The organism is Burkholderia sp. Bp9143 (assembly GCF_003853645.1).
Lineage (GTDB): Bacteria > Pseudomonadota > Gammaproteobacteria > Burkholderiales > Burkholderiaceae > Burkholderia.
Genome location: NZ_QTPO01000009.1, coordinates 1 through 57,671 on the forward strand (window position 1 = coordinate 1; position 57,671 = coordinate 57,671).

At 63.9% G+C, this 57,671-nt stretch carries 46 protein-coding genes, 1 tRNA gene and 6 pseudogenes (1 of these 53 running past the window's edge); 12 read left to right on the forward strand and 41 right to left on the reverse strand.

Annotation, left to right across the window (positions count from 1 at the left end; all coding sequences use genetic code 11):
* The 12 genes and pseudogenes from DIE23_RS08505 to DIE23_RS08560 all read right to left on the reverse strand — a co-directional run.
* Positions 1 to 125: pseudogene (locus tag DIE23_RS08505) on the reverse strand (formate dehydrogenase); the annotation flags it as partial.
* Positions 126 to 212: 87 nt separating this feature from the next.
* On the reverse strand, positions 213 to 1,490 hold the full coding sequence (gene oxlT, locus DIE23_RS08510; protein WP_124611861.1) for an oxalate/formate MFS antiporter: 1,278 nt from the start codon (positions 1,488 to 1,490) through the stop codon (positions 213 to 215).
* Between the two features lie 319 nt (positions 1,491 to 1,809).
* On the reverse strand, positions 1,810 to 3,222 hold the full coding sequence (gene pyk, locus DIE23_RS08515) for a pyruvate kinase (protein ID WP_124501251.1): 1,413 nt from the start codon (positions 3,220 to 3,222) through the stop codon (positions 1,810 to 1,812).
* A 120-nt stretch (positions 3,223 to 3,342) separates the two neighbouring features.
* Complete coding sequence (locus DIE23_RS08520; protein WP_124611720.1) at positions 3,343 to 4,734, reverse strand: NAD(P)(+) transhydrogenase (Re/Si-specific) subunit beta; 1,392 nt, start codon at positions 4,732 to 4,734, stop codon at positions 3,343 to 3,345.
* Position 4,735: 1 nt separating this feature from the next.
* On the reverse strand, positions 4,736 to 6,331 hold the full coding sequence (locus DIE23_RS08525) for a Re/Si-specific NAD(P)(+) transhydrogenase subunit alpha (RefSeq protein WP_124611721.1): 1,596 nt from the start codon (positions 6,329 to 6,331) through the stop codon (positions 4,736 to 4,738).
* Position 6,332: 1 nt separating this feature from the next.
* Entirely contained in the window at positions 6,333 to 7,112 is a 780-nt protein-coding gene (locus DIE23_RS08530; protein WP_124611722.1) for a fumarylacetoacetate hydrolase family protein, read from the reverse strand.
* A gap of 230 nt (positions 7,113 to 7,342) precedes the next feature.
* On the reverse strand, positions 7,343 to 7,477 hold the full coding sequence (locus DIE23_RS40035; RefSeq protein WP_260435999.1) for a hypothetical protein: 135 nt from the start codon (positions 7,475 to 7,477) through the stop codon (positions 7,343 to 7,345).
* 157 nt (positions 7,478 to 7,634) lie between these two features.
* A complete protein-coding gene (locus DIE23_RS08535) occupies positions 7,635 to 7,832 on the reverse strand; it encodes a hypothetical protein (RefSeq protein ID WP_260436000.1) in 198 nt (65 codons plus the stop codon).
* A 259-nt stretch (positions 7,833 to 8,091) separates the two neighbouring features.
* The gene (gene frc, locus DIE23_RS08545) at positions 8,092 to 9,342 is read right to left on the reverse strand and encodes a formyl-CoA transferase (RefSeq protein WP_124611724.1); all 1,251 of its coding nucleotides are present in this window, start codon (positions 9,340 to 9,342) and stop codon (positions 8,092 to 8,094) included.
* Positions 9,343 to 9,373: 31 nt separating this feature from the next.
* On the reverse strand, positions 9,374 to 11,119 hold the full coding sequence (oxc, locus tag DIE23_RS08550; protein ID WP_124611725.1) for an oxalyl-CoA decarboxylase: 1,746 nt from the start codon (positions 11,117 to 11,119) through the stop codon (positions 9,374 to 9,376).
* A gap of 774 nt (positions 11,120 to 11,893) precedes the next feature.
* The gene (locus DIE23_RS08555; RefSeq protein ID WP_124611726.1) at positions 11,894 to 12,181 is read right to left on the reverse strand and encodes a transposase; all 288 of its coding nucleotides are present in this window, start codon (positions 12,179 to 12,181) and stop codon (positions 11,894 to 11,896) included.
* Positions 12,182 to 12,572: 391 nt separating this feature from the next.
* Positions 12,573 to 12,794, reverse strand: a pseudogene (locus DIE23_RS08560) (IS3 family transposase); the annotation flags it as partial.
* Positions 12,795 to 13,082: 288 nt separating this feature from the next.
* On the opposite strand from DIE23_RS08560, the gene DIE23_RS08565 reads away from it, so the two are divergent.
* On the forward strand, positions 13,083 to 14,792 hold the full coding sequence (locus DIE23_RS08565; RefSeq protein ID WP_260436001.1) for a porin: 1,710 nt from the start codon (positions 13,083 to 13,085) through the stop codon (positions 14,790 to 14,792).
* 422 nt (positions 14,793 to 15,214) lie between these two features.
* Here the strand turns inward: DIE23_RS08565 and DIE23_RS08570 are convergent.
* The 3 genes and pseudogenes from DIE23_RS08570 to oxlT (DIE23_RS08580) form a co-directional block, all read right to left on the reverse strand.
* Positions 15,215 to 15,584 (reverse strand): annotated as a pseudogene (locus DIE23_RS08570) (aldehyde dehydrogenase family protein); the annotation flags it as partial.
* A 130-nt stretch (positions 15,585 to 15,714) separates the two neighbouring features.
* Positions 15,715 to 16,701: a LysR family transcriptional regulator gene (locus tag DIE23_RS08575; RefSeq protein WP_260436002.1), complete on the reverse strand. Its 987-nt coding sequence runs from the start codon at positions 16,699 to 16,701 to the stop codon at positions 15,715 to 15,717.
* A gap of 31 nt (positions 16,702 to 16,732) precedes the next feature.
* Positions 16,733 to 18,073 (reverse strand): oxalate/formate MFS antiporter, encoded by a 1,341-nt coding sequence (oxlT, locus tag DIE23_RS08580; protein WP_124611727.1) that lies wholly within the window; start codon positions 18,071 to 18,073, stop codon positions 16,733 to 16,735.
* A 346-nt stretch (positions 18,074 to 18,419) separates the two neighbouring features.
* Here oxlT (DIE23_RS08580) and DIE23_RS08585 point away from each other — a divergent pair, with 346 nt between their 5' ends.
* Together DIE23_RS08585 and DIE23_RS08590 are read left to right on the forward strand one after the other, a co-directional pair.
* A complete protein-coding gene (locus DIE23_RS08585) occupies positions 18,420 to 19,364 on the forward strand; it encodes a LysR family transcriptional regulator (RefSeq protein ID WP_124611728.1) in 945 nt (314 codons plus the stop codon).
* A gap of 98 nt (positions 19,365 to 19,462) precedes the next feature.
* A complete protein-coding gene (locus tag DIE23_RS08590; protein WP_124611729.1) occupies positions 19,463 to 19,720 on the forward strand; it encodes a hypothetical protein in 258 nt (85 codons plus the stop codon).
* Between the two features lie 87 nt (positions 19,721 to 19,807).
* Here the strand turns inward: DIE23_RS08590 and DIE23_RS08595 are convergent, their stop codons facing one another.
* The 9 genes and pseudogenes from DIE23_RS08595 to DIE23_RS08635 form a co-directional block, all read right to left on the reverse strand.
* Positions 19,808 to 20,365 carry an NADP transhydrogenase subunit beta gene (locus DIE23_RS08595; RefSeq protein ID WP_124611730.1) on the reverse strand — a complete coding sequence of 186 codons (558 nt, stop codon included), beginning with the start codon at positions 20,363 to 20,365 and terminating at the stop codon, positions 19,808 to 19,810.
* 55 nt (positions 20,366 to 20,420) lie between these two features.
* Positions 20,421 to 20,590: pseudogene (locus DIE23_RS40045) on the reverse strand (formyl-CoA transferase); the annotation flags it as partial.
* Positions 20,591 to 20,896: 306 nt separating this feature from the next.
* A complete protein-coding gene (locus DIE23_RS08605) occupies positions 20,897 to 21,577 on the reverse strand; it encodes a GntR family transcriptional regulator (protein WP_124501300.1) in 681 nt (226 codons plus the stop codon).
* Between the two features lie 33 nt (positions 21,578 to 21,610).
* Positions 21,611 to 21,826, reverse strand: coding sequence for a hypothetical protein (locus DIE23_RS08610; RefSeq protein WP_124611731.1), 216 nt, complete (start codon positions 21,824 to 21,826; stop codon positions 21,611 to 21,613).
* 147 nt (positions 21,827 to 21,973) lie between these two features.
* Positions 21,974 to 22,194, reverse strand: a pseudogene (locus DIE23_RS08615) (ketopantoate reductase C-terminal domain-containing protein); the annotation flags it as partial.
* A gap of 40 nt (positions 22,195 to 22,234) precedes the next feature.
* Positions 22,235 to 23,482 (reverse strand): formyl-CoA transferase, encoded by a 1,248-nt coding sequence (gene frc / locus DIE23_RS08620; protein WP_124611732.1) that lies wholly within the window; start codon positions 23,480 to 23,482, stop codon positions 22,235 to 22,237.
* A gap of 263 nt (positions 23,483 to 23,745) precedes the next feature.
* Complete coding sequence (locus DIE23_RS08625; protein ID WP_260436003.1) at positions 23,746 to 23,961, reverse strand: hypothetical protein; 216 nt, start codon at positions 23,959 to 23,961, stop codon at positions 23,746 to 23,748.
* Between the two features lie 152 nt (positions 23,962 to 24,113).
* Positions 24,114 to 24,548: a PAS domain S-box protein gene (locus DIE23_RS08630; RefSeq protein WP_124611733.1), complete on the reverse strand. Its 435-nt coding sequence runs from the start codon at positions 24,546 to 24,548 to the stop codon at positions 24,114 to 24,116.
* 355 nt (positions 24,549 to 24,903) lie between these two features.
* Positions 24,904 to 25,623, reverse strand: coding sequence for a GntR family transcriptional regulator (locus DIE23_RS08635; RefSeq protein WP_124611734.1), 720 nt, complete (start codon positions 25,621 to 25,623; stop codon positions 24,904 to 24,906).
* Between the two features lie 268 nt (positions 25,624 to 25,891).
* Between DIE23_RS08635 and DIE23_RS08640 the strand changes: the two genes are divergently transcribed.
* Complete coding sequence (locus tag DIE23_RS08640) at positions 25,892 to 26,278, forward strand: hypothetical protein (protein ID WP_124611735.1); 387 nt, start codon at positions 25,892 to 25,894, stop codon at positions 26,276 to 26,278.
* Between the two features lie 177 nt (positions 26,279 to 26,455).
* Here DIE23_RS08640 and DIE23_RS40050 read toward each other — a convergent pair whose 3' ends face one another.
* From DIE23_RS40050 to fdnG, 9 genes are all read right to left on the reverse strand, one after another.
* The gene (locus DIE23_RS40050) at positions 26,456 to 26,608 is read right to left on the reverse strand and encodes a hypothetical protein (RefSeq protein WP_260436004.1); all 153 of its coding nucleotides are present in this window, start codon (positions 26,606 to 26,608) and stop codon (positions 26,456 to 26,458) included.
* 55 nt (positions 26,609 to 26,663) lie between these two features.
* Positions 26,664 to 26,987 carry a glycogen/starch/alpha-glucan phosphorylase gene (locus DIE23_RS40055; protein WP_260436005.1) on the reverse strand — a complete coding sequence of 108 codons (324 nt, stop codon included), beginning with the start codon at positions 26,985 to 26,987 and terminating at the stop codon, positions 26,664 to 26,666.
* Between the two features lie 611 nt (positions 26,988 to 27,598).
* Positions 27,599 to 27,694 (reverse strand) — tRNA-Sec (locus DIE23_RS08650).
* Between the two features lie 41 nt (positions 27,695 to 27,735).
* The gene (gene selB / locus DIE23_RS08655) at positions 27,736 to 29,661 is read right to left on the reverse strand and encodes a selenocysteine-specific translation elongation factor (protein WP_124611736.1); all 1,926 of its coding nucleotides are present in this window, start codon (positions 29,659 to 29,661) and stop codon (positions 27,736 to 27,738) included.
* Entirely contained in the window at positions 29,658 to 31,097 is a 1,440-nt protein-coding gene (gene selA, locus DIE23_RS08660; RefSeq protein ID WP_124611737.1) for an L-seryl-tRNA(Sec) selenium transferase, read from the reverse strand. Before selA ends, selB begins: the two co-directional genes overlap by 4 nt.
* Before the next feature lie 76 nt (positions 31,098 to 31,173).
* Positions 31,174 to 32,109: a formate dehydrogenase accessory protein FdhE gene (fdhE, locus tag DIE23_RS08665; protein WP_185646408.1), complete on the reverse strand. Its 936-nt coding sequence runs from the start codon at positions 32,107 to 32,109 to the stop codon at positions 31,174 to 31,176.
* A 110-nt stretch (positions 32,110 to 32,219) separates the two neighbouring features.
* Positions 32,220 to 32,846 carry a formate dehydrogenase subunit gamma gene (locus DIE23_RS08670; protein WP_039318958.1) on the reverse strand — a complete coding sequence of 209 codons (627 nt, stop codon included), beginning with the start codon at positions 32,844 to 32,846 and terminating at the stop codon, positions 32,220 to 32,222.
* Positions 32,843 to 33,757, reverse strand: coding sequence for a formate dehydrogenase subunit beta (gene fdxH / locus DIE23_RS08675; protein ID WP_124611739.1), 915 nt, complete (start codon positions 33,755 to 33,757; stop codon positions 32,843 to 32,845). Before fdxH ends, DIE23_RS08670 begins: the two co-directional genes overlap by 4 nt.
* 10 nt (positions 33,758 to 33,767) lie before the next feature.
* Entirely contained in the window at positions 33,768 to 36,839 is a 3,072-nt protein-coding gene (fdnG, locus tag DIE23_RS08680; RefSeq protein WP_148093467.1) for a formate dehydrogenase-N subunit alpha, read from the reverse strand.
* A gap of 140 nt (positions 36,840 to 36,979) precedes the next feature.
* Here fdnG and DIE23_RS08690 point away from each other — a divergent pair, with 140 nt between their 5' ends.
* The 3 genes from DIE23_RS08690 (at position 36,980) to DIE23_RS08700 (ending at position 40,424) form a co-directional block, all read left to right on the forward strand.
* Positions 36,980 to 37,912 (forward strand): YihY/virulence factor BrkB family protein, encoded by a 933-nt coding sequence (locus tag DIE23_RS08690; RefSeq protein WP_124611742.1) that lies wholly within the window; start codon positions 36,980 to 36,982, stop codon positions 37,910 to 37,912.
* A 405-nt stretch (positions 37,913 to 38,317) separates the two neighbouring features.
* Complete coding sequence (locus tag DIE23_RS08695; RefSeq protein ID WP_124611743.1) at positions 38,318 to 39,481, forward strand: porin; 1,164 nt, start codon at positions 38,318 to 38,320, stop codon at positions 39,479 to 39,481.
* 469 nt (positions 39,482 to 39,950) lie between these two features.
* Complete coding sequence (locus DIE23_RS08700; protein ID WP_124611744.1) at positions 39,951 to 40,424, forward strand: VOC family protein; 474 nt, start codon at positions 39,951 to 39,953, stop codon at positions 40,422 to 40,424.
* Between the two features lie 140 nt (positions 40,425 to 40,564).
* Here the strand turns inward: DIE23_RS08700 and DIE23_RS08705 are convergent.
* A pseudogene (locus DIE23_RS08705) lies at positions 40,565 to 41,366 on the reverse strand (aminoglycoside adenylyltransferase family protein).
* 250 nt (positions 41,367 to 41,616) lie between these two features.
* Entirely contained in the window at positions 41,617 to 42,066 is a 450-nt protein-coding gene (locus DIE23_RS08710) for an HU family DNA-binding protein (RefSeq protein ID WP_011548077.1), read from the reverse strand.
* Between the two features lie 268 nt (positions 42,067 to 42,334).
* Here DIE23_RS08710 and DIE23_RS08720 point away from each other — a divergent pair, with 268 nt between their 5' ends.
* The gene (locus DIE23_RS08720; RefSeq protein ID WP_124611745.1) at positions 42,335 to 43,453 is read left to right on the forward strand and encodes an acyltransferase; all 1,119 of its coding nucleotides are present in this window, start codon (positions 42,335 to 42,337) and stop codon (positions 43,451 to 43,453) included.
* Between the two features lie 513 nt (positions 43,454 to 43,966).
* Here the strand turns inward: DIE23_RS08720 and galU are convergent.
* Complete coding sequence (gene galU / locus DIE23_RS08725; RefSeq protein WP_011548079.1) at positions 43,967 to 44,854, reverse strand: UTP--glucose-1-phosphate uridylyltransferase GalU; 888 nt, start codon at positions 44,852 to 44,854, stop codon at positions 43,967 to 43,969.
* A gap of 229 nt (positions 44,855 to 45,083) precedes the next feature.
* On the reverse strand, positions 45,084 to 45,227 hold the full coding sequence (locus tag DIE23_RS39445) for a hypothetical protein (RefSeq protein WP_006479318.1): 144 nt from the start codon (positions 45,225 to 45,227) through the stop codon (positions 45,084 to 45,086).
* Between the two features lie 214 nt (positions 45,228 to 45,441).
* Between DIE23_RS39445 and DIE23_RS08730 the strand changes: the two genes are divergently transcribed.
* Positions 45,442 to 46,617 carry an acyltransferase gene (locus DIE23_RS08730; RefSeq protein ID WP_124611746.1) on the forward strand — a complete coding sequence of 392 codons (1,176 nt, stop codon included), beginning with the start codon at positions 45,442 to 45,444 and terminating at the stop codon, positions 46,615 to 46,617.
* Positions 46,618 to 47,152: 535 nt separating this feature from the next.
* On the opposite strand, the gene DIE23_RS08735 is transcribed toward DIE23_RS08730, so the two are convergent.
* Genes DIE23_RS08735 through DIE23_RS08745 form a run of 3 tightly spaced genes read right to left on the reverse strand, consistent with a single transcriptional unit; the run spans position 47,153 to position 53,290 of the window.
* Positions 47,153 to 49,615 (reverse strand): glycosyltransferase family 4 protein, encoded by a 2,463-nt coding sequence (locus tag DIE23_RS08735; RefSeq protein ID WP_185646409.1) that lies wholly within the window; start codon positions 49,613 to 49,615, stop codon positions 47,153 to 47,155.
* Positions 49,612 to 51,078 (reverse strand): flippase, encoded by a 1,467-nt coding sequence (locus DIE23_RS08740; protein ID WP_124611747.1) that lies wholly within the window; start codon positions 51,076 to 51,078, stop codon positions 49,612 to 49,614. The genes DIE23_RS08735 and DIE23_RS08740 overlap by 4 nt, the downstream gene beginning before the upstream one ends.
* A 19-nt stretch (positions 51,079 to 51,097) precedes the next feature.
* Positions 51,098 to 53,290: a hypothetical protein gene (locus DIE23_RS08745; RefSeq protein WP_185646412.1), complete on the reverse strand. Its 2,193-nt coding sequence runs from the start codon at positions 53,288 to 53,290 to the stop codon at positions 51,098 to 51,100.
* Between the two features lie 492 nt (positions 53,291 to 53,782).
* Between DIE23_RS08745 and DIE23_RS08750 the strand changes: the two genes are divergently transcribed.
* Genes DIE23_RS08750 through DIE23_RS08760 form a run of 3 tightly spaced genes read left to right on the forward strand, consistent with a single transcriptional unit; the run spans position 53,783 to position 56,890 of the window.
* Entirely contained in the window at positions 53,783 to 54,847 is a 1,065-nt protein-coding gene (locus DIE23_RS08750) for an acyltransferase (RefSeq protein WP_124611749.1), read from the forward strand.
* A 35-nt stretch (positions 54,848 to 54,882) separates the two neighbouring features.
* Positions 54,883 to 55,929: a GDP-mannose 4,6-dehydratase gene (gmd, locus tag DIE23_RS08755; protein WP_124611750.1), complete on the forward strand. Its 1,047-nt coding sequence runs from the start codon at positions 54,883 to 54,885 to the stop codon at positions 55,927 to 55,929.
* Positions 55,916 to 56,890, forward strand: coding sequence for an NAD-dependent epimerase/dehydratase family protein (locus DIE23_RS08760; protein ID WP_124611751.1), 975 nt, complete (start codon positions 55,916 to 55,918; stop codon positions 56,888 to 56,890). Before gmd ends, DIE23_RS08760 begins: the two co-directional genes overlap by 14 nt.
* Positions 56,891 to 56,985: 95 nt before the next feature.
* Here the strand turns inward: DIE23_RS08760 and DIE23_RS08765 are convergent, their stop codons facing one another.
* Positions 56,986 to 57,671, reverse strand: partial view of an O-succinylhomoserine sulfhydrylase gene (locus DIE23_RS08765; RefSeq protein WP_124611752.1) — the 3' portion only. Its footprint extends 508 nt past the window's final position; 686 of the gene's 1,194 nt are visible here — the last part of the coding sequence; the start codon falls outside the window, past its right edge — the gene reads right to left on this strand; the stop codon is at positions 56,986 to 56,988.

Here is a 57,671-nt window from a genome sequence, read left to right on the forward strand (position 1 = left end):
TTCGCGAGCGGTGCGACGCAGCCTGCCGGCACGTAGCCTGCATCGTCCTGGATCGCATGCAGGATCGCGACGAGCGAACGCCCGCAGCTGACGTGCCGTTCAATCAACTCATCGAGATGAACCATGATCTCCTCCTGCGGAGCAGGCCTCGGGAAAACTTCGCTTACCTATCGGACACTGCGATCGATACGCGAGCGCACTTTCGGCCGCCCTCAATTGTGCGTCCCGCCAAGCGGCATCTGCATGCGCGTTGACAGCGCGTTTCCGGAATTCAAAATCCAGCGGCGCCGCATCGGATACAGAATGAACTTCGCCGACAGACCCGCCAACATCGAGATCGCCCCGAAGAAGACAAAGACCGCGCCCCACCCGCCGTGCATGGACAGCAGCGAAGCGACCGGCACCAGAATGGCGGCCGTCCCTTTTGCGGTGTAGAGCATGCCCGCGTTGCCGGCAGCATATTTGGCACCGAATGTGTCGGCGCAAGTCGCCGGAAAGTTCGAGAAGATGTCCCCGTAGCAAAGGAAAATGAGCGCGGAACACATCATGAACAGGTAGGGGTTGTGTCCGAAATACATCAGCCCCAGCAGCCCCAAGCCTTCACCTGTAAAGGTGATGAACATGGTGTTTTCACGGCCGATCCGGTCGGAGATGAAGCCGCACATCGGGCGTGTGAAGCCATTGCACAGATTGTTGATCGACAGCATCATCGTCAGCAGCGGCAATGTGACGCTCAGCACGCTCACCGGCATTGCCGCAAAACCATATTCCTTCGCGATCGGCCCGATTTGCGCGGTCGCAACGATGCCGCCCGAAGCGACGCAGACGAACATCGCGTACATCACCCAAAATAGCGGCGAGCGAACCATCTGCTTTCCGGTGTAGTCGGTCTTGGTTGCGACGACGCGCTTCAAACCGGCAGCATGAGCCGGCGGCTTCGGACGCACGAGCAACGTCGCAAGAAGCAGGATGCAGACGCCTTGGAGCACGCCGAAGAAGACAAACGCATGCTCGTACCCGGAACTCTGAATCATCCTGGATATCGGGATCACGGTCAGCGCTGCTCCGGCACCGAATCCAGCGGCCGTCAGGCCGGCGGCCAGGCCACGCTTGTCCGGAAACCACTTGAGCGCAGTGCCCACACAGGTTCCGTAGACGCACCCTGCTCCGATGCCGGATATGACAGCGGCAACGTAAAGCACCGGCAAACTCGGCGCGTACGCATCGAGAATCCAGCCCAGCGCCGCGCATATCGAGCCTCCGATCACGACCGGACGGGGCCCGAACCTGTCGACCAGCCAACCTTCAACAGGTACCAGCCAGGTCTCGGTGACGACAAAAATGGAAAACGCCAACTGAATGGCCGCCTGCCCCCAGTGATGCCTGGCATCCATCGGGACGACAAAGAGGGTCCACGCGTACTGCAGGTTGGCGATCAGACCCATGCAGACTATGCCTGCTGCCAGCTGGACCCAACGGTTATGCCGCATAGACGTATAGCCGCTGAAGGCCGCGTAGGTTTGCGTCACGTTTTCTGTCTCCGTCTGTTGATTTATTCGCCTGCTCAACACAAGCTCTGCCTACCTGTTGCCCTGTCCGGGGCAACGCACTCACTCAAGCGCATCCGGAGATCGACATGCACGATGTAAAACATGGTGCTCGATGCTATCCATTAATAAAAGTTAATAATATTTATCGTATCGGTTAGACATCCGTTATATATACGGATACCGCAATGGCGAAATCGTCTTGCACTTCGTTGATGGCGCCCCTGGGCGACGTGCCGAAGAAGCAGTCCGCCACATTGAGTCACACTCTCGCAATCCGCAACATGTTAGTGCTGCCCGGCTCGCCAAAGGGCATGCCGGCAACGATAGCCACCTGATCGCCGGAACTGGCCAAGCCCTGTCCCATAGCGATGCCGCACGCGGCACTCACGATCTCGTCAACGGTTTCGACGTCAGGGCTGACCGTGGAGTGCACGCCCCACGCCAACGCAAGCCGCCGCGCCGTCGACAGCTTCGGCGTGATGCTCAGAATCGGGGCGCTCGGGCGCTGCCGAGCAGCCCGCAGGCTGGTGTGCCCGGAAGTCGTATAGGTAACCGTGGCGACCGCGGAGATTGTCTGCGCGACGTCCCGAAGGGCCGCACAGATCGCGTCCCCGGGCGTATGCAGAGGAAGTTCGTGCTGTGCGTCGAGCAGGCTCCGATAAAGGGGATCACGCTCCACCTCCTGGATGATCCGGTCCATTATCTCGACGGCCTCGACGGGATAACCGCCGCTGGCCGATTCCGCGGACAGCATGACGGCATCCGCGCCGTCGTAGATCGCCGTCGCAACGTCCGATGCCTCGGCACGCGTGGGTACCGGTGCAGATATCATCGATTCGAGCATCTGCGTCGCGATGATCACGGGCTTGCCACGACTACGGCATGAGCGAAGAATGCGCTTCTGCACGCCGGGCACGCGCTCCGGGGGAAGCTCGACGCCGAGGTCGCCGCGCGCGACCATCACGGCATCAGCCGCGCTCACGATCTCGTCGAGCCGATCCAGCGCAGCGGGTTTCTCGAGCTTGACCATGAGTCCCGCGCGCTCGCCGATGAGCGCGCGCGCATCGATCAGGTCTTCCGGTTGCTGCACGAACGACAGCGCAATCCAGTCGGCGCCGAGCGACAACGCAAATTCCAGATCGACCCGATCTTTCCGGGTCAGCACGGGAATCGGCAATAGGGTGTCGGGAACGTTCACCCCCTTGCGATCCGACAAGACTCCGCCGTGTGTCACGCACGTGCTGATGCACTCGCCGTCGTTGTCGATCACTTCCAGTCGCAGTTTGCCGTCGTCGAGAAGAAGCGACTGTCCCGCCGCAACCACTTCGAACAGTTCAGGATGAGGCAAGTGAACGCGGCCGACGTCACCGTGGGCCGGGTTGCGATCGAGCGCGAAGCGGCTGCCCGCTGCGAGCGTAACCTTGCCGGCAGCGAACGTGCCAACGCGCAGTTTCGGCCCTTGCATATCGGCCAGCACCGAAATGGGTCTGCCCGTCGCACGTTCGACCTCACGCACGAGCTCATGGCGTCGCCGATGATCCTCGTGCGAGCCGTGGCTGAAATTCAGGCGGAACACATCCACGCCGGCCCGAAACAGCTTCGTAACCGTCTGCAGATCGGAAGTTGCGGGACCCAGCGTGGCAACAATCTTGGCTTTACGACTACGGAGCATGATCGATCACTCGTATGAAATGAATGGTTGGCAACACAGCTGGCGGCGCACCCAACCGGCCACGCCGCGCCCCGCCCTGGACTCAGCGACAACGGAGCCCCATTGCCATCGCACTGCCGCTCAAGCATCCAGTTGCTTGAGCAGCGCGTCGACGCTTCCTTTCGCGTCGCCGAACAGCATCCGTGTGTTTTCCTTATAGAACAGCGGGTTTTCCACGCCGGCATAGCCGGTGGCCATGCTGCGCTTGGACACGATCACCGTGCGCGCCTTCCACACTTCAAGCACCGGCATTCCGGCAATCGGGCTGGTCGGATCCTCGAGTGCGCCGGGATTGACGATGTCGTTCGCACCAATCACGAGCGCTACGTCCGCACCAGCAAAATCGTCATTGATTTCATCCATCTCGAGCACGATGTCATACGGTACCTTCGCTTCAGCCAACAGCACGTTCATGTGCCCCGGAAGTCGACCGGCGACAGGATGAATGCCGAAGCGCACACGCACGCCTGACGCCTGCAGCTTGCGCGTGATTTCGCTGATCGTCGCTTGTGCCTGCGCGACAGCCATGCCGTAGCCGGGCACGATGATGACGTCCGACGCGTCGCGCAGCATGGCGCCGACTTCGTCGACGCTCGCCGACACAATCTCCCCCTCGACTTGCGCCACGCCAGCGCCGCTCGATGCGCCGAACCCGCCAAGAATGACGGACAAGAAGCTGCGGTTCATCGCACGGCACATGATGTAGCTCAGAATCGCGCCACTTGACCCGACAAGCGCCCCCGTCGTAATCAGCAGATCGTTGTCGAGCATGAAGCCCGTTGCCGCGGCGGCCCATCCGGAGTAGCTGTTCAGCATCGAGACGACGACGGGCATGTCCGCCCCGCCAATTGCCATCACCAGATGCACGCCAAGCGCCATGGCGAGAACGATCATCGTCAAGAGTGCGAATAGCCCGGCTTCACTCGAAGACGCGCTCAAGAAGCGGTAGCCCAGCACAACACAAAGCGCAACGACGACGATATTGAGCAAGTGACGCCCCGGCAAGACAAGCGGCTTGCCGCCAATCGTGCCCTGCAGCTTCAGACAAGCGACGATCGAGCCCGCGAACGTCACCATCCCGATCAACGCGCCGAGATAGATCTCGCACTCGTGGATCGTGCGTTGCACGCTATCGAGTCCCGCGACGGGCGCCAGATAGCTGTTCACGGCCGTGATCACAGCCGCGAGCCCCACGAAGCTGTGCAGGATCGCGACCAGCTGAGGCATCTGCGTCATCTCCACACGCCGGGCGAGCAGCGCACCGAGTGCTGCGCCCGCCGCGGATGAGACGAGCACGATTTCGAGACTGACAGCCGGTGCGATCAAGAGCGTCGCCGCTACCGCGATCAACATGCCGAACATGCCGTATAGATTGCCGCGGCGCGCCGTGAGCGGATGACTGAGTCCGCGCAAGCTCAGGACGAACAGCGTACTCGCTCCGAGATACGCAACGCTGCCGATTCCGTTCAACATTTCACTCTCCCGATTGATCGCGCTGGAACATTTTCAACATCCGCTGCGTGACGAGAAATCCGCCGGCGATGTTAATCGATGCCATAAAGAGCGCAACGCCGCCAAGCGTCGTAACGAGCGGCTTTGAGCTTCCAAGCTGGAGCAACGCGCCGATAACGATGATGCCGCTGATCGCGTTCGTCACGCTCATCAGCGGCGTGTGCAGCGCGGGCGTCACATTCCAGACCACCTGGTACCCGACAAACACGGCCAGCACGAAGACCGTCAGATGCGCAACGAACGACGGAGGCGCGACGGCGCCCAACGCAAGCAATGCGATGGCAGCGACGACGACGAGCGCGAATTTGCCCACGCCGGGCCCGCGGCTCGAATCCTCCCGCCCGCGCGCCTTCTCCTGATTCGCGGCCTGCTTCGACGGCTTCGGCGCATGTGCCGCAATCGCAGGCTGCTTCGGCGCGGGTGGTGGCCACGTGATCGCCCCACGGTTGACAACGGTCACGCCGCGCATGACATCGTCATCGATGTTGATTTGCAAGACTCCGTCTTTCCCTGGCGTGAGATCGGTCAGCAGATGACGGATGTTGGTTGCATAGAGCTGGCTCGACTGGGTCGCCATGCGGCTCGGAAGATCGGTGTAGCCGATAATCGTCACGCCACCCACCGAAACCACCTCGCCAGGTCTTGTCAGTTCGCAGTTTCCGCCCTGCTCGGACGCCATGTCGACGATCACGCTGCCAGAGCGCATCGACGCCACCATCTCGGCCGTAATGAGCTTCGGTGCCGGCTTGCCGGGAATCAGCGCCGTCGTCACGATGACGTCGATTTCCTTCGCCTGCTCTGCAAAGAGCAACATTTCCGCTTCGATGTAGCGCGCACTCATTTGCTTCGCGTAGCCGCCACTGCCGCTGCCTTCCTCCTCGATATCGACCGTGAGGAACTCCGCACCCATGCTTTGCACCTGCTCCTCGACGTCGGGTCGCGTATCAAACGCACGCACGATAGCGCCAAGCCCTCGCGCGGTGCCGATTGCGGCGAGTCCTGCGACGCCCGCACCGATCACCATCACTTTCGCCGGCGGCATCTTTCCGGCCGCGGTGATCTGTCCGGTAAACAAGCGCCCGAAGTGATTTGCGGCCTCGATGACGGCGCGATAACCGGCCATGTTCGCCATCGAGCTCAGCGCATCAAGCTTTTGCGCGCGCGAGATGCGCGGTACGCAATCCATCGCCAGCACGTTCGTGCCACGAGCGGCGAACTGCTGAAGCAAGGCGGGATTCTGTGCCGGCCAGATGAAGCCGATTAGCGTGGCGCCCGGTTTGACGAGCGTCGCCTCATCGACGGCAAGCGCAGGATGACACTCGGGCGGACGCACCTTGATGACGACATCGGCACCAGCCCATAACGCGCGCGAATCGGCGACAATCTGCGCGCCTGCCGCACGATAGGCGTCGTCATCGAACGATGCGGCGGCACCCGCGCCCGCCTCGACGTTCACGGCATACCCGAGCTTGATCAATTCGCCGACCGATTGAGGCGTCGCCGCGACGCGGCGTTCCCCTGCATGCACCTCGCGCGGCACTGCGATCGTTGTTGCCATCTCATCCTCTCGCGGAAAGGACATTCGAGAGCGAGCCGATCTCATCGATCGACACCGTCACGGTCGAGCCGTCCTTGATGGACCCGACGCCTAACGACGTTCCACATGCTATGACGTCGCCGGGCATGAGCGTCATGTCATGCGAAAGCATGCTGACCTGCTGGGCCGGCGAAAATATCATGTCGTCGAGCCGATAGTTCTGCCGCTCGGTATCGTCGACGTGCGTCGTCACCCTCGCAGCGCGCCAGTCGAAGTCGCATCGAATCGCGGGTCCGATGCAACTGAACGTGTCGAAGCCTTTCGCGCGACACCATTGCACGAAGTTGGGATCCTCGTTCAAGAGTTCGATCGCCGTGACGTCGTTGATGCACGTGTAGCCGAAGATGTATTGCTCGGCCTCTTCGACGGACACGTTGCTACAGCGCGTTCCTATCACGATCCCGAGCTCGCCCTCGTAAGCAACCTTGCCGTGATAATTGGCAGGGCGTCTAATCTGCTCGCCAGGCCCGATCACGGACATCGGTGGCTTGATGAGAAAGAGCGGATGAGTTGGCGGCGCCTTGTCGAGCTTTGCGGCGAGTGCGTAGAAGTTGTTCCACAATGCGATGACCTTGCTCGGGATGCACGGGCTCAACCGCGTGACGTCATCCAATGGGTGGCGCGCACCGGTCGGTTCGGCATCGCCGAACATGTCGCCTCGATACTCGGCGACGCAGTCGTCTTCGAGCAAGCCGAAGCCGACACTTCCGTTCGCCGCCTGAAAGCGTATCCACGATGTCATCGGGGTCTCCTGGATGTATGAATCATTGATTAAGAATGGAATTCGCATACAGCGTGCTAGAGCCCTGCAAAGGCGATGACCACTCCGCATACGGTCATTTCGCGCAAGGCACCCGAAAATACTCAACGTCTTCGGGCGTGAACCCGAGCGCTATCACGACCTCGTCGGTATGCCCGGCGAGCAGCTCTTCGCGGAGTGGGGCCGAGTTCTGCAGGCCAGCGGGGTGAAGCTCAAACATTGCCCGCGCCGGTCCGTTCTACCGTGATCACATTCACGCCGAACGAGGGCAGATGCTGCGCGCGGTACGCGCCGGACAGCACATGTACGAAATCGCGGGTGCGCACACTACTCAATGTCTCGCTCACTTCCTGTCTCCCCACCTTGTTTGTCTGCATCAGGGCCGCGTCCGCTCTGGCGTGCCGGCCTGTCATGTCGGTCAGCCTCCCTATTCCGGCTGCCTCAATTTAATATGTATTACTATGTATTTTGCGAATGCCGCATCGTGAGAAAAGATCGCAGCGACTAGGTCGATGCGTTGCCCAATCGCACGAGTGCGACTGCAACGCGCCGCGCGGCGGCAAGTGCCGCGGCCTCGCTCTCGAACACGGCGTCGTCGTCGACGCGCCGATACGGCAGCGGGCTCATCTGCATCTCGCCTTCGTCTTCGGCGCCGCGGACCGCCGCATACGCGGTCCATCCGCCGTTCTCGATGAGCTGCATCGCAAACAGTTCGAACCGATATGGTCCCAGGAATTCCACATGCATCGCATGTCCCCTTCTTTCGCTCGATCTCTCGTCGATCGCCGCGCCGCGCCTGCTCCACTCTGCAGCACGCGGCATCAGACCCCGACGCGAGCCTCCAGTTCGGTAAGTCTCTTGCGCAAACTCCGCACTTCCTGAAAGCGGCTTGTTTTGTCGCGAATCACTTCGCCGGCGCCCGCGATGTCGCCCGCCGCGAAGTCAAGCGGCGGGCGGACGATCAGACCGTCTTCGTCTCGCGCAACTGGAAGATCTGCTCCTTGCTATAGCCGAGGCCGAGCAAGATATCCTCCGTATGCTCGCCGAGTAGCGGCGACGACGTGATTTCCGGCTTCAGATCGGAGAACTTGATCGGACTGCCGACCGTCAGGTACTTGCCGCGCACCGGATGATCGACCTCGACAATCGAGCCGCTCTTGCGCAGCGACTCGTCCGCGGCGAGCTCCTTCATGCTGAGCACGGGCGAGCACGGAATGTCGAACTCTCGCAGGATATCGACGGCCTCGAACTTGGTCTTGTTCGCGAGCCAGTCCTCGATCGTCTTGAAGATGTCGAAGATGTGCGGCTGGCGTGCGCGTGGGGTGTTGTACGCGGGATCGTCAATCCACTCTGGCTTGCCGATCGCGCGGCAGATCGGCTCCCATGCATGGTCCTGCACGGTGAAGTAGATGTAGGCGTTCGGATCGCTCTCCCAACCCTTGCACTTGAGCACCCAGCCCGGCTGGCCGCCTCCGCCCGCGTTGCCGCCGCGCGGCACGACGTCGCTGAACGTGCCGTGCGGGTATTGCGGATACTCCTCCAGATGGCCGACGCGGTCGAGGCGCTGCTGATCGCGCAACTTCACGCGGCAGAGGTTCAGCACCGCATCCTGCATCGACACGGCAACCTTCTGGCCCTTACCCGTCTTGTCGCGGCCGATCAACGCAGTCAGGATGCCGATCGCGAGGTGCATGCCCGTGTTGCTGTCGCCGAGCGCGGCCGCGCTCACGGTCGGCGGACCGTCCCAGAAACCCGTCGTCGATGCGGCGCCGCCCGCGCACTGCGCGACGTTCTCGTAGACCTTCAGGTCCGAGTAGTGGTGCCCGTCGCTGAAGCCCTTGACCGACGCAACAATCATCTTCGGGTTTAGCTCACTGATGCGCTCCCACGAGAAACCCATTCTGTCGAGTGCGCCGGGGCCGAAGTTCTCGACGAGCACGTCCGACTGGCGGATCAGCTTTTCGAGCACCTCCTTGCCCTCCTGCGTTTTCGTGTTGAGGCTCAGCGAGCGCTTGTTACTGTTGAGCATCGTGAAGTACAGCGCGTCCGCTTCCGGAATGTCGCGCAACTGGTTGCGCGTCACGTCGCCCGAGCCGGGGCGTTCGACCTTGATCACATCGGCGCCGAACCAGGCCAGAAGCTGCGTGCACGCCGGGCCCGCCTGCACGTGCGTGAAATCGATGATCTTGATGCCGTCGAGGGGATTGCTCACGTCTTTTCTCCTGATAGGTTACCCGGATGGATTACTTCTTCATCGCCGCGCTTTGGGGATTGAGATTCGTCAGGCGGCCGCTTTCAGTGCCGGCTGCTTCGTCGATGACCGCATTGACAAGGGTCGGCTTGCCCGATCGGATCGCCTCCGTCACCGCCTTTTCGAGCTCCTCCGGCGTCGTGACGTGATGGCCGATGCCACCGAAGGCCTCCATCATCTTGTCGTAGCGCGCACCCTTGACGAACACCGTCGGCGCGACGTCGGCGCCCCCCGACGGGTTAACGTCCGTGCCGCGATAGACGCCGTTATTGTTGAAGATGACCGTGCAGACGGGCAGGTTATAGCGGCAGATCGTCTCGATCTCCATGCCGCAGAAGCCGAACGCGCTATCGCCCTCGATCGCGAGCACCGGCTTGCCGGTCTCGACCGCCGCGGCGACCGCAAAGCCCATGCCGATACCCATGATTCCCCACGTCCCGCAATCGAGACGCTTGCGCGGTTCGTACATGTCGATCACGGCGCGGCCGTAGTCGAGCGTGTTCGCGCCTTCGTTGACGACCGTCATCGACGGGTTCGCCTTCACGATGTCGCGCAACACTCGCAGCGCGCTGTGGAAGCTCATCGGCGACGGGTTCTTCGCGAGCGTCTCTGCCATCTTCGCGAGGTTCTTGTTCCTTCGCCCGGCGACAGCCTCGAGCCATTCATCGCTCGGTTTCGGAAAGCCGGTCGCGACACCGTCGAGGAGCGCCTTCACGCATGAGTGGATATCCCCGACGACGGGGGCCGCGATCTGTACGTTGCTGTCCATCTCGGTCGGCGAGATGTCGATCTGCACGATTTGCTTCGGCGTGCCGCCCCAGGTCTTGCCCTTGCCGTGAGCGAGCAGCCAGTTGAGGCGCGCGCCGATGAGTAGCACGGTGTCGCACTCGGCGAGCACATACGAGCGCGCGGCCGCAGCCGATTGCGGATGCGTGTCGGGCAGCAGGCCCTTCGCCATCGACATCGGCAGGAACGGAATACCCGTTTTCTCGACGAGTGCGCGGATTTCGCCGTCGGCGCGCGAATATGCCGCCCCCTTGCCCAGCAGGATGAGCGGACGCTTTGCGCGCTTCAGCACTTCGAGCGCACGCTGCACCGAATCCGGTGCGGGCAGCTGGCGCGGCGCCGCGTCGATCACACGCACCAGCGAGCGGCGCGCCTTCTCGGTTTCCATCGCCTGCGACAGCAGCTTGGCCGGCAGATCGAGATAGACGCCGCCGGGGCGGCCCGACACCGCCGCGCGGATCGCGCGCGCGATCCCGATGCCGATGTCCTCCACGTGCAGCACACGGAACGCCGCCTTCGCGTGCGGCTTCGCGATGTTGAGCTGATCCATCTCCTCATAGTCACCCTGCTGCAGATCGACGATCTCGCGTTCGCTCGAGCCACTGATGAGAATCATCGGGAAGCAGTTCGTCGTCGCATTGGCCAGCGCCGTGAGGCCGTTGAGGAAGCCGGGGGCCGAGACGGTCAGGCACACCCCGGGCTTCTGCGTCAGGTAGCCCGCGGCCGCAGCTGCGTGGCCTGCGTTCTGCTCATGACGAAAGCTGATCACGCGCAGGCCTTCGGCCTGCGCGAGCCGTGCGAGATCGGTGATCGGAATGCCTGGCAAACCGTAGATCGTCTCGATGTCGTTCATCTTCAACGCGTCGATGACGAGATGGAATCCATCGGTCATCGATGCGGCTTCTTGTGCCGGGCGGGTTTCCACTGGAGTGGTCCCAACGACTTCTGCCATGTCATGTCTCCTGGGGGCAAATGGTGGTCTTGTTGGTATATGGTATATCACATATTGAATGTGTCAACAGCTATTTTGAGCCGCGCCAGGAGCCCGCGCGGCGGAACCCGCCTCGCGGGCCCGCCGTTGCGGAGCCAGTCAGGAAAGGCCTTGTTGATGTGTATGCGGTCGGCGGACATCGGGCACGCCTCGCAGTCACTCTGCGCGATCCTCATCCGGCGGATCGCAGTTGGTATACGCCCCTTTTTTATTTGCGTTTTAAACATTGCATATCACATATCAAAAGGATTTATAGAAGGACCGTGCTGTGGGGGCATGTGGACCGGAAAGTGCAGCCAAGAAGGGCGTGGCCAAGAACACGGCGCAACTGTTCAGCCTGTTCGCGTTGGGCAGCTCGGAGCCAGGCCTTCCATTCCCGCTCCATGCAAACCGCCCGCTCTCGAACCTCGGCCCCCCCTATGCCTTTGCCCGGGCCCCGGATAGTGACCGCGCTGCAGGACTCCATCCGGATCACGGCGAATACATTGCGATGTAGCGCCTGAGAGGTATTCGAGTTCGCCCGCGGCCGGCCGGACCTTTCGCTATCCTTACCTGTTGCGTCTTCGACTACCAAGTCAATTCATGCCGAGCTGCAAGCCTTCTGCTTTCGCGGGACTTCAGGAATCCGTCGCCATTCTCGTACGGACGGGCGTGTAAGACGGATCGAACTGCGCGCCCCTGGCCAGTCCGGCCCACAGAATTCGTGCGCGCTTGTTGGCCACCGCGATCAGAGCCTTAAAACCCAACGCGTGCCCGCGACTGGACGATCCAGCGCGAGAGTCGGTCGTTGCGTCGGTGGGCCGTCAGGACCGCAGAGCGTGCGCCCTGAAACAGCAGGGTTCTCAGATAGGCGTCCCCTTGTTTTGTGATGCGCCCGAGCCCAGACTTGCCGCCGCTGCTGTTCTGTTTGGGCACGATGCCCAACCATGCGGCCATCTGCCGGCCGTTCTTGAATTGCCGCGCGTCGACCACCGTTGCTACTGCAGCCGATGCCGTCAGCCGGCCGACGCCGCATACGCCCATGCAACGTTGGGCTTGCGGGTCGTGAGCGGCGTGTTCCGCGATCTGCCTTTCAAGCCACGAAATTTGCTTATCCAGCGACTGCCATTACGTGCAGCCACGCATTAACGCCTGGCGCGCCGGCCCAGCCAGCTCGTTGCTTCCGTCCTCGACGCGCTCGCCGAATTGCTTGCCAACGAGTCAATGCCTTGCGGCAGGAGCACGCCGAACTCGGCCAGCACCCGACGATGCCGATCTGGCGATCGGGGAGGTCCTTACCAATTCGGATCATGACTGCGACTGGGGGCGAGAATCATGCCGGGCCTGGCTGGCAAAAGCCCCAACTATCGGGGCGTGAAGATAGTAGCGGGGAGAAACTTGCTCTGTCTGAGCGTGGCTTCATTCCCTCGAGGGTTGGTGGAGTTGGACGACGTTGCATCAGCAGACCATGCGTGTGCATGATGCGATAGATGCGCTTCGCATTGAACGGAACCTGTCCGGCAGCAATGCGTTCATTGCGCGGCGAGCCCCACACCCGGCGATAGCCATAGCTGGGCAAATCGCCGACGACTCGGCGGATTTCTTCGACCACGCTCGCATCGTCGGTCTGCCGCGATTGACGGCCATCGCGCCACGTGGTGTTAGTCAAAAACACAGTCTTATGCCTACCCACTAGTTTAAGTGAGTGGCCATGTCCGGTGTTTCAGGGGGCTGCTCCGGTTGGAGCCTCCCCCCCAACCCGGGCGACACAGATGTCAAAAGTGATCGTTACCATAAGAAAGATTTAATTTCCTTCTTTGGACCTCGTCCGTAGAGTCTTCCCTGCATTAGCCCATCATGAAGAGACGCCCTGGTTTCACGGATTCGTCTCTTTCTAAATTATTACACAGTAGGCCTAAATAAATATCAGGTCTGGAGACAATACATGAAACTGGTTACTCGCCTATCTGTAGGTGAAGGCATCCTCTTGCTTGCAGGTTTGACCACTGGAGGATGCGGTCGCGCCTACGCCCAGGCCCTCCCTGACTCACAAACGATGGAGGTTCAGGAGCTACGCCAGGAACTTGCAATCATAAGCAAGCGGCTAGACGAACTGACCACGAACCGCTCCAGACCAGGCACTCAAAGCGCACTACAGAATCAGAAGCAGTCCTCTGTGCAAAATGCAGACGCATCGCATTCACCCGTGCGGTCCGGAGTCACCTATGCTGAAGCGCCCGCGGCCGCGTCGAGCACGGCCGCCGAGGCGAGCGGTTCGAGCTGGGGCAACGGCATGCCCTCGCGTCTCAAGGAAATCCTGACCGCCCTCGGCAACATGGAATTCTATGGAGACCTGAATCTTTCCGCTGACTACGCAACCAAAGGCCTGAAAAGCTCTTACGTGCGCCCCGATGGCACTAGAGTCTTTCCGCAAGGCAATATGGGCTGGCAGCCGGACATTTCATCGAACCTGTCGTATCTCGGCGTGCGTGGAAAACATAACATCGGGTCGTTGCCATTCGCGTTCGTCTACCAGTTGGAAACGCAGATCGACGTCTCCGCGACGGCGGGCACGGCCAACTCGAACTCCGCGCAGGACTCGACGGTGAAAGGCGCGTTGACTTCGAGAAACAGCTTCCTCGGCTTGTCGTCCCCGTCTTGGGGCGCGCTGAAAATTGGTAAAACCGACGCGCCATACAAGACCTCGACGCAACGCATGAACCCGTTCTCCGGCATGCCCGGCGATTACGCGACCATCATGGGCAACACGGGTGGCGACAATCGTGTGGAGTTCGGCACACGCCTCGATCATGCGATCTGGTACGAGTCTCCGAATTTCAACGGTTTCACGTTCAATGCGCTCGTTTCCCCCGGTCAGAATCGCGGATTCGAGAATTCGACCCAAGCCGCAGGCGAATCCAACTGTACCGGCGGCAACATACCCGGCAGCGGCGGCGGCCCTGTCGCCTGTAACGACGGCAGCTTTGGATCGGCGTACAGCGCGAACATCGCATACACGCGCGGCCCTCTCTACGTTACTGCGGCGTATGAATTGCACCGCAGCGTCAATCGGTCCGGGGACGTCACCAACACGCCAGCCGCCGCCGCGTCCGCTGACGGCACCGATCCCAATGACGTGGGCAACGAATGGGCGCTCAAGGTCGGTGCGCAATATGCGTTTCCGACGGGCACCACGATCAACGGCATCTACGAATGGATGCGCCGGAAAATCCCTTCCTATCTCGAGACACAGAACGAACGTAGCCGAAACGGGTTCTGGATTTCGGTGACGCAGGCCATCACATCGGCAGACTCCGCGAGTATCGGTTGGGCCCATGCTGGTCGCTCGCCCGGCGACCCCGGCCAACACAACACAGCGCCGGCGGATCCCAACGCGCTCGGGATTCCCAATCCGTCGAATGCCGCCAACATGTTCGCATTCCTGTATCGACACGCGTTCGACAAGCATTTGTCGGTCTATGCCAACTACGCGTTGGTGATCAACCAGGCCAATGCACACTATGCGATCGGCGCGGGCGGTAGAAGTGTCACTTACGACTGCCACGACGGCAGTTCCGTCTCGGCGGGTGCGCCTTTCTGCTACGCCGGCGGGCACCAGATGGCCCTCTCCGTGGGTGTCGACTACAAGTTCTGAGCGCGCCGGGAGACCGGCAGCAAACAGGTGGTGGCGCGCCAGGCAAAACTGGCGCGATCGCAGGTCACATCACGTACGAAAAGGTCGTGCCGGAACCAGCATGTCAGCGCAATTGCGAACCAGCGGGTCGTGGATGGTATCGACACCCACAATTGCATTTGACCTTCGACAAGCGCCGCTGCGGGAAAGCCGCACGCCGGGATCTGTGGGAGAGGTGTCGGGCAACCGGCACCTCTCCCATACCAGGTCCCCTACGATGAAGAAGTAGCAATCCCCATTGACCCCGACACATGCGCAGGCCGCCGGCAGGCAGTCAGCCATTGCGGGTAGGCGTCATGGCGCCGGGGATGATCGCCGCCATGACGCCAGTGAGGACGTGGTTGTCGGGGAACGCGGCGCCCTACTCGCCGAATCCGAAGTTCGACAATCGCCCCGACCACGAAAACGGGCTTGCGCATCGTGTACGTGAGCGCATCGGGATGCACGAGCACCACTTGGCCGTTGATCTTGTCGCACCAGCCCCGCGTAGTGGGCGAGCGTGCCGATGGCGGCGGGTACATCCTGGCGAATGGCGGCCGCAAGGGGCTTGCCTGCGTCGAGACGCTCGAGCGCAACGATTGCATCCCGGCACTTGCGCAAAAGTTCGGAGAATCGCATCAGGATGAGTCCGCGCTCCGCCGTGCATATGCCGCTCCGCGCATTCAGCGCGACGATCTCAATCGGTTCTTCCGTGGCGGTGTTTAGAATGGCAGAGTATTCGCCCGTGCCGGGCGCTCGCCGCTTTCCGTCGATAAGGAGGTCATGTCGCCTGAGATCGCATCAGTGTCGATCGCGTACACATTGCGAATGGCGATATTGTGCGTCTCGAACCGTTGGCAGAACCGCGCCTGTCCGCGCTTACGACGCTCGCATCAATGCGTCGTCATCGGGGGACGAGCGGCATCAGTTCGTCTGCTGCTTCCTGTCGTATCGGATTGCAGGTGCTGCGTTGCGTCTGGCGCGCGCCGCTGCGCGGGGCCTGGGAATTCCCGTCGGCAAGCAGCGACCACACAGCGTCGGCATTGGGACGCAGCGAGCGGTGGCGGCGGCGCACGAGCATGGTCGTCACCGATACTTCCGGCACGAGCGGACGTGCGACGAGCGATGACGGCAGAGTCGACGCACGTGTGTCGATGGGCAGCACGCCGATGCCGAGGCCCAGTTCGATCATGCGCAATGCGGTGGCGACATGCGCGCACTCGTTGGTGCGTTGCGCGCCGACGCGATGCGTATTGAGCGTGCGCTCCGTCATATTGCGCGTGCCGGCTTCTGCGTTGAGCGTGACGAGCGGCGTGTCGCGCAATGCGTCCCAGCACAGCGCGGCGCCGGATGCGAGCGGATGCGCATGCGGCAATACGGCACAAAGCGGCGTCGAGGCCAGAGCTTGCGCATGAAAGGCGTCGGTGCCTGCGAAGTTTGCATCGCACAGGACGCCGAAATCGACTGCGTCCTGCTCGACAGCGGCGAGTACCGCGTGTTGCGGCTGTTCCTTCGCGGTGACGATCAGACCAGGGAAAGCCGCAGCACAACGCGTAAGCCACTCGGGCAACCCGCCCGACGAGAGCATGGAATCGCACGCGAAGACGACGAACCCCGTAGGTTCTTCAAGTGCGGCTCGCACGTCGCGCAGCGTCATTTCGAATTCTTCGATCAGATGCCCGATGCGTCGTTCGAGCCGGGAGCCCGCTGTGGTCAGCTCTACCTGACGCGTGGTGCGATCGAAGAGGCGCAGTGCGATAGCCTCTTCGAGTTCGCGCACGCACCGGCTCGCGGCCGACTGTGTCAAATCGAACTCGCGCGCCGCGCGAGTGAAACTCCGCTGGCGCGCGACGGCGATGAACACCTTCAATTGCTGCAGCGTTACGTTCATGTGTTCAGGTCCACACTCGCTGATGCGAACTTTATTCGCCAGTCTGTTCCGGCCAGTGACGCAGGCCTGGTCCGCTTGCCGCGAGTTCCGGCACGCGTTCGTCACACTTCTCATTCGTTGAAGCGATCCAGCGTGCGCGCATCGGCGCGAGAATGAATTTCGCCGACACGCCTGCCCCAATCGTGATTACCGCCGACACGATGAACACGAGATTCCACCCGCCCGTCGTGGCGAGCACCGAAGCGATCGGCACGACGAGCGACGCCGTACCCTTCGCCGTATAAAGCGTGCCCGCGTTCGCCGCGGCGTACTTGCTGCCGAACGTATCGGCGCAAAGCGCCGGGAAGATCGAGAAGATCTCGCCCCAGAACAGGAAGATCAGTGCTGCGAATGTCATGAACGCATAGGGGTTCTGGCCATATTGCATCAAGCCCAGCAGCGCAAGCCCTTCACCGATAAAGATCGCGAACATCGTGTTTTCTCGGCCGATCTTGTCGGAAATGAAGCCGCACAGCGGACGCGTGAAGCCGTTGCAGATGTTGTCGATCGACAGCGTCATCGTGAGCAGCGGCAGCGTCATGCCGAAGAGACTCATCGGTAACTTGGCGAGCCCCCAGTCCTTGGCAATCGGACCAAGTTGCGCCGTCGCCATCAGGCCACCTGCCGCCACCGCGACAAACGACGCGTAGATCACCCAGAACACCGGCGCCTTGATCATCTGACCCGGCGTATAGTCCGTTTTCGTGACAGCGAATTTGCGCTTGGCAGGCGGCGCTTTTGCGGTGTCGGGCTTTCTCAGCATCAACGCGAGCAGGAAAATGCACACACCTTGCAGAATGCCGAAGAACAGGAACGTGTGCTCGTAACCTGAGCGCGTAATCATGTTTGCGATCGGAATCACTGTGACCGCCGCGCCCGCGCCGAAGCCCGCCGCCGTCAGGCCTGCGGCGAGGCCGCGCTTGTCCGGAAACCACTTGAGCGCGTTGCCGACGCAGGTGCCATACACGCCGCCCGCACCGATACCGGCGATGACGGACGCTATATAGAGTTCGGGAAGCGTCGTCGCAAACGAGTTCATCACCCACGCAAGCCCTACGCAGATCGCACCGCCCGCCACGACAGGCTTCGGACCGAAGCGGTCGACGAGCCACCCTTCCACCGGTACCAGCCACGTCTCGGTGAGAATGAAGATCGAGAATGCGAGCTGAACTTCAGCTTGCCCCCAATGATGCTTTGCACTCATCGGCGCGACGAACAACGTCCACGCATATTGCAGGTTGGCGACGAGCGCCATACACAGGATGCCGAATGCTAGCTGCCACCAGCGGCTGCGCCAAAACGCTACCGGTGCTTGCTGAGAAATGCTGTTCATGTACCTGTCTCCGCCATCTATATTTAGGGTAGCCGACCAAAAAGCCGGTCTGTATGCATGCCGCCTTATCGTTGCGTCCCGATCGGACCGCGTCGGGTGTATTTCGCAACGCAAGTTCAAGCGCTTCTTTATAAAAGCCTTTAATCTGATTTACCGGTTCATTGCTCGGACGAATAGACGCTTGCAGGTCATTTTTTCTCGATTTCACCGCAGGGCTTTTTTTCAGCGTTAACCCGATACTCACGCGCTCTATCGTCCATTGCAGAATTCATCCTAGGGTCTCTGCTGAATTACCGATAATTAAAGTTTGTTACCATGAGGATTCATCTTCGCTTATACATCCACCATGACGATGCGTAACGCCACCCTGCGCCAGCTGAAAGTGTTCGAGACGGTGGCGCGGCACCTCAGCTTCTCGCGCGCGGCCGAGGAACTGCACCTCACGCAGCCCGCCGTCTCCACCCAGGTCAAGCAACTCGAGGAGCACGCTGGCCTGCCGCTCTTCGAACAGCTCGGGAAAAAGATCTATCTGACGCCAGCGGGCACGGAAATGCTCCACTACAGCCGAGCGATCATTCAGCAGTTTCATGAAGTGGATGAAGCGATGGGCCAGTTGAAAGGCATCTCGGGCGGCAAGCTGAACGTCGCGGCCATCAGCGCGGGCGACTACTTCTTTCCGCGGCTGCTCGCCGAATTCACGCGACGCTATACGGGTGTCGAACTGAACCTTGCAGTGCACAACCGCGAGGAACTGCTGCACCAGCTGGCAACCAATCAGACCGATCTCGCGGTAATGGTGCGGCCGCCACAAGAAATGGATTCGATCAACGAGGCGTTCGCGCCGCATCCGTATGTGATTGTGGCAGCGCCCACGCATCCACTTGCCAGCAAGCGCAACATCAAGATCAGCCAGCTCGCGAGCGAAGCGTTCGTCGTGCGCGAACGTGGCTCGGACACGTGGAATTCGATGGAAGAGGGCTTTGCGGGGCGCCTCACGAACCTCAACATCGCGATGGAGATCAAGAGCACGGAGACGATCAAGCAGGCCGTGATTGCAGGCATGGGCATCGCGTTTCTGTCCGCACATACCATCAGCCTCGAATTGCAGCTCGGGCATCTCGCCGTGCTCGATGTCGAAGGCTTTCCGGTGATGCTCAACTGGTATGTCGTTCATCGCAAGAACAAGCGGCTGCCGCCTGTGGCGGTTGCGTTCAAGCGCTTTTTGCTGGAAGAAGGTGCTGATCTGATCGAGCAGATCACGCACGTGAATCAATTGACTGTCCATAGATGACACGCTATGGAATGCCAATGAAAATTTAATTATTGTGTCTTCACCGCGACCTCTATGCTTCTTCCGAGCCACATCACTCGACCGCTTGGGATATCGCGATGAATCAATCTGCCGATTTGCACAATGAAGCGTTGTTGAGCGCCTATAACGCCGCGTTCAGCGATCTGGGCTTACGCTTTCGCTGGACCCAGGACACGCTCGATTTCTTCGACGGCGTCAGCAATGAACCTGCACGAATTACGGCCTACATCGAGCGCTTTCATTCGCATCTGCTCAGCGCCTATGACGCCGCTTTTCTCGTGCAACTGATTTTCGACCGGAAAAACCAGCTCTATCGCGAGCCCATGGCTCGATGACGCACAATTGCAGTTCATTCGTGATTCTCTCGACCTCCGCGCTCGCGAACCTGATGGTTCGCGACGCAGTTGCCGCTATGTGTTTCGTCAGCGTCGCTTTGCCTGATGGCGTTGGCGGCTACGCACGCGCATCGTTGCATGTGTCATTTGCGCGTTCCGCGCAGAGGATGCGCAGCGCGGCTGTGCACGGCGCGGATTGATCGACCACGTCCAGTGCTGCGTGAAATCGTCTGCAGGCTGCAGATGCGAAGGATCGCCGTCCCACGCGAGGCGCAACGTCGCGCTGCGTCGTGGTGACATGCCGCAATGCGCGGGCGCGCGCGCGTGATGCTCATGCATGGTCAGCATCACATGCGCGCCCAACGCGGCGGCCAGCAGGCTCACCGCGAACAGCGCTACGATTCCAGGCGTTTGCGCAGGCTCGTTGACGAAAGCATAACCAATCCAGACACACAATCCGAGCGCGACCATATCGATGACCTTGTCGCCGGGTGCACCTTGCCGCATGTTTCGCCTGCCATGCGTCAGCCGGTTGACGAGCACTATTGCCGTTATCGCAATCACCAACGCGCCCGCGAAAACAAACACACAAAGTTCCAGGCGCTCAAGCCCCGACCACGTGATGAAGCTAGCCCAGTCCGGCATGCAACCTCCTCCTCGCTTCGTGCATTCGCTGTTGTTGCGTTCCGTTACTCGCTCGGATCGCGCCGCGCGCTCTGAGCGCGTCGATCGGCGAATAGCCGAGTTCTGCCATCACTTCATCCGTGTGCTCGTCGAGCACGGGCGAACGCGCGTCACCTACGTCGGACTGTCCGTCAGCTTGATCGGGTTGCCCGCTGTCAGGTGCCTGTTGCGCACTGGAACCGACACTCAATACAGTATGTGATATAACAGATCCTCGCAAGTGCTTTCACCCACACTTGGGGGAGTCCCGGAGAACACTTCAGCCCCTTTCCCATCGGGCCTTGCGAATGCAACTTCGGCGCCCAAGCCGTCAAAGCGGAAGATTTGGCGCAGCGTCCGAAGGACGCGCGCGCACAAAGAAGCCCGGTGGCCGGCTTCATCGCCTGACGAGCGCGCCGGACGATGCGGCCCGTCAGGCGATAAAAAAAGCCGGCGGACCTTCGGGTCTGCCGGCCTTCGGCTTCAACGGGGGGTTGACGGAGCGCAGAGCGCTCAGTCGAGAAAATCGCAATTTGACTCGACAAACGCGGCAAGCCCGAGCGAGTGATCGCGCACCAGACGCTCCGCCAGTTCGGTATCGCGCTTTTCCAGCGCCTCGATGATCCGCAAATGGTCGACGATCGACCGCGACGCGCGGTCGCTCTGAGAAATCGTCATGCGGCGAATTGCGCGCACATGAATGAAGATGTTCTTGATCGTGTCAAGAATGATCTGCGACTTCGACAGTTCGACAATCGCCTGATGGAACGCGATGTTCGCATCCGAGTACTCGGTGATATGCTCGGCAGGCGTCGAGTCACGGAACTGGTCGAACATGTGGCGCAGTTTCGCGATCTCTTCGTCAGTTGCGTGCTGCGTGGCAAGACGTGCGGCCATGCTTTCGAGCGCGGCCCACATCTGGATCATTTCGACGATCTCACGCTTGCTCTTGCGCACGATGTAGATGCCGCGCCGCGGAACCATGCGCAGAAAACCGTCCTGCTCGAGCAGCGTCATTGCCTCGCGAACGGGCGTGCGGCTCACACCGAGCGATTCGCTCAGCACGCGCTCGTCGAGACGAATCTCTTCGCGCGACGCGTAAATGTCGGCATCCGCGATGGCCTGGCGCAACATCGCGTAGGCCTGATCGCGGAGGCTGGCGCTATTCCCGATTGGATGCAGCGCCAGAGGCAGGTTCAGAACAGGAGTATTCACTACCAGGTTCGCTTAGTTCGACGAGCCGATTGCGCCCATCACTGCTCCAACGCGCGCGTCGTTCGGCATGGCCTCATGCCCGGTTGCGGCTTCGAGACCGACATAACGGCCGTGCTTCGACGCAAGTTCGGCGACATGCAGCGGCACCCAAGAGGTCAACAGCACGGTTGCGGCCGAACCCAGGCCCACGAGAGCGACGGCAAAGATTGCAAGCGACACGAGATCCATGAGTTGCTCCAGCCAATTGATGATTGAATGACTCAATCATATGCTGCGTCGCGACATGAATCAAGCATCTTGTATTTAGTATATCAGATACTGTTGTTCAAGCACCACAACAACTCCAAAGCACGGATATTCGGTGCGGAGCCGCGATTACGGGAGGGTCCGATCGATATTACGCTTTTTTCCGCCCGCAAGCGCAATCTCCTGCACCACCATCAGCAGCGGTGAATCAATTTCCATCATACGTCCGGCCTCGAGATCCTGCAGCATCGCCGTCTTGTGCGCGCCCACCGCGCTCGCGCCGTTGACACGCCTTTCCACGGCACACGGAAGTGCACGGCGAAGCGATCGGCCATGGCCTTCGCCTCCAGTCGGGAGCTTCAGTCCTCGGCTGTTCGTTCGCTTGCTCGTTCAGATCGCACCGCACGCTCTGAGCGCGTCGATCTGTGCCGGCGAATAGCCGAGTTCGACCATCACCTCGTCCGTATGCTCGCCGAGCAATGGCGAGCGCGTTACCTCCGTCGGGCTGTCGGACAGCTTGATCGGGTTTCCAACCGTCAGGTACTTGCCCCGCACCGGATGATCGACCTCGACGATCGTGCCCGTCCTGCGCAGCGATTCGTCTTCAGCGATCTCCTTCATCGACAGGATCGGCCCGCACGGAATGTTGTGCTGGTTAAGGATCGCCATCGCATCCAACTTCGTCTTCGTCTTCGTCCAGCGCTCGATCTCCGCGAAGATCTCCTTCAACCGCGGCAGCCGCGCGCCGGGCGTGGCGTACTCCGGGTCCGTCGCCCACTCTTCCCTGCCAATCACGTTACAGATCTTCACCCACACCGGCGCCTGCGTAATGAAGTAGATGTACGCGTTCGGATCGTGCTCCCAGCCCTTGCATTTCAGGATCCATCCCGGCTGTCCGCCGCCTGACGCATTGCCCGCCCGCGGCACCGCCTCGCCGAATGCGCCGTTCGGATACTGCGGATACTCCTTCATCACGCCCGTGCGCTCCAGACGCTGCTGGTCGCGCAACTTCACGCGGCACAGGTTCAGCACGCCGTCCTGCATCGCCGCGAGCACCTTCTGCCCACGGCCCGTTATCGTGCGCTGATACAACGCCGTCACGATGCCCAGCGCCAGATGCAGGCCCGTGCCGCTGTCGCCGATCTGAGCACCTGTCACCACCGGTGGGCCGTCGTCGAAACCCGTCGTCGACGCCGCGCCGCCCACGCACTGCGCGACGTTCTCATAGACCTTGCAGTCCTCGTACGGCCCTGGACCGAAGCCCTTCACCGACGCGACGATCATCTGCGGATTCAGTTCCTGGATGTGCTCCCACGTGAAGCCCATCCGGTCCAGCGCGCCCGGCGCGAAGTTCTCCACCAGCACGTCGCACTTCCGGATCAGCGCTTCCAGCACCAGCTTGCCTTCCGGGTGCTTCGCGTCGATCGTCACCGAACGCTTGTTGTGGTTGAGCATCGTGAAGTACAAGCTGTCGGCATCGGGAACGTCGCGCAGTTGTTCACGCGTGATGTCGCCCGCGCCTGCGCGTTCGACCTTGATGACGTCCGCCCCGAACCACGCGAGCAGTTGCGTGCAGGTCGGCCCCGACTGCACGTGCGTGAAATCGAGAATGCGCACACCGTCGAGTGCTTTGCTCATGCTACATCTCCCATCGTTGATTGCTGTTCGCCGCTGACGCTTTTCGTGCCAGTCCGGACTCACCTTACCCAGGCCAGACACATGTGATATGTGATATATCGTATTTACAGCATGACGTTTGAGCAAGCTTTTTCCGGCGATTTCCGATGAGGGCAAACCCTTATTGGCCGCACCGATACTCAACCCGCGCTGAAGACGCGCCCCACCCGCGACGCGCTGCGCCCGAAAGACAATTGCGATGACCGGTGCCCTCGCGGAGAGCGTCAAGTGACCGACGCGGCCGCGAGTGTTGTCGTCAACGTGCTTCCTGTCCGATCAATGGAACGACGACGTGCGCAGCCGCGATAGCCGCGGTTGCGCTTGCGAATACGGTGAGATCGATGGCCTGTTGATAGGGCAAGAAGGGGCGCATGCGCGCCGTCATCGAGTTTGCGGACGGCGGCGCAGGCGACCCAATCGCCGCTGTGAATGAACTGCATGGCCGACAATTCGAGTTGACACCGCACACGTGTTTCTACACGCGTCGATGTTCTCCGTGCTGATCGTCGCAACAACGTTCGACGTGATATTGACTGCGCAAGTACAAAGGCGGCGTGCATGCCGCCCAGGTTCGATCGCCCGGAACGACACGTCAGGCGCTGACGCGTGCCTCCAGTTCCGCGATGCGCTTGCGCAGATTTCGGTCTTCCAGGAAGCGCGCGCTTTCGTCACGAATCACCGCGACGATGCCCGTCAGTTCGTGCTCGTCCGAATACAAGAGTGCGACCGTAAAAGCGATCGACAGTGCGCGGCCGTCCTTGTGAACCGCGGGCACTCGAAGGACGTCGTTGCCATAGCGCGTCTGCCCGGTCGCCATCGTCTTTTCGTAGCCTTCCCAATGGCGCCCGCGCAGACGTTCGGGAATGATCAGGTCCAGCGAATTGCCGAGCGCTTCTTCCGGCGTGAAGCCGAACATGCGTTCTGCTGCGGGATTCCACATCGTAATCGCGCCGCTCCTGTCCGAGATCACGACGGCATCGCCGATCGCGTTCACCAGTTGTTGATAGTCAATGATAGCTGCTTGCATAGTTGGGCTCGTGCGTCATATGGATACCGCTCAGTGAAAAACAGCGCCCGCCTGGACGCCATTCGAGTGACTCCGTTCGTTCGCATCGCACGGCGTCATGTCCGGGAACTTGATTCAGTTCCTCACCCCATCTGCCATGATGTCGCCTCCTTGGCCAAGAGTGCCGCGCGACGTAATATACAATATTCCATACACCGTATTAGTCAATGACTTCTTGCAGATGCCTGTCCATGCTGCTGCATCGCACAAGGTCGCCAGGGCTTTGTGTATGAGGAGTGTCGGCGATCGGATCGCGCACTGCACATGCGCCGGCACGGGATAGTCCCGGGGTTGCCGTGCGGGTGTGAGGACAGCCTCAGTCCAGAAAATCGCAATGCGCTTCGACGTACTGCGCGAGATCGAGCGAGTGCTGACGCACGAGCGTTTCGACGCGCTCGGTATCGCGCGCCTCGAGCGCTTCGATGATGCGCATGTGATCTTCGATCGAACGCGACGCGCGGTCGCTTTGCGCGATCGTCATGCGGCGTATCGCGCGCACGTGCATGATGATGTTATTGATCGTGTCGAGGATGATCTGCGAGCCGGACAATTCGACAAGCGCCTGATGGAACGCGATGTTCACCTCCGAGTACTCCTCGATGTGATCGGTCGGTGCAGCCCGGCTGAACTGATCGAACATGGCCCGCAGGCGCGCAATATTCTCGTTCGACGCGCGCAGCGTCGCGAGGCGTGCCGCCACGCTTTCCAGCGCGGCCCACATGCAGATCATCTCGACTATCTCTTTCTTCGTCTTGCGCAGGATATAGACGCCGCGGCGCGGCACCGTGCGCAGAAAGCCTTCCTGCTCGAGCAGCGTCATCGCTTCACGCACTGGCGTGCGGCTCACGCCGAGCGCCTCGGTCAATTCCTTTTCATCGAGACGTACCTCTTCATGCGAGTGATAGATGTCGGTATCCGCGATCGCCTGCTTGAGTCGCACATACGCCTGGTCGCGCAGCGATGCCGTCGCGCTGATCGGCGTGAGGTTCAGGCTCAACGGGACCGCGCGGACATTCTCTGGCGTGTCGGTGGACATGGTCGACGTATCTCCTCGTTGTCGATTACGGTGATGGTCCGCTCGATCGTGGGCCGGATAGGCGCGGTCGTTTGGCCTCGCATTTCTCTACTTGCATATTCACAATACTGTATATCACATGTTCTCCTGACACCAGCGCCCCTGCACTCTGGTTTGCCGCACCCACTCCATAAGTGTTAATGAATAGTTTTTACAGAAAACTTTAACTATCGTGAATTCATAGCCCGACCTATGCTGTCGTCACGTAATCGATGAAATGGAGAGGATCATGCGCAATGCACACGACGATGGACAACGGACCGACTACGACCGCGCAGTCAATGCGCAGCTGTGCGCGTTCAACAGCGCGTTCGCCGACCTCGGGCTGCGCTTTCGCTGGGATGCGCAAACGCTGATGTCGCTCGCGGCGATCGACGGCGACCACGCTCGCGTTGTTGCCTACATCGAGGCGCAACAACCGCATCTGCTCAATGCGTATAGCGCGGAGTTCCTGAGCGCAGCAATCCTCGTGAAGAAGAGCGCGCACACGCCGGACGCGCTGCCGACGCGCATCGAGGCATCATGCGACGGCTACCGCTCGCAACGGGCAGCGGGTTTCACGCTCTCACAGTACTTCGGCGACGATGCGGGATTGCCTGCACTGGCGGGCGCCTGAACGTCGGCACTGACACGACGAAGCGTGGCGTAAGGCGGCCGGAATTGACGCGGCCAGCGAACGGCCGACACCCGGCGCCGGAATTGAAGTTCGGAAAGAGAGGATTCCTTAAGCCATATCCAGCCCACCGCTGTCAGGGCGCAAGTGGGGGTGGCCCCATGCTGCACGCACAAGCAGTCATCGATACCACGCAATGAGGCCGAGCTCGGCCGGCACGAACCCGCCGTCGCGCAAGCGATCGCGATACGCGACGGCCGCCGGCCAGTAGAAGCCATCCAGATATTCGCGCAGCATCCGGTTGCTGCTGAAGCGCGGCGCAAGTTCCGACATGCTCGCGCGCACGCGTTGCGCCCAGTCTCGCGGTATGCCCTGCACGTCACGTGCGCTAGAACGCCGGCACGATGTCGTCCTCGAGCAATTCGTAGAGGTGCTCAGCATCGTCCGCGTTGTTGTTGCTGTTGTCGTCGCCGATCGCCCAGCCGTAGAGCGGCTGATAGGCTTCCGCCCACCAGCCGTCGAGCGAGGAGAGGTTGAGCCTGCCGTTTGCGAGCACCTTCATCCCGCTCGTACCACATGCCTCCCACGGGCGCCGCAGCGTGTTGATCCACACATCGACGCCTTGCACAAGCTGCTGCGCGAGCGCCATATCGTAGTCCTCAAGGTATACCACGCGCTTGCGCAGCGTCGAAACAGTGTGTAATCGAACCACTCGTGGATCAGTACCTTGCCCTCCACGTCGTCAGGGTGCGCCTTGCCCGCAACGATGAGCTGCACGGTCAGCTCTTCGTTCGTCAGCAGGCGTGCAAGGCTTGCCGAATCGCGCAACAGCAGGTTCGGACGCTTGTAGCCCGTGAAGCGGCGGGCAAAGCCGAGCGTCGGGATGTTCGGATCGAGCACGCGCGACGCATGGGCGAGCTTGTCGGACGGCCCGCCTCGCTGTCCGAGCTGCCACGCGAGCCGCACGCGCATAACGGACGAGGTCGCGGCGCTGCTGGGCCGACAGCGCCCGGAGCGTCTCATCGTCGCACGCGGCGACGGCCGCCGTGTGGCCATCGACCGCGCCGAGCCAGCGGCCCTTCCCGCAAGCGTGGGTCCACAGATGTCCGACCACGCGGAATCCCAGGTCGGCACGTGGACACCGTTGGTCACGTGACGCACCGGCACCTCATCGATCGGCCAACGCGGATACCCATACTTCGTGAGGAAATTGTGCGGGACGTCAACGGTAGTCGCAAGCTCGCCACTACCCATAAATCGCTTTTAAATCAAGGATCTAAAGGGCGTCTCCGGACACTACCGGAATACCCGGGAAGCCTTGAGTGGCGGAAGGCAGCCGGAGTCGAACCGACCCGGGAGTGTCTGACACCCCCAACCGGGTTTGAAGCCCGGCCGTACCACCGGATACGAATGCCTTCCATGGGAAAGAGAACCCAAAGAGCGAGAAGAACGACGAGCGCCTACGCCTGTACACCCACCCAACCGCTGTCAGGCCGCAGGAAGTGAAGATCGCGGTGGAAGCGAGTATACCCAACCCGATCGAAGAACTCGAGAATCTGGATCGCGCGCTTGCGGCCAAGCCCGGTCGCATCGCGAAACGTCGCCGCGTCGAGCCCGCCGCCGCCCGTCGGCGCGAGATGCGCCACCAGCCCGGCCAGCTCGCGCACGACATCCGCGTGATAGAACAGGTCGCGCACGACCTGATGCACGTCGCCGCGCCGCGCAAGCTTGCGCAGCAGCGTACGCACGGCCTCCTCGGCCGCGCCCGTGTCGCGCGCCAGATCGCGGACCCACGGCGGATCGAAGCGCCCCGCATGAATCAGCGGCAGCAGTTGCTGCGCCAGCGCTTCCTCGCGCGCATCGAAACTCACCGAATGTGACGGCAGATGCAGCCACGGCCCGCTTCGCGCCACCTCCCCGCCATCCACCAGTGCATCGACCAGCGCGCGCCACAGCGCGTCGCCGACGAGCGGCGCCGCCATCCGCCGCAGGCGCGCCGCATCGAGCCCCTGCTCGTCCGGCACGCGTTCGTGATACGCGCGCAGCGTGTCGATCGCCCGCGCCTGCAGCGCATCCCATTGCACCCGAGCGATCACTGTGCCGTCGTTCGACGCACGCTCGCGCTGGCCGATCGCCAGTGCGTCGTCCGGCAACGCCAGCGCGTCGGGCGCGAAGCCCGTCAGGTGCGTGAGCATCGCGCGTGCGATACCGAGCGGTGCCTGCGCGAGCAGCGCATCGAGCCGCCCTTCGTCAAGCCATGCCGCCAGCGCATCGAGCCATGCACGCCGCGCGGGCGTGCGACGCTTGCGCGCGGGACCGAACGGGTCGAGCACGCGACCGCCGCCGACGGTGCGCGTCGCCTGCGGGTTGCGGACGATGAAGCGATCGCCCGGCAGCGCGAACACGGGTTCGTCGAACACCAGTTGCACGCGCATCGTCTGGCCGGACGCGAGCGTATCGCCGTCGAGCAGCGCGACGTGCGCGACGCGATGCAGCGTGCCGAGATGCACGTGCAGCGGCGCCCAGTGCGTCAGCGTGAGCCCCGCATCGGCCAGCAGCGTCAGTTCCACGTCGAGACGCGGCGACGTCGCGACGAGCCGCGCATCGGCGACAGTATCGCCGCGCTCGACGTTCGCCTTGTCGACGCCGGCGAGGTTCAGCGCGCATCGCTCACCCGCGCGGCCCGTGTCGACCGGCCGGTTCTGCGCATGGATGCTGCGCACGCGCGCCGCGCCGCCGGTGCGCACGACCGCGAGCGTGTCGCCGATCGCCACGCGACCCGCGAACGCGGTTCCCGTCACGATGGTCCCCTGCCCGGCAAGCGTAAACACGCGATCGACCGCGAGCCGGAACAGGCCGTCGTCGCGGCGCGCACGCCATGCAAGTGCGGCATCGGCGAGGTAACGCTTCAATGCGGCGACGCCCGGATCGTCCTCGCGCGTCGCGCAGGTTTCGAAGATCGGCGCGCCATCGAGCGTCGAGCCCTGCAGCCACGCGGCGATCTCGTCGCGCACCGCCGACAGGCGTACTGCGTCGACACGATCGCATTTCGTCAGCGCGACCGCGCCATGCGCGACGCCGAGCAGTTGCAGGATCGCGAGATGCTCGCGGGTCTGCGGCATCACGCCGTCGTCGGCGGCGATCACGAGCAGCGCGAAGTCGATCCCGCACGCGCCGGCCGCCATGGTATGAATCAGCTTCTCGTGGCCCGGCACGTCGATCAGGCCAAGCACGTCGCCGTTCTCGAGCGGCGTATACGCATAGCCGAGCTCGATCGAGATGCCGCGCGCCTTCTCTTCCTTCAACCGGTCGGTGTCGACGCCCGTCAGCGCCCGCACGAGCGTCGTCTTGCCGTGATCGATGTGTCCTGCGGTACCGACGATCATGCAGCCGGCCCCGCGATCCGCACGCATTGCGCGACGAATACCGCTTCATCGGCCGCTTCGAGGCAGCGCAGGTCGAGCCGCAGCGCATTGTCGGCGATGCGGCCGATCACCGGGCGCGGCCATTCGCGCAGCCGCTTCTCGAGCTGCGCGAGCGCACGGCCGCCGCGCTTGCCGTCCGGCGTGCGCACGACGAGCCCGGCGCTCGGCAACTGGTCGACCGGCAGCGCACCGCTGCCGATCTGGCTGAACATCGGTTCGACCTGCACGTCAAAGCCGCTGCCGAGCGCGGCCTGCAACACCGGACGCACGCGCTCGGCGGCCTCGAAGATCTCGCGCTGCGGCCGCGTCAGCAGACGCAGCGTCGTGAGCCGCTCGCACAGGAATTCCGGCGCCAGGTAGAGCCTCAGCACAGGCTCGAGCGCGGCGAGCGTCAGCTTGCCGACGCGGAGCGCGCGCTTGAGCGGATGTTTCTTGATCTTCGCGACGAGCGCCCGATCGCCGACGATCAAACCGGCCTGCGGCCCGCCGAGCAGCTTGTCGCCACTGAACGTGACGAGGTTCGCGCCGGCCGCGACGGTTTCCTGCACGGTCGTCTCGTGCGGCAAGCCCCATTGCGACAGATCGGCGAGCGTGCCGCTGCCGAGATCGACCGCCACCGGCAGCCCGTGCTCGCGCGCGAGCGGCGCGAGTTCGGCGAGCGTCACTTCCTTCGTGAAGCCGCTGATCGCGTAGTTGCTGCAGTGCACCTTCATCAGCAGCGCGGTGCGCGGGCCGATCGCGTCAGCATAGTCACGCAAATGGGTGCGGTTGGTCGTCCCGACTTCGCGCAGCCTCGCACCCGCGCGGCTCATGATGTCGGGAATGCGGAAGGCGCCGCCGATCTCGACCAGCTCGCCGCGCGACACAACGACTTCCTTTTTCGTTGCCAGCGCCGATAGCGCCAGCAACACGGCCGCGGCATTGTTGTTGACGACGGTCGCGGCTTCCGCGCCCGTCAGTTCGCACAGCAGATCGTCGATCAGGTCGTCGCGGTCGCCGCGGCGGCCGGTGGCAAGGTCGAATTCGAGGTTGACGGGTTGCGTGAGCGCGTCGACCACCGCCCGCACCGCATCGTCGGGCAACAGCGCGCGCCCGAGATTGGTGTGCAGCACGGTGCCCGTCAGGTTGAACACCGGGCGCACGGTGCCCGCGCTCTGCGCGGCCAGCGTACGGGCGATGGCAGCCGCGATGCGCGGCTCGTCGAGCGGCCCGGCCGCCGACGGCTCCTGCTGCGCGACGGAGCGCCAGCGTTCGAGTTCGGCGCGCACCGCGTTCAGCACGCGCGTGCGGCCATAGTCGGCGAGCAGCGGCTGCAGCGGCGCCGACGACAGCACGCGCTCCACCGACGGCACGCGCGCGAGGACGGCATTCAGTTCATTCAAACCCGGTTCGGTCACGTAATGGTGGCTCCATTTCCATGCGCGGCATGGCAGCCGGCACAGGCGCTCGGGCGCCGATGCCGGCTGCCTGTCGTCACTCCGCTTCGTGCGTCATGTCCGGCCACAGCAGCGGGTTCGGCGAACTGCGCTGGTAGCCGGCTTCGTTCATCAGCAGGTCGAGCGTGAGGCTCGCGAGATCGTCCGCCAGCGGCTCGAACTCGAAGTCCTTCTCCTGGTAGCCGATCTTGCGGTAGGTCTTGCATTCATCGCACGATTCGGCCTTGACGGCTTCGCTGCCGCCCTCGATCCCGTGGTACGCGATGCCCTTGGTCGAGTCGCAGTGCGAACATTTCGTGCGCACCATGTGCCACTCGGTCGCGCACAGCCCGCACTGCAGGAAACGGTAGCCCTGGTACTGGCCGCCGACGCGCACGACGCTCGCGACCGGATGCGTGCCGCACACGGGGCACAGCCCCGGCTGGTCGAGATACGGAACGTCGGCCGGTGCAACGCGGCTCGCGAGATCGGTCCAGACGACCTGCAGCGCGGCCATCACGAACGGCGCGGTGGCCGGGTCGACTTCGGCGAAGCGCAGCGCGAGGATCGCGTCGGCCTGCGCGTCGAGTTCCGCGGGCGCCATCAGGCGCAGCCGGTCGAGCAGCTTCGCGAGCGACGGATTGACGAGCCCTGCGCTTTCGACGCGGTCGAGCAGCTCATACAGCACGGCCCGCCACTGCGGGTTGCGCTCGCCGTCGAGCGCCGGCACGAGCGGCATCGAATGCTGCTGTGCACGTGCGATCGCTTCGGGCGACGGCATCGGCAGGTTCAGCGCCTGCAGCGTCGCGTGCTGCGCATCGGCAACGGTCGCCATCAGCCGCAGGTAGCCGCTGATCGGGTTCAGGTCGGCGAGCTTGCGCAGCCGGGCGGCACGCGCCGAGAACACGGTGCCGCGCTCCGGCAGGCGAAAGCGCGGAATGGCCGAATGATCGAGCGCCGAGATCTCGGTCGGCTCCAGAATGCGTTGTGTCACAAAAATGTCTTCCAAATGAACAAGCGCCGACGAGTCGGCGCTTTCGGGCGGCTCCGGCGAAGGAACGGAACGATTTCGCCGCGCTCGGCTAACCGCCCCGCTCCCGTGCGTTATTTCACGCTTTCACGGAACCACTTCGGGTGATGCTTGCGGGCCCAGCCCAGCGTGACGGTGCCGCGCACCATCGCCCCGATCGAGCCCTTCACCCACAACGCCGCGTAAATGTGCACGATGATGCTCGCGATCAGCACGAAGGCCGCCACGGCATGCACGACGGCCGCCGCGCGGATCACCCCGATCGGGAAGTAGAACGAGAAGTAGCGCCGCCAGATCACCACCCCCGACAGCAGGAGCAGCAGCAGGCACGCCACCAACGTAAAGAATAGCAGCTTCTGTCCGGCGTTATAGCGACCGACGGGCGGCAGCTTGTCTTCCTGGTTGGTCAGCACGTCGCCGATCTGCTTCAGCCATTGACGGTCGTCCGCGTCGAGCGCGTTGTGATGCCAGAAGCGCACCACGAGAATCGCGAACGACACGAACATCACGAGACCGACGAACGGATGCAGGATCCGCGTCCACTGGCCGCCGCCGAACAGCGCGGTGAGCCAGAACATCGACGGATGGAACAGCGCGAGCCCGGACAGCGCGAGCAGCACGAACGTGATCGCGGTGATCCAGTGGTTCGTGCGCTCGTTCGGCGTGTAGCGGACGATTAGGTTGGGGTCGTCGTGCTTCATTTTGCGTCCTCCTTGATGCGTCGCGCCTCGTCGCGGGCGGCGGATTCTTCCTCGTCGCTGACCTCGTTCGGACCGACCCGGGTGTAGTGGAAGAACCCGGCCAGCGCGGTCAGCGCAAGGCCGGCGACCGCGAGCGGCTTCGCGATCCCCTTCCACAGCTGCACCATCGGGCTGATCGACGGATTGTCGGGCAACCCGTGGTACAGCGACGGCTTGTCCGCGTGGTGCAGCACGTACATCACGTGCGTGCCGCCGACGCCCTGCGGGTCGTACAGCCCCGCATGCTCGAAGCCGCGCTCCTTCAGGTCCTCGATCCGCTCGGCCGCGTGCTGCTTCATGTCCTCCTTGGTGCCGAACACGATCGCGCCCGTCGGGCAGGTCTTCACGCAGGCCGGTTCCTGGCCGACCGCGACGCGGTCGGAACAGAGCGTGCACTTGTATGCGCGATGATCCTTCTTCGAGATCCGCGGAACGTTGAACGGGCAGCCGGTCACGCAATAGCCGCAACCGATGCAGTTCTCCTCGTGGAAATCGACGATCCCGTTGTTGTACTGCACGATCGCGCCCGGCGACGGGCACGCCTTCAGGCAGCCCGGATCCTCGCAGTGCATGCAGCCGTCCTTGCGGATCAGCCACTCGAGGTCGCCTGCCGGGTTCTCGTATTCGGCGAACCGCATCACCGTCCACGAGTGCTCGGACAGGTCGGCCGGGTTGTCGTACACGCCGACGTTGGTGCCGACCTCGTCGCGCAGGTCGTTCCACTCCATGCATGCCGTCTGGCATGCCTTGCAGCCGATGCACTTCGATACGTCGATCAGCTTCGCGACGCTCCCGGTCACCGGTTCGCGCGCCGTGGGCGGCGGCGTCGTGGTGGCCGAGACGCGCTTGATATCCAGCGATTGCAATGCCATCTCTTCCCCCTTACGCCTTTTCGACCTTCACCAGGAACGACTTGAATTCCGGTGTATACGAGTTGCCGTCGCCCACGGACGGAGTCAGGGTATTGGCGAGATAGCCGGGCTTCGTCAGACCCTTGAAGCCCCAGTGCAACGGGATGCCGACCGTCTGGACCTTCTTGCCTTCGATCGTCAGCGGCTTGATCCGCTTCGTGACGAGCGCGACCGCGACGATGTAGCCGCGCTTGGACGACACCTTCACGCGATCGCCGTGCGCGACGCCGACTTCCTTCGCGAGGTCCTCGCCGATCTCGACGAATTGCTCCGGCTGGATGATCGAGTTCAGCCGCGCATGCTTGGTCCAGTAGTGGAAATGCTCGGTCAGCCGGTACGTCGTCGCGACGTGCGGGAACTCCGACACCTTGCCGAACGACGCGCGGTCGTCCGGGAACACGCGGGCGGCCGGGTTGTTCAGCGCCTGCGGGTTGTCAGGGTGCAGCGGGTTCGCCGCGAGCGGCGTCTCGAACGGCTCGTAGTGCTCGGGGAACGGCCCTTCGTTCATCCCCGCGCGGGCGAAGAAGCGCGCGACGCCTTCCGGATTCATGATGAACGGCCCCATCCCGTTCTCGGGCGGTTCGTCCGCCTTGAAGTCCGGCACGTCGGTGCCCTTCCACGCGCTGCCGTTCCAGCCGATCAGCTTGCGGGTCGGGTCGAACGGCTTGCCGCTCACGTCGCACGATGCGCGGTTGTACAGGATCCGCCGGTTGGCCGGCCAGGCCCACGCCCAGTTCAGCGTCTGGCCGATGCCGGTCGGGTCCGAGTTGTCGCGCCGCCCCATCTGGTTGCCGGCCTGCGTCCAGGCGCCGCAGAAGATCCAGCAGCCGCTCGCGGTCGTGCCGTCGTCCTTCAGCTGCGCGAACGCGGCGAGCTGCTCGCCCTTCTTCACAAGGGTCTTGGTCGGATCCTTGGGATCGGGCAGATCGGCGAGCGCACGCCCGTTGTACTCCATCGCGAGCTCCTCGGGCGTCGGGCTGTCCGGGTTCGCGTACGGCCAGGTCAGGTTCACGATCGGGTCCGGATACTTGCCGCCGTCCGTCTGGTACATCTTGCGCATGCGCAGGAACAGCCCCGACATGATCTCGAGATCGCTCCGCGCCTCGCCCGGCGGCTCCGCGCCCTTCCAGTGCCATTGCAGCACGCGGCTCGAACTGACGAGCGAGCCGTCTTCCTCCGCGAAGCAGGTGGTCGGCAGACGGAACACCTCGGTCTGGATCTTCGACGCATCGACGTCGTTGTAGTCGCCGTGATGCTTCCAGAACTCGGACGTCTCGGTCGCGAGCGGATCCATGATCACGAGCCACTTCAGCTTCGCGAGGCCTGCCGCCGTCTTCACCTTCGACGGCGCCGCCGCGAGCGGGTTGAAGCCCTGGCAGATGTAGCCGTTCATCTTGCCGGCATTCATCAGTTCGATCGCCTGCAGCAGGTCGTACTGCTTGTCGAGCTTCGGCAGGTAGTCGTAGGCCCAGTTGTTCTCGGCGGTCGCCGCATCGCCCCACCACGACTTCATGAAGCTGACGTGGAAGGCCTTGTAGTTCTTCCAGTAGCTCAGCTGGTTCGGCCGCAGCGGCAGCTGCACGCGCTTCTTGATGTAGCCGTCGAAATCCTGTTCGGCCTGCATCGGCAGCGTCATGTAGCCCGGCAGCAGGTTCGACATCAGCCCGAGATCGGTCAAGCCCTGGATGTTCGAGTGGCCGCGCAGCGCGTTCATCCCGCCGCCGGCGATGCCGATGTTGCCGAGCAGCAGCTGCACCATCGCACCGGTGCGGATCATCTGCGCGCCGATCGAATGGTGGGTCCAGCCGAGCGCGTACAGCACCGTGCCGGCGCGGCCGGGAACGGCCGTCGTCGCGAGCATCTCGCACACTTTCAGGAATTTCTCCTTCGGTGTGCCGCACGTCTGCTGGACCATGTCCGGCGTATAACGCGCATAGTGCTGCTTCAGCAGGTTGTATACGCAGCGCGGATGCTGCAGCGTCGCGTCGACCTTCACGAAGCCGTCGTCGCCGCGCTCGTAATCCCAGCTCGATTTGTCCGGATACGCGTGCTTCTCGGCGTCGTAGCCGGAATAGATGCCATCGTTGAACGCGAAATCCTCGCGCACGATGAACGAGAAGTCCGTGTAGTTCTTCACGTACTCATGCTGGATCTTGTCGTTCGTCAGCAGATAGTTGATGACGCCGCCCAGGAAGACGATGTCGGTGCCGGTGCGGATCGGCGCGTAGTAGTCGGCCACCGAGGCCGTACGCGTGAAGCGCGGGTCGACGACGATCAGCCGCGCCTTGCGGTGCGCCTTCGCCTCCGTTACCCACTTGAAACCGCACGGATGGGCCTCGGCTGCATTGCCGCCCATCACGAGAATCACGTCCGCGTTCTTGATGTCGACCCAATGGTTCGTCATCGCTCCACGGCCAAACGTCGGGGCAAGACCTGCCACCGTCGGGCCATGTCAGACACGCGCCTGATTGTCGAATACGAGCATTCCCAGACTGCGGACAGCCTTGTGCGTGAGGTAGCCGACTTCGTTGCTGCCCGCCGACGCCGCCAGCATGCCGGTGGTCAGCCAGCGGTTGACCTTCGCGCCGTCTTCCGCCGTCTCGACGAAGTTCGCGTCGCGGTCGGCCTTCATCAGCTTCGCGATCCGGTCGAGCGCGTCGCCCCACGAGATGCGTTCCCACTTGTCCGAGCCCGGTGCCCGGTATTCGGGATGCGTCAGGCGGCTCGGGCTGTGGATGAAGTCGATCAGGCTCGCGCCCTTCGGGCACAGCGTGCCGCGATTGACGGGATGGTCGGGATCGCCTTCGATATGGATGATGCTCGGCTGCGCGTTCTTCGCGCCGTCCCCGAGGCTGTACATCAGGATGCCGCAACCCACTGAGCAATAAGGACAGGTGTTGCGCGTTTCGACGGTGCGCGCCAGCTTGTACTGTCGGACCTCGGCGAGCGCTTCCGTCGGAGAAAAGCCCATCAGGGCAAGACTCGATCCGGCAAGCGACGTGGCCGTCACCTTCAGGAACTGGCGCCGGGACATTTGTAGCATGATGGTCTCGGCGTTTTTGTGGGGTGGGGGGAAACTGAAAGGAATTATAGACAGTTCAAGCAACTATGATCGAATCCTCGGATCAATACTGGTTTACCTGATCCACCGATGTCCCGCGTCCACCGCACCACCGAACCGTCATGAAACGACCGATCACGTCCGAAGCCACCCGTCTCGCGCAACAACAGGCCAACTGGGCACTCAACGCGTTCAAGCGCTTCTCCTCCGACCGCTGCTCGGCGATGGCCGCGAGCATCGCGTTCTTCTCGGCGTTCTCGCTCGCGCCGACGCTCGTGATGGTGATCGCCGTGGCCGGCTGGTTCTACGGCGACGACGCCGCGCGCGGCCAGGTGTTCGAGCAGGCACACCAGTTGATCGGCGACGATGCGGCGGCCAGCATCCAGACGATCGTGCAGAACGCGCATCGCGCGGGCGAGCGCGGCGGCATCGCGACGCTGATCTCGTTCGCCGCCCTCGCGCTCGGCGCGTCGGCGACGTTCGCATCGCTGAACACCGCGCTGAGCGTGATCTGGCCGAGCACGGAAAACCGCTGGTCGAGCATGCTCGGGCTCGTGCGCGTGCGGCTCGTTTCGTTCGGGCTCGTGCTCGGCGTTGCGTTCCTGCTGATCGTGTCGCTCGTGCTCGATACCGCGATCACGTTCATCGGCACCTGGCTGCTCGGCGATTCACCGTACGTCGCGATCACCAACCTGCTGCAGTTCTTCGTCGGCATCGCGGTGCTCGCGGGCGCGTTCGGCGCGCTGATGAAGTTCCTGCCCGATGCGCGCGTCGCGTGGCGCGACGCGATGATCGGCGGGATCGTGTCCGCGATCCTGTTCTCCGGCGGCAAGAAGCTGTTCGCGCTGTATCTCGCACATGCGGGCACGGCAAGTGCGTTCGGCGCGGCCGGATCGTTCGCGGTCCTGCTGATGTGGCTGTACTTCTCGGCGGCCGTGCTGCTGCTCGGCGCGGAATTCGCGGCCGCGCGCGGCGATGCGCATCGCCGCACCGGCAACGTTGCGGCCGTGTCCGCGCCGACGGATCGCGCCGCCGATCGCGCAAGCGGCAACTGATTCCCCACGTATTGCTTCCCGCGTGGCCGCATCGTCGCCCTACGCGACTGCCTTCCTTTCCGCAACCACCCCGCCCGCCCCGTGTTGATGCGTTCCTTGCATCGGCGCGCGATGCATGCCGCAACGGCAAACGTTTGCATACCCCGATTTCCGTGCGCCAACCGGCGAAACTTGCCCCTCCTGTGCCGGACGCACCAACTGTTGCAACAATCGCAGCGCAGCAAATGTCAACTATTTCAAAAAGAGGAACAGTCCTTGATGTGCTTGATATATATGAACTTTTTCTCGCTGTTACCTTTTCGAGACACTTTATTTTTTAAGCTTTCTTGCATGGATGGCACTGAGCTATTCTCCAATCCGCAACAAATAACGAATGACGAATCATTTGCGTGGAGATACTCAACGATGAAGAAACTCGCTCTCTCGACCCTCTCGCTCGCCCTGCTGGGTGCCGCTGGCGCTGCTCACGCTCAGTCGAGCGTGACGCTGTACGGTGTGCTCGACACGTCGATCGCGTTTGTCCATGGCAACAACGGCCAGGCCATCAACTCGTGGCAAATGCTGTCGGGTAACCTGCAAGGCCCGCGCTGGGGCTTGAAGGGTACGGAAGACCTGGGTGGCGGCCTGAAGGCAATCTTCCAGTTGGAAAACGGTTTTGACGTCGGCACCGGCAAGCTGAACCAGGGTGGCCGCATGTTCGGTCGTCAGGCCTATGTCGGTCTGGACCACGCCCAATACGGTACGCTGACGCTGGGTCGCCAGTACGACCCGTCCGTCGATATGGTTCAAGCCGTGACGGCCGACAACTATTTCGGCAGCATCATGGCGACCCCGGGTGACGTCGACAACAACGACAACAGCATCCGCGTCAACAACGCGGTCAAGTATGTGTCGCCGGTCTTCGCGGGCTTCCAGTTCGAAGGTATGTACGCACTGGGCGGCGTCGCGGGCCATACGGGCCAAGGCCAGACGTGGAGTGCCGCGGCAGCCTACAACAACGGCCCGATCGGCGTCGCTGCCAGCTTCCTGCGCGTGCAGAACGGCAACGATCGCTCCGTCGCCGCAGACGGCTGGTCGAGCCCGACGGCAACCGGCATCGGCGTCTCGAACAACCCGATCGTCGGCGCATACGCAACGGCGAAGGCAATCAACGTCGCGCAAATCGCTGGCCAGTACGGAATCGGCCCGGTGACGTTCGGCCTCGGCTACAGCAACGCGCAGTACAAGGCGGATAGCCTGTCGGCATTCGGGACGACCGAGAAGTTCAACACCGGTCGCGCATTCGTGAACTACCAGGCATCGCCGGCACTGCTGCTGGGCGTCGGCTACTCGTACACGAAGGCGAGCGGCGACACGGACGCGAAATACCATCAGGTTGGCCTCGCAGCGGACTACTCGCTGTCGAAGCGCACGGACGTCTACCTGATCGGCGGCTACCAGCACGCCAGCGGCACGCAACGCGTGAGCGGCACCGCGACGCAGACCGCGGCAGCATCTATCGGCTCGTACGGCTACACCGGCACGAAGTCGCAAGAGCTGGTCGCTCTCGGCCTGCGCCACAAGTTCTAAGAAGTACGTTTCCGGTGTGCATGGCGTCTCCGACGCCATGTCGCCGAACTGCAAAACCAGTCACCGGTTTCGGCCGTGGCTGGTTTTTTTTCGTCCGTTGCCGGCGCCGCCGTGGCGGGCCGCGACCGTGGCCGGGACTTGGGTACGGCAGCCGGCCGGGAGCGGCTTCTGGGCCACCTGTCGCGCGCTGAAAGCCTATCCGGACACCCCTCGCTATCCGACGGCCGCATGCGGCCGCTCAGACGCACGCCGCCCCGGTTGCCACCGCGCGGACCACCCCATCACCCCTGACGCGCGACAACAGCATCCGGCATCACAACGGACGCATGCCCGTCCCCCCAGCCGATTTCGATACCGCGACGCGAAGCACTATGCTTCGACGTGTCGATTTCGATGACCTTCGTCCGTCGTATCGATGGCGGCACGCAGATTGCCCCGTTCCTCACCGACACCTGACAGGAGACGCTCCATGACGATTCAGAAGATCACGCCGTTCCTCTGGTACTCGACGGAAGCCGAAGAAGCCGCGGCCTTCTATGCGGGCATTTTCCCGAACTCGCGCGTCGTGCGCGTCACGGCGGTGTCCGGCACCAGCGGCACCCGGATGGTCGAGTTCGAACTGTTCGGGCAGCCGTTCATCGCGATGAGCCACCCGCGCACCGAGACGTTCAACCACGCGATCTCGCTGATGATCAGTTGCGGCGACCAGGCGGAACTCGACCGCTACTGGAGCGCGCTGCTCGACAACGGCGGCACGGCCGACGGCTGCGGCTGGCTGCGGGACCGCTTCGGAGTCTCGTGGCAGATCGTGCCCGACGCACTGATCCCGATGATGGCCGACCGCGACGAGGTCAAGGCGGCGCGTGTGGCCGCGGCCATGATGCAGATGACGAAGTTCGACGTCGCCGCGCTGAAGGCCGCATACGCAGGCACGGCGGGCTGACGAAGCCACGAAGCGCTGCGCGCCCTTCGCGGGGGCATCGGCACGCCCGTGAGGCGCGTACGGCCCGCGCATGACCGCAGCCATCGACGGGATTGCATCGCACCGTGACGCAATAGTGGACAACGGCCGTTCGCGCACCGCTACGCAGACAGCCTCGCTTCGACGACCCGTCGCACGTAGCGCACGAATGCGGCGACCGGTTCGCCGGACAGCAGCGCATCGTCGCCGTCGCCGCGCAGATGGACGGTACGCGCGGCCGACAGGACGGGACGGTACGCGTCGGGCAGGCGGTCCAGTATCCAGTACCCACGCCGCGGCGACGTCCTTCGGCGCGATCCTGCCGGTCGCGGCGCTGTACCAGATGCGTGCGAGCGCAAGCACGACGTTGCATTCGTCGCCGCGCCAGTCCGGCTCGGCATGCCACTGCGCAACGGTGGCGAGGAGCGCGGCGACGAAATCGCATGCGGACACCACGTCGAACCACGCGGCCGCGCGCGGCCCGAGCAACACAACGTCGTGCTGCCGCACCTTCGTCAACAGAATCGCCAGATCGTGATCGACGCACGCCGGCTCGACGATGCCCGCACGCAGATCGCGGCGCAGCCATTCGCCGAACTGCTGCTCGCGCCGGGCCGGATGACGCCACGGCACCACGTCGCCACGCACGACGACGGTCACTTCGAGCGCGCGCATGTGCGCCACGCTCCCTGGCGGCGCGGACACATCGAGCAAGTCGAGCATCAGCGCGCGCCGCACCGCTTCGCCCGGCGACACGGCGACCGTCACCAGCAGGTCGATGTCGCTGCGCGGTTTCAGCCCGCCGTCGAGCGCCGAGCCGAACAGATGCATCGCCAGCAGCGTCGTGCCGAGATGCCGTTCGATCGTGGCGCACACAGCAGCCACCTGGCCGGCGATCCCGACGGGAACGATCGCTGCATTCATGACGCGAGACACGCGCGCAACGTGCGGCGATGCGAGGCCGCGCGCCGGCACGAACATGACGATCCGGCCGTCCGCACAAGCGGCTCGCAGCACCGGACACGCATCACGTCACGCCGCATCCGCGCTGTGCGATGCCGACACCGCCGCGCGATTTGCGCAGCGCAATAAAAATCCCCGCACGCTTTCGCGTACGGGGATCGTCGGACATCGCAACGGCCGCCGACATGCATTCGGCGGCCGTTACGCGGCATTACGCAGCCGCGTCCTTCAGCTTCTTCAGCGCACGTGCCTTCACGCGCACGCTGGCCGGCTTTGCCGGGAACCAGCGCTCTTCGCCCGTGAACGGATCCTTGCCGAAGCGCTTCTTCTTCGCCGGCACGACTTGCGCCGTGATCTTCAGCAGACCCGGCAGCGTGAACTCGCCTGCGCCCTTCTTGTGGACCGAGCCCAGCACGACGTTCTCGAGTGCGACGAGCACTGCCTTGACCGCCTTCACTTCGACAGCTGCGCGCTCAGCGATGTGCGTTGCGAGCGATGCCTTCGTGAACTTGTCCTTCAGCGGCGTCGGAGCGGCCGGTGCTGCCTTTGCGACAGCCTTCTTGGCCACTACTTTCTTCGCGGGCGCAGCCTTTTTGGCAGCCACTTTCTTGGTGGCCGGTGCGGCAGCCTTCTTGGCCACCTTTTTTGCGGAAGTCGCCATGTTTCTCCTACCAGGTGTGGTCGTTGGATACACGAAGCGTGCAACGCGCGCGCTTCAACGCCGGATTCTACAAGCGCCGTGACGCTTCGTGCAGTACTTTTATGCGTTTTCGCGGGGTTTCCCGCAGGTTTTGTTGCGCGCGACCGACTTCGTCGACGTTCGAGCATCGAAAAACGCCTTCACGTATAGGTCGAAACGCGTCCGAACGCGAATTACGTTCGATATTTGCGCACCTATACTGACCTCGCTCAGTGCCCCGGATGCCTTCATGCGCGAAGTCAGATACGTCAAAGGACTCGACGGCCTGCGAGCCATCGCCGTCATCCTCGTTTTCCTGTCCCACAAGGGCCACGTCCTCGCTGTCGACGTGGGCAAGCTCGGTGTGTGGACGTTTTTCTTCATCAGCGGATTCCTGATCGTCGGCGAACTGCATCGCAATCGTCAGGCGATCGAGTGCGGCACGATGACGCGCCGCCATGCGCTGGCGCTGTTCCTCGCGAAGCGCGCGCTGCGGATCTTTCCCGTCTACTACCTGCTGCTCGCCGCGCTCGCGATCGCGCACGCGCTGTTCTACCAGCGCGGCGTCAATCTCGGGCTCGCGTGGCACGCCACGTTCCTGTCGAATTACTGGATCGGCGTCGTCAAGGACGGCTGGCCGGGCTCCACGTCGCACTTCTGGAGCCTCGCGGTTGAGCAGCAGTTCTATCTGATTGCGCCGCTCACGCTGCTCACGGTGCCGGCCGCGCGTCACGTCGCGCTCGGCGTCGCGGCCGTCGCGCTGTGCGCGCTCGCGCATCTCGCGCTCTACGCGGTCGGCGCATCGCCGGTGCTGATCTACGCGTTTTCCCCGTGGAATTTCGCGCTGATCGCGCTGGGCGGCGTCGGTGCGATGGCGCTCGCCGATCGCGGCCCGGACGTCGTCCGCTGCATTCCGCCCGGCTGGCTCGGCGCCGCCGGTGTCGTGTTCTTCCTCGCGCTGCCCGCGTTCACGACGCTGCCGGACATCGCAACGGGGCTCGCGGACCTCGGCCTGTCCGCATCGCTCGGCGCGCTGATGCTGTGGATCGTCACCGAACCCGACCATCCGGCCGTGGCACTGCTCGACTGGGCCCCGCTCGTCTATCTCGGCACGATCAGCTACGGCTTCTACCTGTTCCACAACCTGATTCCGGCACGTTTCGGCGAGATGCCCGCGCTGTTCGCGCACGTACCGATGCCCGGAATCGTCCGGGAAGTGCTGCCGGAACTGCTGCAGTTCGCGCTTGCCGTGCTGCTCGCGCATCTGTCGTGGCGCTATCTGGAAAGGCGTTTGCTCGACTTCAAGAAGCCGATCGCCGCGATGCTGGCCCGGTACTTCGTCGCGCGGCCGAGCACATCGCCGCGCTGAGCGGGGCACCGGGACGGACGCGGCGCACCCGGAAAACATGCGTCGGGGCCGGCGACGCCGGGCGCCGAAACAGTGCGGTGATCGGCCGTGTTCATCCATCAGTCCGAGACGCGCGTTGCATCGGTGGACAAACGCCCCCACCTGCGGCACCGGAATGCCTGGTCGCGACATCCATTGCGATTCGACACCCTGACCCGGCATCGACGGCTATCGCACCCCGCAACCGTCGTTCATCAAGCCGCCCGCGACCGGCGCGTCGGCATCGGTTTCATCGCCGCCGCGGTGTCCTGCATCCCATGCATCGCGCAGCGCGGCACGCGAACCGGCATCGCCGCCTGGCGGCACACCGGAATCGGCGCGCACGCACCCGGTCGAATCCGCCCGGATTCAGCACCGCCGATCACCCGCCGCCCCGTGCTTGCGCGTCGCCCGCACGCAAAAAAGCCCCGACGCACGAGGCAGCCGGGGCCAACGGAACAACCACCACCTGAAACAACGGAGCAGCGCGGCTGCTTATGCGACAGCAGCCAGCGCGGGCAGACAGGTACGCAGGTACGCCTCGAATTCGCGGCTCACTTCCGGATGCTGGAGCGCGAGCTCGACGGTCGCCTTGAGATAGCCGATCTTGCTGCCGCAATCGAAACGCGTGCCGTAGTAGCGATACGCGAGCACCTGTTCGTTCGCGAGCAGCGACTGGACAGCGTCGGTGAGCTGCAGTTCGCCGCCGGCGCCCGGCTTGAGCTTGCGCAGGTGATCGAAGATCGTCGGCATGAACACGTAGCGGCCGACCACGCCGAGGTTCGACGGCGCGTCTTCCGGCGCCGGCTTCTCGATGATGCCCGACAGCTTGATGATGTCCTCTTCCCACTCGCGGCCTTCGACGACGCCGTACGAGCGGCTGTCCTCGCGCGGAATCGTCTCGACCCCGATCACCGAGCTGTGATAGTGGTCGAACACGTCGACGAGCTGCTTGAGCACCGGCTGTTCGCCGTGCAGCAGGTCGTCGGCGAGAATCACCGCGAACGGCTCGCCGTGCACGAGCTTCTCCGCGCACAGCACCGCATGACCGAGGCCGAGCGCTTCCGGCTGGCGCACGTAGAAGCAGTTCACGTGGCTCGGCTTGATGCCGCGCACGAGTTCGAGCAGCTTTTCCTTGCCGCGTGCCTCGAGTTCCGCCTCGATCTCGTACGACTTGTCGAAGTGATCCTCGATCGCGCGCTTGCTGCGCCCGGTCACGAAGATCATCTCGGTGATACCGGCGTTGATCGCTTCCTCGACCGCGTACTGGATCAGTGGCTTGTCGACGACGGGCAGCATTTCCTTCGGGCTCGCCTTCGTTGCCGGGAGGAACCGCGTGCCGAGACCGGCAACGGGGAACACGGCCTTGGTGACTTTCAACATGTTCGCATCCTGATTGCGTTGACTGCGCCGCGTCGCCCTGCGACCCGGCGCGATTGTTTTCCGAACGGCATATCGAGAATCGACGACACGGCCAATTCCACTCCGCTCATTTTCGATATGGACCGATTGCCCATGTTTCTGGAAAAAGAGATAATCTGCGAATCCGGTCGATATTGCCGAACCCGGCATCGCGACATAAACAAATTACCGATTTTCCGGATACAAATTCTTACGATTCGAATTCTTCGATATACGGGACGCCGCCCCGCTCGAGACCGGGGCGAATCGGCTCGTTCTTCAGCGCCTCGCGGTACGCCGACAGCACGGCCATGACCAGCAGTACTGCCGCGCTCGCGATCCAATGCATGTCCATCTTGCAGCTCCTTGCATCAATCAACTGGAAGCTTCAAGCTATCAGAAAAAAATCGGCAAATAATTGTGGCGCCTGCGAAACCGCTTTCAGACAGGAATAAAACCACCATCTGAAATACCGTGATTTCGCGACAAGATTTTTTTATTCATTCGCTCGAATTCTTGCGCATTACGATTGGACCATCCCCTTCATCCGTCGCAAGGAATCGAATCGCATGCAAGCTTTCAGCGGATCGTCTTTGACTGCGCCGCCCGTCGCCGACCACAAGGAACACGTGATCGACGCGATGCGCGGGTTCGCGGCGCTGCTCGTCGCCTATTTCCATTGCCGCCAGGTCGTCTGGGTCGGCATGCAGAGCTTCCATCACGCTTACGGTCATGCCCTGAACCCGAGCGTGATCGCCGGCTACCTGACCTTCCCGTTCGCGTGGGGATCCGCCGGCGTGCCGATCTTCTTCGTGATCAGCGGCTACTGCATCCACCGCAACGCGGCGCTCAAGCTCGCGGCCAACCCCGCGTACCGGCTCGATGCGCCGAACTTCTGGGCGCGCCGCTTCGCGCGCATCTACCCGGTGCTGCTCGCCGCGCTGCTGTTCACGTTCGCGATGGACGCGGTCAGCCTGCAGATCGCACCGGTCAGCCACAAGATCCGCGATGTCGGCATCACCGCGTTCCTCGTGAACCTGTTCTCGCTGCAGGGCGTCGCCGGCTACACGTACGGGTCGAACGGCGCGCTGTGGACGCTGTCGCTCGAAGTACAGTTCTACGCGATCTACCCGCTGCTGTTCGCGCTGCGCCGGCGCATCGGCATGCCGGCCATCGTGGCGGCCGTCGCGCTCGTCAACGTCGCATCGGCATGGCTGCTCGAACGGCACGACCTGCAGTTCTTCACGTCGTACTGGCTGTCCTGGACCGTCGGCGCGTGGATCGCCGACGTGCGCGCGCAACCGGCGCGCGGCACCGCCGCCGTGCCGTCGCGCGCGTGGTACCTCGCGGCGGCCGCGCTGCTGGCCGCGGGCTGCGGCGCATTCCATTTCGGCCAGTACGGCGCGTTCCAGCTCTGGGCGGCCGGCTTCGCGTGCTTCCTGTACCGCGCGCTCGCCTGCCCGCCGCGCCCGACGCCGCTGCTGCGCGTGCTCGGCTGGTTCGGCGACTTCAGCTACTCGCTGTATCTGATCCACCTGCCGCTGTTCGTCTGTCTCGGCTCGGTGCTGTTCCACTCCGAACTGCAACTGTCGATCTGGCCGTCGATCGCATTCATGGCCGCCGCGATTCCGGTCGCCTACCTGTTCTACCGGCTGTTCGAACGCCCCGCGATGATGTGGTCGGCGAGCCTGAAGCCGACCCGCGCCGCCCGCGTCGTCGCACCGGCACCCGAACAGGCTGCCTGAACGGCGTTGTTCGCGCTCACGGCCCCCGCCCGGCGTCAGGCTGCGCGGGGGTTTTTCATGGGCAGGACGGACGCGCGGATGCATATGCGTGGCGGCGCCTGGCAGGTACTGCACACCGATGTACGCAAGGCCCGCGTAACGACCACATGGGCGGCTGCGCGACCGCCGCGCCGCTTCCCCTCATTCGAGCCACGGCATGGCCACACGGCGCCGCTCCTGGGTCCCGCGAAGCGATTCCGATCCAGGCGGCGGCCGGGTTCGCGCGCTGCGACGCATCGGTCCGCTCCGTCTCCCGACCGCATCGTCGTTGCAAACCCCTTCCTGCGACTCGGGCCCGCCCCGGATTCCGCCGTTCACGCTCACGCGATCGCTCGCCTTTGCGCAGGTTACCGATTCGTAACGTGCGGTGCGCCCGGCGCGCGACAGGCTCGAGCCCGCCCCAAAACGCAACGCCCCCATGCAGCACAACGCCGCATGAGGGCCGGTTTTCGACGGTTCGCGACGCCACGCTTCGCGTGCCGCCGCCTGCCATTGCCTACCGCTTCTTCGCCTTCGCGGCCTTCGCCGTATCCGCGAGGATCTTCTCGACCCGCTCCACATAGGTTTCGGTGCCGAACCGGCGCACCGCGGTCGCCCGCCCGCTCGCGACGAGCCGCTCGCGCAGCGCGGCGTCGTGCTGCAGCCTGCCCAGCGCATCGGCCAGCGCGGCCGCGTCGCCCGGCTCGCAGAGCAGCCCGTTGTCGCCGTCCTCGATGATCTCGACGACCCCGCCCGCGCGAGCCGCGACCACCGGCCGCCGCGCGAGCATGCCCTCGACGATCACGCGCCCGAACGGCTCCGGCGTGATCGACGTATGCGCGACCACGTCGACCGCCTTCATGCATGCGGCCACGTCGCGCTGGAAGCCGAGGAAATGCACGCGGTCGTCCATTCCGTGACGCGCGACGATCTCGTGCAGCTGCGCCGCGTATTCGTCCTCGCCGAACAGCGGCGCGCCGACCAGCACCACGTGCATGTCGGGATGGCGTGCCGCGGCCTCCAGCAGCAGATGCTGCCCCTTCCAGTGCGCGAGGCGGCTGAACGACCCGACCAGCCATGCGTGCTCGGGCAGCCCGAAGCGCGCGCGAAGCGCGGCCTGGCTGGCATTGTCCAGCGCGTCGAACGGTTCGGCCGAAATGCCGTTGAACACGACGTCGACGTGCTGCGGCGTGAAGCCCGTCAGCGCGCGGAACGCCTGCGCGGACGCATCCGAATTCGCGATCACACGCGTGACGCCGAACCGCGCGCAGTACTTGATCGCCAACAGCTGCTTGCTGCCGAAGTGGTCGCCGCTGACGATGTCGCGCAGGTGCCAGACCACCGGCTTGCGCGCGAGCCGCCCGGCCAGCGCCGCGACCACCATCGCGCGCTGCGTGTTCGCGTAGATCACCTCGGCGCGGCGTGCGCGCCGTGCAACGTCGCGCACCATGCCGACGAGCCGCTTCACTGCGCCGACCGACACGCCGCCCTGCTTGCGCACCCCGGCGAGCGCGCCCTGGTCGAGCACGTCGACGCGCGCGCCGATCTCGTCGAGCGCCGCGCGGAACGGGCCATCGTCGAACAGCAGCACGTCGGCGTTCGCGCGCATGTGCTTCATGATCTCCAGCAGCGACAGCTCCGCGCCGCCGAGCACGCCGCTCTGGTCCAGCACGAGCGTCGCCGGGCCGCGCGCGGCCGGCATCGGCGCGACGGCCGTGCCGCGCTGCGCGGTCGAGCCGGGCAGCGTCGCCTCCACATAGTCGAGAAAGCGCTGACGGAACGTGTCGGCGGAGAAGCGCTCCGCATTCGCGCGGCACGCGTGCGGCGTGAAGCGCTGCGGCGCGCGCTCGAAATCGTCGACCGCCGTGACGATCGCGTGCGGCGTCTGTTCGTCGAAGAACAGCCCGGTCGGATTCGCGTGCGCGCGCGGCTCGAGCACGGTCTCGAGCGCGCCGCCCTTGCCGTACGCGATCACCGGCGTGCCGCATGCCTGCGCCTCGACCACCGAAATCCCGAAATCCTCCTCGGCCGCGAACACGAACGCCTTCGCGCGTCGCATCCGGTCGTGCAGCACCGCGAACGGCTGGTAGCCCATGATCTCGACGTTCGGGCCGGCCTTCGCGCGGATCTTCTGCATCTCCGGGCCGTCGCCGATCACGACGAGCTTGCGCTCCGGCGTGCGCGAGAAGGCCTCGACGATCAGGTCGATCTTCTTGTACGGCACCATCCGCGACGCGGTCAGGTAGAAATCGTCCTTCACCTCGTTCAGCGAGAAACCGTCCACGTCGACCGGCGGGAAGATCACCGCCGCGTCGCGGTGATACACCTTGCGGATGCGTCGCGCGATGAACGCGGAGTTCGCGACAAAACCATCCACCGCATTCGCGGTGCGCGTGTCCCAGTTGCGAATGTAGTGCAGGATCATCCGCGCGAGCAGCGACTTCGGCCCGTGCGTCAGGTTCGACTGTTCCAGATACTGGTGCTGCAGGTCCCACGCATAGCGGATCGGCGAATGCACGTAGCTGATGTGCATCTGGTCCGGCCCTGTCAGCACACCCTTCGCGACCGCATGGCTGCTGGAGATCACGAGGTCGTAGTCCGACACGTCGAGCTGCTCGATCGCGAGCGGCATCAGCGGCAGGTAGCTGCGGTACTTGGTACGCGCGAACGGCAGCTTCTGGATGAACGAAGTCGTCACCGGCTTGCCGCGCACGAACGCGCGATCGTCGAGAAAATCGACGAGGCTGAACAGGTCCGCGTCGGGAAAGCACGCGACGATCTGTTCGAGCACGCGCTCGGCGCCGGCGTACGTGACGAGCCAGTCGTGGACGATCGCCACGCGCAGCGGGCGCGATGCATCGCGTGCGCCCGCTTGCCCGGACGGTTTGGTCCGGCGCAGCGCGGCCGCGCCGGCTTCCGCCACGGCGCCGTCGGCCGTGGCCATGTTCAGGATGGCGTGTTCCGCCAGATCGCGATTCATATCGTTTTCCTCGCATTGAGACGGACGAACAGGTCGCGCACGAGCGCGCGCAGCCCCGGCGTCATCGTGAACGACCACGCCAGGTTCAGCACCAGCACGACCGCGCAGAGGCCGACCGACTCGCCGAGCCCCGACCACGCTTGCGCGAGAAACAGGCTCGCGAGCAGGAAGGCGAGATGCGCGAGCATGTCGAGCACGATCGCGCGCATCCGGATCGCCGACAGGTAAAGCAGCACGCCGTAGTCGACCAGCGCACGGGTCGCGACGACCACCGCCGCGCCGATCAGCCCGAAGTGATGGATGCCGAACCACAGGCCGCCGACGAAGAACGGCATCTCGATGAGCCCGGCGAATGCGGCGCGGGCCGGATTGACCTGCGACTGGATCAGGATCCGCGTGACGCTCGCCTGGCCGACGAGCCACACGCTGATCACCAGCACGCGCCCGACCGGCGCGGAATGCGCGGCGAGATCGGCGCCGACCCACAGCGTGAGGAACGGCGCGAGCGCGAAGATCGCGACGATGCCGACCGGCGTGAACACGCCGTTCAGGAATTCGAGCGACTGGCGCGCGAGCGTGTCGGCATGATCGCGGCCGACCGCCGACAGGCGCGGGAACAGCGTGCGCACCAGCGCGTTCGGCAGCATGTTCAGCCGCGTGACGAGGTTCTGCGGGACCGTGTAGTAGGTGACGAACTTCGCGCCCATGCCGGCGCCGAGCATCACGCGATCGAGCGTGTCGGCGATCATGCTCGCCGTGCTCGCGATCAGCATCCAGCCGCCGAAGTTGAACAACCCTTTCGCGGTGCCCCACTGCGGCGGGTCGATGCGCCGGATCCCGAGCACCTTGATGCTCGCTTGACCGAGCATCACGGCCGCGATCAGCCGCGCGACGACCGCGGCCGCCAGCACCGTCTGCAGGTTCGGCGCGATCCACCACGCGGCGGCGAGCGGCAGCAGCTGGAACAGGAACGTGCCGATCGTCTGGTTCGTGTTGAACACGCCGAACCGTTCGGCACCGTTGATCGCGCCGGCGAACACCCACGACACGTTCGCGAGCGGAATCGCGAGTGCGAGCCACGGCAGCGCGAGATACACCTCGTGCTGCATCGCCGCCGACACCTTCGTGAAATACGCGGTGTAGACGAACGCGCCGAAATAGATCAGCAGGCCGCCGGCGATGCCGGTGCCGAGGTTCAGCCAGAACGCGCTCCAGAAGACCCGCGCGCTTTCGTCCGCGTCGCCGCTCGCGAGCGCCTTCGAGATGTGGTTCTGCGCGGCCATGCTCATCCCGAGATCGAGGATCCCGAAATAACCGATCAGCGTCCACACGAGGCTGACGACCCCGTAGCGTTCGACGCCCAGCGCGTGGATATACGCGGGCACCGTCACCAGCGACACGAAGGTCGGCAGGATCAGCCCGATGAAATTGATCGAAACGTTCTTGAGTATGCCTTTGTCCATGCTTTTGCCCATGGGCCTGTTACGGTTTCCAGCGGTACATGAGCACCTTGCCGCGTGCGTCTTCCTCGACGAACACCAGGTATTCGCCGTTCTCGCGCCGGAACGCGCTGATGCCGAACGGCACGTCGACCCAGCCCGACGCCTTGCCGACCTCGGCGCCCGGGCTCATCACGCCGACTTCCTTGCCCGATTCCTTGTCGTACACGTGGATCTTGCCGACCGGCTCCACCGTGAAGATGTAGCGGCCCTCGACCGTGATCCCGATCAGGTCGAGGATCGGCTTCGCGTCGAGCTGCCACGGCAGCGCGACCGTGTAGCGCACCACCGGCGAGCCGGTCGACCACTTGTCGAAACGCACCAGCACGCGACCGACTTCCTTGTTGATGCCCGGCTGCGGCGGCGCGTCGGCCGTGTAGCCGGTCACGTACAGCGTGTCCGCCTGCGGCTCGTAGATCGCGCGGCGCAGCTGCGTGAACGGCTGCGGCATCGGATAGGTCGTGACCTTGTCGTGCGAGTAGATCGGGTTGCCGGCCTTGTCGATGCCGCCGTAGCTGAAGCGGTGGATCCCGCGCACGTCGCTCGTGCGCCAGATGTCGCCCTTCGTGTCGACCCACCAGCCCCAGCCGCCCGCCTTCGCCTTGCCCGTCGTGTTGGTCGTGAACTCGTCCTCGTCGAGCCGGCCGTTGCCGTTCGTGTCGCGCCAGATCCAGTCGCCGCCCGGCGGCTTGTTCGGCACCTTGTCGATCGGCCGCGCGCGACCCGCGATCAGGCCCGACGGAATCGCGACCTCGCCGTCGCGCTTCGCGTCGAAGCGGTAGATCTTCAGGTGATCGGCGTACATGTCGGTCAGGTACAGGAACGTGCGGCCGTCGACGCGCCGCGCGAACGGCATGCCGGGATACTGGTCCGTGTGGAACACCGGATCGTCCGGATACTTGAAGCGATTCGACAGGAAGCCGGCGTATTTCCAGTCCTGGCCGGGCGGCTTCGACAGATCGAGCTCGAAGCGCTTGTTGCCGGTGTACACGCTGTTCGGCCGTGCCGGATCGAGCCACGCTCCGTCGACGAACAAGAGCCCCTGCACCTGCCAGCGCAGCTTGCCGTCCGGCGTGTAGCTTTCGAGCACCGCGCCGAGCCCCGCGCCGATCGTGTCGTGGCGCGGCCCGATGCCGTTCATCGACACGTACACGTTGCCCGCGCGATCGACGCCCACGCCCGTCAGCCCGTTGAAGCGCTGCGGCCCGGGGCGGCCCGGCACCGGGCCCGCGAAGATCCCGCCGCGCTCGCCGAGCGTGCCGGACGGTGCATAGCCCTTGCCGCCTTTCGAGAAGATCAGCACCTGCTGGCGCGGGCCGTTGTCCGCCACCAGCACGCGTCCTTTCGCATCGACCACCACGTCCACCGCCTCCGTGCCTTCGGGCAACGCGGGCGCGTCGTCGAGCTTGCGGCCGTCCGCGCGCACGTGCACGAGATGCGCGGGCCCGTTGATCGTATCGGTGAGCAGCCACAGCGTGCCGTCGCCGGCGAGCGCGATGCGGCCCGGCTCGTGCGCACTCCACGTGCCCTTCTTCTGCATCGTCTCGGCGTCGTACACGTCGACTTCGTCATGCGCCGGATTCGTCGCGAACAGCGTCTTGTCGTCGACCGCGAGGCCGCCCACTTCCGCCTTCAGCTCGCCCACCTCCGACCGCGCGGGAGCCGCCACCTCGTTCATCACCATGAAGCTCGCGGCCATCCGCGCGCGGCCCGCATCGGCACGCCCGCCGGGCGCCACCTGCGGTGCCGCGCGGAACGGCGCGGGCTGCTTCATGTCGCCGATCGTGCGCCGCGAGATGCCGTACCACTGCTTGCCCTTGTCCGGCCAGATGCCGGGCGACTGCAGATGACCACGCTCGTTGCCGACGCCGATCGCGACGTACGCATACTTGCTGTTGACTGCGACCGCGTTGCCGCCGAGGTTGCCCCAGCCGTGCGTGCCGCCGGCGAAGCCGAGCATCTTCCCGTCCTGGTAGACGCTCGCCTCGGCGCCGCTCTCGTCCCACGGCGCGTTCGTATACACCTTGCCGTCGGCCGTCACCGCGATCGCACGAATGTCGATCTGCGTCCAGCTGCCGTCGCCATAGCCGAACGTGTTGCCGATCCACGACGTGGTCGCGGGCAACACGGTTTCAGCCGGTGCGGCGCTCGCGGACAGCGCCGCGCATACCGTCATGCCAACCAGAATCAGACGTCGCAATGCGCTCTCCAGACTCGATGCGTAAGCGACCGGTGCCGCGGCGTGCTGCCTGCCCGGATGACCTGTCGCTAAATGGGTTTCAAACGTCGCGATGCAGGTTACAAGCAAAAATAATCACAAGAAAATTGGAAATATTTGGGGATGTTTCTGCCTGAAATATCGAGTCGGAACAGCGATAAATGGGTCCGACGAAGCGGAAATATCGACCGCCTTTCATGCGAAGATCCGTAGAAAATGCCGCTCTTGCCCGTCTGACGGGGCGCGCAGCCTGCAAACCTTTCATGTCGTGATTAAAACGACCGGCATTTGAATGTTTTCAGCCGGATAAATGACATGCGTTTTTTTGCCGATTTCTTTTCCCTAGAATCGATTTCGACTCAATATTTCATTTAAACGCATGCATTACGTTCACGCATCGGATGCGCGGCGCGCCACGGCATCGGCCGCGCGTCGCGAAGGAGCGGCGCGATGACGGGCATCTCGCGCACCGCCGACCTCGCCCCGCCGCAACATGGCCGCATCGTGCAGCTCGACGGGCTGCGTGCGATCGCCGTCGGCGCCGTGTTCCTGCAACACGCGCTGAAGGCGCCTCTCTGGATGGGCGTCGACCTGTTCTTCGTGCTGAGCGGCCTGCTGATCACGGGCATCCTGCTCGACCGCAAGGCGCGCGGGCAGTCGTACTTCAGCCACTTCTACGCGCGTCGCGTGCGACGGATCCTGCCGCCGTACGTGCTGCTGCTGGTTGTGTCGACGCTGCTGTTCGGCGCGAGCTGGCTGCCGCACTGGCCGTGGTTCGCGTTCTTCTCGACCAACATCGGGCTGTCGCTCGGCAGCATCGGCCACGACAGCCTGAACGTGCTGTGGTCGCTCGCCGTCGAGGAGCAGTTCTACATCTTCTGGCCGTTCGTCGTGCTGTGGTGCTCGGAGCGCGCGCTGCTGTGGATCGCCGCCGCGCTGATCGTCGCCGCGCCCGTGCTGCGCGCGATCGCGACGCCGTGGTTCGATTCGTTCTGGCCGATCTACTACCTGACGCCGTTCCGGATGGACCTGCTCGCCGCGGGCGCGCTGCTCGCGATCGTGCTGCGGCGCGACCGGCGCGCGCTGGAACCGTTCTATCCGCTCGCGATCGTCGGCGCGCTCGTGTCGCTCGCGATCCTCGGCTGGCTGCACCTGTCGTTCCCGCGGTTCCGCGCGGCGAACACGCCGCTGTCGAATGCCGCGCTCTACAGCATCTCGCTGCTGCTGTGCACGTCGATCGTCGTGATCGCGCTGCGCGGACGCGGCCTCGTGCAGCGCGTGCTGACGAACCCGCTGCTCGTGTACGTCGGCACCGTCAGCTACACCGTCTACCTGATTCACCTGAGCGTGCTGTATGCGCTGTGGCCGCTGCACCTGAACCGCTTCGTCACGGCCGCGCTCGCACTCGCCATCACGCTCGTGTACGCCACCCTGAGCTGGTACGGCTTCGAGCGGCGCCTGACGCGCGGCCCCGCCCGCGGCATGGTGCCCGCCGCCGCGCGCACGACCGCCTGAATTTCTCAATCCATCGTTTCGACCAGGACATTGCCATGAGCCAAGACCGCAAGAAGGCCATCATCACGGGGATCACCGGGCAGGACGGCGCCTACCTGACCAAGCTGCTGCTCGACAAGGGCTACGAGGTCACGGGCACCTACCGCCGCACCAGCTCGGTGAACTTCTGGCGCATCGCCGAGCTCGGCGTCGACACGCACCCGAACCTGTCGCTCGTCGAGCACGACCTGACGGATGCCGGCTCCAGCCTGCGGCTGCTCGAACGCACGCAGCCCGACGAGCTGTACAACCTGGCCGCGCAGAGTTTCGTCGGCGTGTCGTTCGACCAGCCGGCGACGACCGCCGAGGTCACGGGCGTCGGCCCGCTGAACCTGCTCGAGGCGATCCGCGTGGTGAGCCCGAAGACGCGTTTCTACCAGGCGTCGACGTCCGAGATGTTCGGCAAGGTGCAGGCGATCCCGCAGACGGAAACGACCGCGTTCTACCCGCGAAGCCCGTACGGCGTCGCGAAGCTGTACGCGCACTGGATGACCGTGAACTACCGCGAGTCCTACGACCTGTTCGGCTGCAGCGGCATCCTCTTCAACCACGAATCGCCGCTGCGCGGCCGCGAGTTCGTCACGCGCAAGATCACCGACACCGTCGCGAAGATCAAGCTCGGCAAGGCGACCAGGCTCGAGCTCGGCAACCTCGACGCGAAGCGCGACTGGGGCTTCGCGCTCGAATACGTCGAAGGGATGTGGCGAATGCTGCAGGTCGACGAGCCCGACACCTACGTGCTCGCGACCAACCGCACCGAGACCGTGCGCGACTTCGTGCAGATGGCCTTCGCGGCCGTCGGCTACCAGATCGAATGGACCGGCAAGGGCGAGCAGGAACGCGGCCTCGACGCGTCGAACGGCAACGTGCTCGTCGAAGTGAATCCGAAGTTCTACCGCCCTGCCGAAGTCGACCTGCTGATCGGCTGCGCGGACAAGGCCAAGAGCAAGCTGGGCTGGGCCCCGGAGACGACGCTCGAACAGCTTTGCCAGATGATGGTCGAAGCGGATCTGACGCGGAATCGTCACCATGACACGTACTGACGCCGGACATCCGTCGCGTCGCGCATTCGTCACGGGCCTGACGGGCTTCACCGGCCGCTACATGGCGCAGCGCCTCGAGGCGGCCGGCTACGACGTGTGGGGCACCGTGGCGCCCGGCGCGGCGCGACCGGACGATCCGGCGTTCGCGAACTGCACGCTGCTGCCGGTCGACCTGCTCGACGCGAACGCGATGCGCGCGGCAGCCGCCGACGCGCGGCCCGATGCGGTCGTGCATCTCGCCGCGCGTGCGCACGTCGCGCAGGACGAGCCGTCGCAGACCTATGCGGTCAACATCGTCGGCACGCGCAACCTGCTGGCCGCGCTCGCGGGCCTCGATCGCCGCCCGTCGGCGGTGCTGCTCGCCAGTAGCGCGAACATCTACGGCAATTCGACGGCCGGCGTGCTCGACGAGACCGTCGCGCCCGCCCCCGCGAACGACTATGCGGTCAGCAAGCTCGCGATGGAATACGCGGCGAAGCTGTGGGCCGACCGGCTGCCGATCGTGATCGCGCGGCCGTTCAACTACACGGGTGTCGGCCAGGACGATACGTATCTGCTGCCGAAGCTCGTGTCGCACTATGCGCGCAACGCGCCGCGCATCTCGCTCGGCAATCTCGACGTGAGCCGCGATTTCTCCGACGTGCGCGACGTGACGGCCGCCTACCTGAAGCTGCTCGAAGCCGCGCCGGCCGGCGAGACGTTCAACATCTGCTCGGAGCGCGCGTATTCGCTGAAGGAAGTGCTGGCGATGCTGTCGCGGATCGCCGGCTACGTGATCGACGTGACGATCGATCCGCGTTTCGTGCGGCACCACGAGGTGAAGCGCCTGAGCGGGTCGCGCGACAAGCTGCGACGCGCGGTGGGCGAGCTGCCCGTGACGCCGCTCGACGACACGCTGCGCTGGATGATGGACGCGATGCGCAATGTGCCGCAGCGCGCGCAGGTTGGGCAGGCCGGCTGATTCCGCCAACGTGCGCGCCGCCCCCCTAAAAGACAACGGGCCGCTCTGTCGAGCGGCCCGTTGTCATGTCGGCCCTGAAATCGGTGCCGCCGCACTCAGCCCTCGAGGCCGCGCGCGAGATCGTTGCGCACGTCGCCCGCGTTTTCCAGGCCGACCGCGAGGCGGATCAGCCCTTCGGTGATCCCGGCGGCCGCACGCGCTTCCGGCGTGATGCGCGCGTGCGTCGTCGTCGCCGGATGCGTGATCGTCGTGCGCGTGTCGCCGAGGTTGCCGGTGATCGAGATCAGCTTCGTGCTGTCGATCACGCGCCATGCGTTCGCGCGCTGCTGCTCCGGCGTGTCGCCCTTCAGCTCGAACGATACGATCGCGCCGCCTGCCTTCTGCTGACGCTTCGCGAGTTCGTGCTGCGGATGCGATTCGAGCCCCGGGTAGAACACGCGCGCGACGGCCGGATGCGAATCGAGCCAGCGCGCGATTTCCAGCGCGTTCGCCGACTGCTTCTCGACGCGCAGCGACAGCGTCTCCATCCCCTTCAGCAGCACCCACGCGTTGAACGCCGACAGCGTCGGGCCGGCGCTGCGCACGAACGGGAACACCTTGCCCATGATGAATGCCTTGGAGCCGACCAGCGCGCCGCCGAGCACGCGGCCCTGCCCGTCGAGGAACTTCGTCGCCGAGTGCATCACGACGTCCGCGCCGAGCTTCAGCGGCTGCTGCAGCACCGGGCTGCAGAAACAGTTGTCGACGACGAACAGCGCGTTCGCGGCCTTCGCGATCTTGC

Bases quoted from the DNA above. Each gene is read 5' to 3' on its own strand.
- DIE23_RS08630 (WP_124611733.1), bottom strand. From the start codon at position 24,548: ATGCAAGCAGCTATCATTGACTATCAACAACTGGTGAACGCGATCGGC.
- DIE23_RS08525 (WP_124611721.1), bottom strand. From the start codon at position 6,331: ATGGCAACAACGATCGCAGTGCCGCGCGAGGTGCATGCAGGGGAACGC.
- DIE23_RS08565 (WP_260436001.1), top strand. From the start codon at position 13,083: ATGAAACTGGTTACTCGCCTATCTGTAGGTGAAGGCATCCTCTTGCTT.
- DIE23_RS08530 (WP_124611722.1), bottom strand. From the start codon at position 7,112: ATGACATCGTGGATACGCTTTCAGGCGGCGAACGGAAGTGTCGGCTTC.
- DIE23_RS08635 (WP_124611734.1), bottom strand. From the start codon at position 25,623: ATGTCCACCGACACGCCAGAGAATGTCCGCGCGGTCCCGTTGAGCCTG.
- gmd (WP_124611750.1), top strand. From the start codon at position 54,883: ATGAGCCAAGACCGCAAGAAGGCCATCATCACGGGGATCACCGGGCAG.
- DIE23_RS08610 (WP_124611731.1), bottom strand. From the start codon at position 21,826: ATGGATCTCGTGTCGCTTGCAATCTTTGCCGTCGCTCTCGTGGGCCTG.
- frc (WP_124611732.1), bottom strand. From the start codon at position 23,482: ATGAGCAAAGCACTCGACGGTGTGCGCATTCTCGATTTCACGCACGTG.
- pyk (WP_124501251.1), bottom strand. From the start codon at position 3,222: ATGCTCCGTAGTCGTAAAGCCAAGATTGTTGCCACGCTGGGTCCCGCA.
- DIE23_RS08700 (WP_124611744.1), top strand. From the start codon at position 39,951: ATGACGATTCAGAAGATCACGCCGTTCCTCTGGTACTCGACGGAAGCC.
- DIE23_RS08575 (WP_260436002.1), bottom strand. From the start codon at position 16,701: ATGAACGTAACGCTGCAGCAATTGAAGGTGTTCATCGCCGTCGCGCGC.
- DIE23_RS08720 (WP_124611745.1), top strand. From the start codon at position 42,335: ATGCGCGAAGTCAGATACGTCAAAGGACTCGACGGCCTGCGAGCCATC.
- DIE23_RS08710 (WP_011548077.1), bottom strand. From the start codon at position 42,066: ATGGCGACTTCCGCAAAAAAGGTGGCCAAGAAGGCTGCCGCACCGGCC.
- oxc (WP_124611725.1), bottom strand. From the start codon at position 11,119: ATGGCAGAAGTCGTTGGGACCACTCCAGTGGAAACCCGCCCGGCACAA.
- DIE23_RS08590 (WP_124611729.1), top strand. From the start codon at position 19,463: ATGAATCAATCTGCCGATTTGCACAATGAAGCGTTGTTGAGCGCCTAT.
- DIE23_RS08595 (WP_124611730.1), bottom strand. From the start codon at position 20,365: ATGCCGGACTGGGCTAGCTTCATCACGTGGTCGGGGCTTGAGCGCCTG.
- DIE23_RS08745 (WP_185646412.1), bottom strand. From the start codon at position 53,290: ATGACGGTATGCGCGGCGCTGTCCGCGAGCGCCGCACCGGCTGAAACC.
- DIE23_RS08690 (WP_124611742.1), top strand. From the start codon at position 36,980: ATGAAACGACCGATCACGTCCGAAGCCACCCGTCTCGCGCAACAACAG.
- DIE23_RS39445 (WP_006479318.1), bottom strand. From the start codon at position 45,227: ATGGACATGCATTGGATCGCGAGCGCGGCAGTACTGCTGGTCATGGCC.
- oxlT (WP_124611861.1), bottom strand. From the start codon at position 1,490: ATGCGGCATAACCGTTGGGTCCAGCTGGCAGCAGGCATAGTCTGCATG.
- DIE23_RS08640 (WP_124611735.1), top strand. From the start codon at position 25,892: ATGCGCAATGCACACGACGATGGACAACGGACCGACTACGACCGCGCA.
- DIE23_RS08520 (WP_124611720.1), bottom strand. From the start codon at position 4,734: ATGTTGAACGGAATCGGCAGCGTTGCGTATCTCGGAGCGAGTACGCTG.
- DIE23_RS08750 (WP_124611749.1), top strand. From the start codon at position 53,783: ATGACGGGCATCTCGCGCACCGCCGACCTCGCCCCGCCGCAACATGGC.
- DIE23_RS08555 (WP_124611726.1), bottom strand. From the start codon at position 12,181: ATGGGCGTATGCGGCGTCGGCCGGCTGACGGCATCGGCTGCAGTAGCA.
- galU (WP_011548079.1), bottom strand. From the start codon at position 44,854: ATGTTGAAAGTCACCAAGGCCGTGTTCCCCGTTGCCGGTCTCGGCACG.
- DIE23_RS08625 (WP_260436003.1), bottom strand. From the start codon at position 23,961: ATGCAGTTCATTCACAGCGGCGATTGGGTCGCCTGCGCCGCCGTCCGC.
- DIE23_RS40050 (WP_260436004.1), bottom strand. From the start codon at position 26,608: ATGTCGGAACTTGCGCCGCGCTTCAGCAGCAACCGGATGCTGCGCGAA.
- selB (WP_124611736.1), bottom strand. From the start codon at position 29,661: ATGATCGTCGGTACCGCAGGACACATCGATCACGGCAAGACGACGCTC.
- DIE23_RS08695 (WP_124611743.1), top strand. From the start codon at position 38,318: ATGAAGAAACTCGCTCTCTCGACCCTCTCGCTCGCCCTGCTGGGTGCC.
- DIE23_RS08535 (WP_260436000.1), bottom strand. From the start codon at position 7,832: ATGCAGCTCATCGAGAACGGCGGATGGACCGCGTATGCGGCGGTCCGC.
- oxlT (WP_124611727.1), bottom strand. From the start codon at position 18,073: ATGAACAGCATTTCTCAGCAAGCACCGGTAGCGTTTTGGCGCAGCCGC.
- DIE23_RS08585 (WP_124611728.1), top strand. From the start codon at position 18,420: ATGACGATGCGTAACGCCACCCTGCGCCAGCTGAAAGTGTTCGAGACG.
- DIE23_RS08760 (WP_124611751.1), top strand. From the start codon at position 55,916: ATGACACGTACTGACGCCGGACATCCGTCGCGTCGCGCATTCGTCACG.
- DIE23_RS08670 (WP_039318958.1), bottom strand. From the start codon at position 32,846: ATGAAGCACGACGACCCCAACCTAATCGTCCGCTACACGCCGAACGAG.
- fdxH (WP_124611739.1), bottom strand. From the start codon at position 33,757: ATGGCATTGCAATCGCTGGATATCAAGCGCGTCTCGGCCACCACGACG.
- DIE23_RS08735 (WP_185646409.1), bottom strand. From the start codon at position 49,615: ATGAATCGCGATCTGGCGGAACACGCCATCCTGAACATGGCCACGGCC.
- DIE23_RS08730 (WP_124611746.1), top strand. From the start codon at position 45,442: ATGCAAGCTTTCAGCGGATCGTCTTTGACTGCGCCGCCCGTCGCCGAC.
- DIE23_RS08740 (WP_124611747.1), bottom strand. From the start codon at position 51,078: ATGGACAAAGGCATACTCAAGAACGTTTCGATCAATTTCATCGGGCTG.